The organism is Dorea sp. 210702-DFI.3.125, from assembly GCF_020560945.1.
Lineage (GTDB): Bacteria > Bacillota > Clostridia > Lachnospirales > Lachnospiraceae > Dorea > Dorea formicigenerans.
Genome location: NZ_JAJCNF010000027.1, coordinates 1 through 53,280 on the forward strand (window position 1 = coordinate 1; position 53,280 = coordinate 53,280).

At 41.2% G+C, this 53,280-nt stretch carries 54 protein-coding genes and 2 tRNA genes; 45 read left to right on the forward strand and 11 right to left on the reverse strand.

What is annotated here, in order from left to right; genetic code table 11:
• The first annotated feature begins 140 nt into the window (after nucleotides 1-140).
• From LI164_RS12105 to LI164_RS12125, 5 genes are all read left to right on the forward strand, one after another.
• Nucleotides 141-212: transfer RNA gene (locus LI164_RS12105), tRNA-Asn, on the forward strand.
• A 205-nt stretch (nucleotides 213-417) separates the two neighbouring features.
• Entirely contained in the window at nucleotides 418-1,587 is a 1,170-nt protein-coding gene (locus LI164_RS12110; RefSeq protein ID WP_227087224.1) for a MalY/PatB family protein, read from the forward strand.
• 163 nt (nucleotides 1,588-1,750) lie between these two features.
• The gene (locus tag LI164_RS12115; RefSeq protein WP_117606268.1) at nucleotides 1,751-2,533 is read left to right on the forward strand and encodes an ABC transporter ATP-binding protein; all 783 of its coding nucleotides are present in this window, start codon (nucleotides 1,751-1,753) and stop codon (nucleotides 2,531-2,533) included.
• A 157-nt stretch (nucleotides 2,534-2,690) separates the two neighbouring features.
• On the forward strand, nucleotides 2,691-3,794 hold the full coding sequence (locus tag LI164_RS12120) for an ABC transporter substrate-binding protein (RefSeq protein WP_173790220.1): 1,104 nt from the start codon (nucleotides 2,691-2,693) through the stop codon (nucleotides 3,792-3,794).
• Nucleotides 3,795-3,815: 21 nt separating this feature from the next.
• On the forward strand, nucleotides 3,816-4,577 hold the full coding sequence (locus LI164_RS12125) for an ABC transporter permease (protein ID WP_022279019.1): 762 nt from the start codon (nucleotides 3,816-3,818) through the stop codon (nucleotides 4,575-4,577).
• Between the two features lie 119 nt (nucleotides 4,578-4,696).
• Here LI164_RS12125 and LI164_RS12130 read toward each other — a convergent pair whose 3' ends face one another.
• On the reverse strand, nucleotides 4,697-5,533 hold the full coding sequence (locus tag LI164_RS12130; protein ID WP_227087225.1) for an MBL fold metallo-hydrolase: 837 nt from the start codon (nucleotides 5,531-5,533) through the stop codon (nucleotides 4,697-4,699).
• An 11-nt stretch (nucleotides 5,534-5,544) separates the two neighbouring features.
• Nucleotides 5,545-6,402 (reverse strand): MurR/RpiR family transcriptional regulator, encoded by an 858-nt coding sequence (locus tag LI164_RS12135; RefSeq protein WP_173790222.1) that lies wholly within the window; start codon nucleotides 6,400-6,402, stop codon nucleotides 5,545-5,547.
• 245 nt (nucleotides 6,403-6,647) lie between these two features.
• Here LI164_RS12135 and LI164_RS12140 point away from each other — a divergent pair, with 245 nt between their 5' ends.
• The 10 genes from LI164_RS12140 to LI164_RS12185 all read left to right on the forward strand — a co-directional run bounded on the left by LI164_RS12140 (nucleotide 6,648) and on the right by LI164_RS12185 (nucleotide 15,083).
• Nucleotides 6,648-7,949, forward strand: a complete 1,302-nt coding sequence (locus LI164_RS12140; RefSeq protein WP_227087226.1) for an ABC transporter substrate-binding protein — start codon at nucleotides 6,648-6,650, stop codon at nucleotides 7,947-7,949.
• A gap of 85 nt (nucleotides 7,950-8,034) precedes the next feature.
• A complete protein-coding gene (locus LI164_RS12145; protein WP_117495848.1) occupies nucleotides 8,035-8,943 on the forward strand; it encodes a carbohydrate ABC transporter permease in 909 nt (302 codons plus the stop codon).
• A 3-nt stretch (nucleotides 8,944-8,946) separates the two neighbouring features.
• Entirely contained in the window at nucleotides 8,947-9,819 is an 873-nt protein-coding gene (locus tag LI164_RS12150; protein WP_117495849.1) for a carbohydrate ABC transporter permease, read from the forward strand.
• Between the two features lie 24 nt (nucleotides 9,820-9,843).
• Nucleotides 9,844-10,476, forward strand: coding sequence for an SGNH/GDSL hydrolase family protein (locus LI164_RS12155; protein WP_117495850.1), 633 nt, complete (start codon nucleotides 9,844-9,846; stop codon nucleotides 10,474-10,476).
• A gap of 2 nt (nucleotides 10,477-10,478) precedes the next feature.
• The gene (locus tag LI164_RS12160) at nucleotides 10,479-11,165 is read left to right on the forward strand and encodes an N-acetylmannosamine-6-phosphate 2-epimerase (RefSeq protein WP_173790240.1); all 687 of its coding nucleotides are present in this window, start codon (nucleotides 10,479-10,481) and stop codon (nucleotides 11,163-11,165) included.
• A gap of 13 nt (nucleotides 11,166-11,178) precedes the next feature.
• Nucleotides 11,179-12,072, forward strand: a complete 894-nt coding sequence (locus LI164_RS12165) for an ROK family protein (protein WP_173790223.1) — start codon at nucleotides 11,179-11,181, stop codon at nucleotides 12,070-12,072.
• A gap of 3 nt (nucleotides 12,073-12,075) precedes the next feature.
• Nucleotides 12,076-12,813, forward strand: a complete 738-nt coding sequence (nagB, locus tag LI164_RS12170; RefSeq protein WP_117683112.1) for a glucosamine-6-phosphate deaminase — start codon at nucleotides 12,076-12,078, stop codon at nucleotides 12,811-12,813.
• Nucleotides 12,814-12,909: 96 nt separating this feature from the next.
• The gene (nagA, locus tag LI164_RS12175; protein ID WP_118364956.1) at nucleotides 12,910-14,064 is read left to right on the forward strand and encodes an N-acetylglucosamine-6-phosphate deacetylase; all 1,155 of its coding nucleotides are present in this window, start codon (nucleotides 12,910-12,912) and stop codon (nucleotides 14,062-14,064) included.
• Between the two features lie 302 nt (nucleotides 14,065-14,366).
• Nucleotides 14,367-14,768 (forward strand): response regulator, encoded by a 402-nt coding sequence (locus LI164_RS12180; RefSeq protein ID WP_227087227.1) that lies wholly within the window; start codon nucleotides 14,367-14,369, stop codon nucleotides 14,766-14,768.
• 144 nt (nucleotides 14,769-14,912) lie between these two features.
• Nucleotides 14,913-15,083: a hypothetical protein gene (locus tag LI164_RS12185; protein ID WP_215683441.1), complete on the forward strand. Its 171-nt coding sequence runs from the start codon at nucleotides 14,913-14,915 to the stop codon at nucleotides 15,081-15,083.
• Between the two features lie 128 nt (nucleotides 15,084-15,211).
• Here LI164_RS12185 and LI164_RS12190 read toward each other — a convergent pair whose 3' ends face one another.
• The 3 genes from LI164_RS12190 to LI164_RS12200 all read right to left on the reverse strand — a co-directional run bounded on the left by LI164_RS12190 (nucleotide 15,212) and on the right by LI164_RS12200 (nucleotide 18,252).
• Entirely contained in the window at nucleotides 15,212-17,026 is a 1,815-nt protein-coding gene (locus LI164_RS12190; RefSeq protein WP_227087228.1) for a serine hydrolase, read from the reverse strand.
• A gap of 94 nt (nucleotides 17,027-17,120) precedes the next feature.
• On the reverse strand, nucleotides 17,121-17,696 hold the full coding sequence (locus tag LI164_RS12195; RefSeq protein ID WP_005330758.1) for a DUF3841 domain-containing protein: 576 nt from the start codon (nucleotides 17,694-17,696) through the stop codon (nucleotides 17,121-17,123).
• Entirely contained in the window at nucleotides 17,683-18,252 is a 570-nt protein-coding gene (locus LI164_RS12200) for a DUF3841 domain-containing protein (RefSeq protein ID WP_005330759.1), read from the reverse strand. The genes LI164_RS12195 and LI164_RS12200 overlap by 14 nt, the downstream gene beginning before the upstream one ends.
• Nucleotides 18,253-18,528: 276 nt before the next feature.
• Between LI164_RS12200 and LI164_RS12205 the strand changes: the two genes are divergently transcribed.
• Genes LI164_RS12205 through LI164_RS12240 form a run of 8 tightly spaced genes read left to right on the forward strand, consistent with a single transcriptional unit; the run spans nucleotide 18,529 to nucleotide 29,488 of the window.
• On the forward strand, nucleotides 18,529-20,640 hold the full coding sequence (locus LI164_RS12205) for an NAD(P)-dependent oxidoreductase (RefSeq protein ID WP_117658069.1): 2,112 nt from the start codon (nucleotides 18,529-18,531) through the stop codon (nucleotides 20,638-20,640).
• On the forward strand, nucleotides 20,637-21,533 hold the full coding sequence (locus LI164_RS12210; protein WP_005330762.1) for a lipopolysaccharide assembly protein LapB: 897 nt from the start codon (nucleotides 20,637-20,639) through the stop codon (nucleotides 21,531-21,533). The genes LI164_RS12205 and LI164_RS12210 overlap by 4 nt, the downstream gene beginning before the upstream one ends.
• Complete coding sequence (locus LI164_RS12215; RefSeq protein ID WP_227087229.1) at nucleotides 21,518-23,356, forward strand: DUF2194 domain-containing protein; 1,839 nt, start codon at nucleotides 21,518-21,520, stop codon at nucleotides 23,354-23,356. Before LI164_RS12210 ends, LI164_RS12215 begins: the two co-directional genes overlap by 16 nt.
• 12 nt (nucleotides 23,357-23,368) lie before the next feature.
• Nucleotides 23,369-24,793, forward strand: coding sequence for a GT4 family glycosyltransferase PelF (gene pelF / locus LI164_RS12220; protein ID WP_040015253.1), 1,425 nt, complete (start codon nucleotides 23,369-23,371; stop codon nucleotides 24,791-24,793).
• Nucleotides 24,774-26,246: an exopolysaccharide Pel transporter PelG gene (pelG, locus tag LI164_RS12225; protein WP_227087230.1), complete on the forward strand. Its 1,473-nt coding sequence runs from the start codon at nucleotides 24,774-24,776 to the stop codon at nucleotides 26,244-26,246. Before pelF ends, pelG begins: the two co-directional genes overlap by 20 nt.
• Nucleotides 26,233-28,008, forward strand: a complete 1,776-nt coding sequence (locus LI164_RS12230) for a CotH kinase family protein (protein WP_227087231.1) — start codon at nucleotides 26,233-26,235, stop codon at nucleotides 28,006-28,008. Before pelG ends, LI164_RS12230 begins: the two co-directional genes overlap by 14 nt.
• Nucleotides 27,995-28,798 (forward strand): polyphosphate polymerase domain-containing protein, encoded by an 804-nt coding sequence (locus LI164_RS12235; RefSeq protein ID WP_227087232.1) that lies wholly within the window; start codon nucleotides 27,995-27,997, stop codon nucleotides 28,796-28,798. The genes LI164_RS12230 and LI164_RS12235 overlap by 14 nt, the downstream gene beginning before the upstream one ends.
• An 18-nt stretch (nucleotides 28,799-28,816) precedes the next feature.
• Complete coding sequence (locus LI164_RS12240; RefSeq protein WP_005330772.1) at nucleotides 28,817-29,488, forward strand: DUF4956 domain-containing protein; 672 nt, start codon at nucleotides 28,817-28,819, stop codon at nucleotides 29,486-29,488.
• Between the two features lie 338 nt (nucleotides 29,489-29,826).
• On the opposite strand, the gene LI164_RS12245 is transcribed toward LI164_RS12240, so the two are convergent.
• Nucleotides 29,827-29,897 (reverse strand) — tRNA-Cys (locus tag LI164_RS12245).
• Between the two features lie 272 nt (nucleotides 29,898-30,169).
• On the opposite strand from LI164_RS12245, the gene LI164_RS12250 reads away from it, so the two are divergent.
• Complete coding sequence (locus LI164_RS12250; RefSeq protein ID WP_005330778.1) at nucleotides 30,170-31,534, forward strand: MATE family efflux transporter; 1,365 nt, start codon at nucleotides 30,170-30,172, stop codon at nucleotides 31,532-31,534.
• Nucleotides 31,535-31,604: 70 nt separating this feature from the next.
• Here LI164_RS12250 and LI164_RS12255 read toward each other — a convergent pair whose 3' ends face one another.
• The 3 genes from LI164_RS12255 to LI164_RS12265 are packed head-to-tail and all read right to left on the reverse strand — an operon-like array spanning nucleotide 31,605 to nucleotide 33,657.
• Nucleotides 31,605-32,384: a J domain-containing protein gene (locus LI164_RS12255; protein WP_005330780.1), complete on the reverse strand. Its 780-nt coding sequence runs from the start codon at nucleotides 32,382-32,384 to the stop codon at nucleotides 31,605-31,607.
• On the reverse strand, nucleotides 32,377-33,237 hold the full coding sequence (locus tag LI164_RS12260; protein WP_005330782.1) for a DUF5685 family protein: 861 nt from the start codon (nucleotides 33,235-33,237) through the stop codon (nucleotides 32,377-32,379). The genes LI164_RS12255 and LI164_RS12260 overlap by 8 nt, the downstream gene beginning before the upstream one ends.
• Nucleotides 33,238-33,252: 15 nt before the next feature.
• Nucleotides 33,253-33,657 (reverse strand): hypothetical protein, encoded by a 405-nt coding sequence (locus LI164_RS12265; RefSeq protein WP_117658072.1) that lies wholly within the window; start codon nucleotides 33,655-33,657, stop codon nucleotides 33,253-33,255.
• 99 nt (nucleotides 33,658-33,756) lie between these two features.
• On the opposite strand from LI164_RS12265, the gene srtB reads away from it, so the two are divergent.
• From srtB to dnaB, 10 genes are all read left to right on the forward strand, one after another.
• Entirely contained in the window at nucleotides 33,757-34,584 is an 828-nt protein-coding gene (srtB, locus tag LI164_RS12270) for a class B sortase (protein WP_227087233.1), read from the forward strand.
• Between the two features lie 41 nt (nucleotides 34,585-34,625).
• Nucleotides 34,626-34,814 carry a DUF951 domain-containing protein gene (locus tag LI164_RS12275; protein ID WP_040015260.1) on the forward strand — a complete coding sequence of 63 codons (189 nt, stop codon included), beginning with the start codon at nucleotides 34,626-34,628 and terminating at the stop codon, nucleotides 34,812-34,814.
• Between the two features lie 128 nt (nucleotides 34,815-34,942).
• Entirely contained in the window at nucleotides 34,943-35,230 is a 288-nt protein-coding gene (gene rpsF, locus LI164_RS12280; RefSeq protein WP_005340598.1) for a 30S ribosomal protein S6, read from the forward strand.
• Between the two features lie 21 nt (nucleotides 35,231-35,251).
• The gene (locus LI164_RS12285) at nucleotides 35,252-35,716 is read left to right on the forward strand and encodes a single-stranded DNA-binding protein (protein WP_005330792.1); all 465 of its coding nucleotides are present in this window, start codon (nucleotides 35,252-35,254) and stop codon (nucleotides 35,714-35,716) included.
• Between the two features lie 45 nt (nucleotides 35,717-35,761).
• On the forward strand, nucleotides 35,762-36,028 hold the full coding sequence (rpsR, locus tag LI164_RS12290; RefSeq protein ID WP_005330794.1) for a 30S ribosomal protein S18: 267 nt from the start codon (nucleotides 35,762-35,764) through the stop codon (nucleotides 36,026-36,028).
• Between the two features lie 228 nt (nucleotides 36,029-36,256).
• Nucleotides 36,257-37,165, forward strand: a complete 909-nt coding sequence (locus LI164_RS12295) for a sugar phosphate nucleotidyltransferase (RefSeq protein WP_005330796.1) — start codon at nucleotides 36,257-36,259, stop codon at nucleotides 37,163-37,165.
• 157 nt (nucleotides 37,166-37,322) lie between these two features.
• The gene (gene galE, locus LI164_RS12300) at nucleotides 37,323-38,342 is read left to right on the forward strand and encodes a UDP-glucose 4-epimerase GalE (protein ID WP_005340596.1); all 1,020 of its coding nucleotides are present in this window, start codon (nucleotides 37,323-37,325) and stop codon (nucleotides 38,340-38,342) included.
• A 5-nt stretch (nucleotides 38,343-38,347) separates the two neighbouring features.
• Nucleotides 38,348-40,414, forward strand: coding sequence for a DHH family phosphoesterase (locus LI164_RS12305; protein WP_215650432.1), 2,067 nt, complete (start codon nucleotides 38,348-38,350; stop codon nucleotides 40,412-40,414).
• Nucleotides 40,415-40,416: 2 nt separating this feature from the next.
• On the forward strand, nucleotides 40,417-40,866 hold the full coding sequence (gene rplI / locus LI164_RS12310) for a 50S ribosomal protein L9 (protein ID WP_005330803.1): 450 nt from the start codon (nucleotides 40,417-40,419) through the stop codon (nucleotides 40,864-40,866).
• Between the two features lie 13 nt (nucleotides 40,867-40,879).
• Nucleotides 40,880-42,220, forward strand: coding sequence for a replicative DNA helicase (gene dnaB / locus LI164_RS12315; RefSeq protein ID WP_005330805.1), 1,341 nt, complete (start codon nucleotides 40,880-40,882; stop codon nucleotides 42,218-42,220).
• Here the strand turns inward: dnaB and LI164_RS12320 are convergent.
• The gene (locus tag LI164_RS12320) at nucleotides 42,203-42,559 is read right to left on the reverse strand and encodes a hypothetical protein (protein ID WP_147567908.1); all 357 of its coding nucleotides are present in this window, start codon (nucleotides 42,557-42,559) and stop codon (nucleotides 42,203-42,205) included. The two genes, dnaB and LI164_RS12320, sit on opposite strands and share 18 nt — an antisense overlap.
• Before the next feature lie 172 nt (nucleotides 42,560-42,731).
• Nucleotides 42,732-42,902: a DUF362 domain-containing protein gene (locus LI164_RS12325; protein WP_005330808.1), complete on the reverse strand. Its 171-nt coding sequence runs from the start codon at nucleotides 42,900-42,902 to the stop codon at nucleotides 42,732-42,734.
• A 242-nt stretch (nucleotides 42,903-43,144) separates the two neighbouring features.
• Between LI164_RS12325 and LI164_RS12330 the strand changes: the two genes are divergently transcribed.
• The 11 genes from LI164_RS12330 to lysS all read left to right on the forward strand — a co-directional run.
• Nucleotides 43,145-44,329: a substrate-binding domain-containing protein gene (locus LI164_RS12330; protein WP_227087234.1), complete on the forward strand. Its 1,185-nt coding sequence runs from the start codon at nucleotides 43,145-43,147 to the stop codon at nucleotides 44,327-44,329.
• A gap of 12 nt (nucleotides 44,330-44,341) precedes the next feature.
• Entirely contained in the window at nucleotides 44,342-45,136 is a 795-nt protein-coding gene (gene rlmB / locus LI164_RS12335) for a 23S rRNA (guanosine(2251)-2'-O)-methyltransferase RlmB (RefSeq protein WP_005330812.1), read from the forward strand.
• A gap of 220 nt (nucleotides 45,137-45,356) precedes the next feature.
• Nucleotides 45,357-45,803: an NfeD family protein gene (locus LI164_RS12340; protein ID WP_040015254.1), complete on the forward strand. Its 447-nt coding sequence runs from the start codon at nucleotides 45,357-45,359 to the stop codon at nucleotides 45,801-45,803.
• Nucleotides 45,800-46,744, forward strand: coding sequence for an SPFH domain-containing protein (locus tag LI164_RS12345; protein ID WP_005330816.1), 945 nt, complete (start codon nucleotides 45,800-45,802; stop codon nucleotides 46,742-46,744). The genes LI164_RS12340 and LI164_RS12345 overlap by 4 nt, the downstream gene beginning before the upstream one ends.
• A gap of 73 nt (nucleotides 46,745-46,817) precedes the next feature.
• On the forward strand, nucleotides 46,818-47,810 hold the full coding sequence (argF, locus tag LI164_RS12350; protein ID WP_227087235.1) for an ornithine carbamoyltransferase: 993 nt from the start codon (nucleotides 46,818-46,820) through the stop codon (nucleotides 47,808-47,810).
• A gap of 72 nt (nucleotides 47,811-47,882) precedes the next feature.
• Complete coding sequence (locus tag LI164_RS12355; RefSeq protein WP_029731065.1) at nucleotides 47,883-48,863, forward strand: biotin--[acetyl-CoA-carboxylase] ligase; 981 nt, start codon at nucleotides 47,883-47,885, stop codon at nucleotides 48,861-48,863.
• A 90-nt stretch (nucleotides 48,864-48,953) separates the two neighbouring features.
• On the forward strand, nucleotides 48,954-49,286 hold the full coding sequence (locus tag LI164_RS12360) for a DUF6145 family protein (protein ID WP_005330822.1): 333 nt from the start codon (nucleotides 48,954-48,956) through the stop codon (nucleotides 49,284-49,286).
• Nucleotides 49,287-50,057, forward strand: coding sequence for a type III pantothenate kinase (locus tag LI164_RS12365; protein WP_147567905.1), 771 nt, complete (start codon nucleotides 49,287-49,289; stop codon nucleotides 50,055-50,057).
• Between the two features lie 90 nt (nucleotides 50,058-50,147).
• Complete coding sequence (gene dusB / locus LI164_RS12370; RefSeq protein WP_227087236.1) at nucleotides 50,148-51,104, forward strand: tRNA dihydrouridine synthase DusB; 957 nt, start codon at nucleotides 50,148-50,150, stop codon at nucleotides 51,102-51,104.
• Nucleotides 51,105-51,251: 147 nt separating this feature from the next.
• Nucleotides 51,252-51,734 carry a transcription elongation factor GreA gene (gene greA / locus LI164_RS12375; RefSeq protein WP_227087237.1) on the forward strand — a complete coding sequence of 161 codons (483 nt, stop codon included), beginning with the start codon at nucleotides 51,252-51,254 and terminating at the stop codon, nucleotides 51,732-51,734.
• A gap of 24 nt (nucleotides 51,735-51,758) precedes the next feature.
• The coding region (lysS, locus tag LI164_RS12380) for a lysine--tRNA ligase (protein WP_227087238.1) at nucleotides 51,759-53,280 on the forward strand (1,522 nt) is incomplete at its 3' end.

The following is a 53,280-nucleotide window of genomic DNA, read 5'->3' on the forward strand; positions in this document are numbered from 1 at the left end:
ACTGTTACTAATAGGTCGAGGGCATAACCAAGTAAGGTGGATAGGTAAAGATGTTGAAAAGTTTCTTATATGCAGTTTTGAAGATATATGAAAAAAACCCTTGTAATTTTTGTTACTTGGGTTTATTATATATTTGTTATTCCTCGATAGCTCAGTGGTAGAGCATTCGGCTGTTAACCGAAGGGTCGTAGGTTCGAACCCTACTCGGGGAGTTAGTTAACCTGTAAGTATTATGCTTACAGGTTTTTTAGTTCTTAATACTGCACTGATAAAAATTTATTTTATAAATTCAAATTTTCAATATAAGAGGACATTTTCTTATTAAAATGTTATTATAGTTAAAGAAATTTCGACAAAACAAAAGAAGAATATTTTGCCGACACAGAAAGATGAAAGGAATAAGGAGAGGCAGGCATTATGGAAGAATTAATTTATGTGGACAGACGAAATTCAAATTGCAATAAATGGGACGGTCAGATAGCAATGTTCGGCGAGGAAGGTCTGCATGCCATGTGGGTCGCAGATATGGATTTTAAAATTCCACAGTGTGTACAGAAAGCTCTGCATGAGTACGTGGATTTTGGAGCAATAGGATACTACCGGATTCCAGATGGTTACTACGACGCATTTATCAACTGGGAAAAGAAACATTTTAATTTCGAAGTAAAGCGAGAGTGGCTTCGTTTTGCACCGGGAGTTGTAGCAGCGTTCAACTGGATGATCCAGATGCTGACAAAAAAAGGGGATGCAGTGATTGTCATGACTCCGGTGTACTATCCATTTCTGCAGGCGGTGACCAACAATGAGCGTAAGTTGATTACTTCTGATCTAGTTAATGAAAATGGAAATTATACGATTGATTTCGATGATTTTGAAAAGAAAATCGTGGATAACGATGTAAAAGCATTTATCTTATGCTCACCGCACAATCCGGTAGGAAGGGTCTGGAGAAAAGAAGAACTAAAGGAAATGCTTGAAATTTGTCATAGACATCATGTGTATGTAATTTCTGATGAGATTCATCAGGATTTTGTATTTGGGAATAAGAAGCAGACACCATCCTATCTTATGACAGAACACTGGGATGAAATCCTTACAATCACAGCACCGTCCAAGACATTTAATCTGGCAGGGGGACAGAATTCATTTGTGATAATTGCAGATGAAAATCTTCGGGCAAAATGGGATGATTTTGCCAAAAGAATCCGTCTGATGACAGGAAATGCATTTGGGTTTGTAGCGGCAGAAGCGGCATATAAAGGTGGTCAGGAATGGCTGGATAAAGTGAAGAAGCAGATTGTAGATAATGATCAGTATCTGAGAGAACTTTTCAAAGAGAATCTTCCGAAGGTGGTAGTAACTCCACTGGAGGCAACATATCTGGTATGGATTGATTTAAGAGCGTACATAAAACCGGAAGATACGAAAGAGTTTATCCAGAAAAAATGCCGTCTTGCGGTAGATTTCGGAGACTGGTTCGGGGGAGACAGATTCAATGGATTTATCCGTATGAATCTTGCTACTTCCAGAGAAAATGTGGAAATCGGTGTGAAACGTATTATTGATGGAATATTAGGAGAAAAGTAGAAAAAAGTATAGAGTGGCAAGTTTATAGATGAAAACTATAAGCTTGCTGTTTTATTTTAAAAATCAATTTGAATAATAAAAAAGATTGATTTATTATACAATTGTGTGTACAAAATAGATCAATAAAAAGAAATTATTGCTATAAAAAGAAAGGCAATTATACATGAGCGGCATTCAGATTAAGGATTTATCATTTGCCTATGAAGCAGGTGGAAAATTAATTTTAAAAGACATTAATACAGAAATCGGAGAAGGAGAATTTGTCTGTATCCTTGGGCAGTCTGGCTGTGGTAAGAGTACACTGCTTCGTCTACTGGCAGGTCTTGAAACGGCAACTACAGGAGAGATTCTGAGTGATGGTGTAGCTATTGGGGAACCAAGTCTTAATAAAGGTGTTGTATTTCAGGATTATGGATTGTTTCCGTGGATGTCAGCAGGCGAGAACATTCTTCTGGCATTGAAGCAAAGATATCCTAAGAGAGATAAAAAAGAATTAAAAGAAATAGCCGTAAATATGATAAAAGCTGTCGGGCTGGATGAAAGCATATACAAAAAGCTTCCGAAAGAATTATCAGGTGGTATGAAGCAGAGATGTGCAATCGCACAAGCATTCAGTATTGATCCGCCGATTCTTTTGATGGATGAGCCGTTTGGTGCTCTGGATGCGGTGACGCGTGCGAGACTTCAGGATCTGGTACGGGAACTCTGGACAAGGGATGAAAAGAAGAAAACAGTGTTTTTTGTTACCCATGATGTGGATGAGGCACTTCTTTTGGCAAACCGGATTCTTGTTTTGGGACAGTCACCAAGTCATATTATTTATGATGTCAAGATTACAGAAGAACTGCATCCGACGCGTGACACATTATTTGAGAATATTGATATGATGAAGCTTCGTATTACATTGATCAATCAGATAAATAAAGATGTCACGACACATATTTAAAATGGAAAGCCATGCAAATAGTGGGATTGATATGTGATATATACAGGCAGGCCTGTTATATATAGTGTTATCCATATACTGACGGAATTGCTGCCTGTCAGGAAATGGTTAATGCAGAGATTCTAGTATAAGTAGTAAAAACAGAAAAGGAGAAGGTATGAAAAAGAGAGTTTTAGCACTTATGTTAGTGCTCGGTATGACGTTTAGTCTTGCAGCATGTGGAAGCAGTAATGACAAAAAGTCTGACGACACAAAAACAGAGACAACTGACAAAGATAGCAAGGAGAAAATGACAACTGTAAAGTGGAATTATGGTTCAAGTGGTAACGTCCTTGTAACAATTGCAGAAGAAGAAGGATATTTTGAGGATGAAGGAATCGAGATTGAGCCGGTAGAGGCAACTCAGAATATGGATGCAATGGCTCTTCTTGCAGCAGGCAAGGTTGATGTCGTATCAAATGCGGGTACATCTAATCCGCTTCAGCAGATAGCACAAGGTGTAGATCTTACAATTTTTGGCGGACATATGGTAGAAGGATGTATGCCAGTTGTTGCAAAAACTGGAACAGAGTGGAAAGGTATTGAATCATTTATTGGACAGTCCGTTGCAGTAAATCCAAGTTATTTCGCATTTACAGGTGCAGTTATGGATCTTGGATATGATAATCCGTTAGATGTAGTTGACTGGAAAGTATATTCAAGCTATGATGACGCATTAGCTGCTGTTCAGAACGGTGAAGTAAAATATGCGCTTATGGGAACACAGAACAACTATGGTGTGAAACAGCTTGTAGACTCAGGTGACATCGAAATCGTAAGCTATCAGAGTGAAATCATGGAGAACTATTCTTGCTGCCGTATGGTTGGACAGACAAAATGGGTAAATGACAATCCAGATACAGTCAAAGCAATTATCCGCGCATTACTCCGTGCACAGTCCTGGTATGAGGCAAATAAAGAAGAAGCAGTTTCTCTTCATGCAAAACGTATCGGTCAGGAAGATGACTATGTGGCAGCTTACATGATGGATGACAAACATTATTTTGTAAATGTAGATCCTCTTAAGAACAGTGTGGTACGTGCATGGAACATTCTTGACAAAACAGGATACCTCGGTGATGACTGCAAGATCGATATTGAAGATCATATCAACACAGAGCTTTATGAAGAAGCACTTGCTGAGGCAACAAAATCTTATGGTGATGAGGCACCGGATTTCTATGAGGCACAGCAGAAATTCTTTGACGAAAATGATAAATAGCAGATTTTAGGAGATGGGTAAATGAAAACAATTAAGGGTTTTGTGAAAAAATACTGGATTACAGTATTGATATTTGCAGGATTAGTATTGTTATATTATTATGTGGCAGATGTGAAAATGCTGAATCCATATTTGTTTCCAACAACGGAAAAGATTGCAGCAGCCTTTGAGTCGAATAAAGAAGTAATGCTTACAAATATGCTTGCTTCTTTCAAATTACTCATCCCATCAGTATTTCTTTCTTTAGTGATTGCAGTTATATTTGGTACAATCATGGGATTAAATAAGAAAATCAGGGAAGCGCTGCATCCGGTTATTTATGCTTTTAGCGTAATCCCGTCAATCTTATTGTCGCCGTTTGTACTGTTGCTGTCACCAACATTATTATCAGCTTCCATATTTTTGGTTGTATATAATATTGTCTGGGCAACATTATTTGCTACAATCACAGGAATCATGACCATTGATAAGCGCTATTTGGACAAGGCAGCTACATTGGAACTGACAGGTGTAAAACGGTTCATGAAAGTAATTCTGCCGGCAGCAAGTCCATCTATTCTGGCCGGTTTTGTAAATTCACTGAGAAGTTCTTTTGTAATGCTTGTATTTGCCGAAATGTATGGTGGCGGTTCAGGCATGGGCTATTTTGTAAAAAAGAATTCTGAACTTGGTGTATTTGCCAATACCTGGGTTGGATTTATCTTTATGGTAATTGTGTTAGTAGTTGTAATGCAGATATTTGAAAAGGTGAAAGAACAGCTGCTTAAATGGACAATTGATTAAAATTAAATGAAGATGAAAATATAGGGAAGTTGTGGTACATGGATGTGTATCACAGCTTCCCTTTTTTAATAAAAGCTAAATGCGTTTCATAAGTTTTAGTGCAACATACGGAAATGTATTTAAAACTCAATTATTGTTCCGGTGCTCAGTTCATGGATTTTTTCGTCAAGTTCTTTTTTGAGAAGTCCGTATGCGATTGTTCCAGTGCAATGCCCAGTGTAGATTTCGTCTACTCCAAGATTCTGTAATTGGGAAGCTACGTCGATGACTTCTGATTCAGGAATCGCAAGAGTATCAAGACCGGAGAGCTTCATCATATGGAAGCCGCCGATGACAGCGTAAACTTTCTGATTTCCCAGTGCCATTTGCACTTCTTTTACAATATTGACGATTCCGCCATGGGAGCAGCTGTTGAGTAAAATCAGTCCTTTTGGAGTTTCGAAAACAAGGCTTTGTTCATGTGCGAAATCATCCGGGACATATTCATCACCAATTTTTCGATACATACAGGCGCGTCTTCCCATTTCGTCCAAATTCTTTGTAAAATGTGGAATTAACCAGACTCCTTTTTCCACCTCGCAGACATGATCTATATATTGAAAACGCTTTTTGTAAGTCTTCAATAAATGCGTAGGAATTCCGATATATCTATCAGTATTGTCTGGACGATAATAACAGTTTTCAGCAGAAGTATCCTGCAGATAAACAGGTGCTTTTTCATTTTCCTTAAAAAAGGTTTCGAATCCGCCGGCGTGGTCATAATGTGCGTGTGACAGAAATGCGATGTCAATATCTGCCAGATTGATTCCAAGCTGATGCGCATTAGCGGAAAATGTGTCAGATGTGCCGGTGTCCAGAAGATATTTCATGCCGTTATATTCGATATAGACGGACAGACCGTGCTCAGCACATAAGGAGCATATGGATGTGTTTTCGATTAAAACAATAACTTTCATAATGTAACCTCCTACATCATTTTCTCTGTGATTATCTGAGCTGTTTTTTGCTTATTATCTAATGCTTTTTTACCAAGTGTCTTGTACACTTCAGCATATAGAAGGTCTATTAAGAAAAGCTGGGCTGTTTTAGTAGCAATAGATCCTCCTTCCATTGGTCCTTCATTAGCACCACATAATAGAACAACGGTAGAATATTGTGCGGCAGGAGTTTTGGCAAATTTAGTAATAAAAACAACTGTTGCTCCGGAAGTGTAACAGATTTTGGCAATTTCAATACAATCTTTTGTGATGCCGGAATTGCAGAAAATAATTGCTAGATCCTCATTTCCTAATAAAGCTGCTTGTGTTAACTGAATATGAGCATCAGCATTATAGATTACATTAGGCATGATTTTCATAAATTTATTCTTAAATTCATTTGCACTTGTACCAGAACCACCAAAGCCAAAGAGATTAATAGTTTTTGAATTAAGAATATAATCAACAACTTCAGGAATTGCATTAAAATTCAGTGTTCTGCAGGTAGTTTCTAATGCTGTTATATAAGCTTGCATAACATTATAAGCAGTGTCCTGACAATTGGTAGTATTGGAAATATTAATTGTATCTTTTGGCGTAGAGACTCCATTAGAAGAAGTGCTTACTGCCAGTGAAAGTTTGAAATCTTGATAGCCTTTTAACTCTAAAGTGCGACAGAAACGGAATACACTCGTTTCACCTACACCGCAATGCTTAGATAAGTCGGTAATTGTAGATGCTAGTGCTTCTTGCGGGGAGGATAAAACGAAGTCGGCAACTTTTTTTTCGGCTTTTGTCATTTGAGAATAATATAAAGTGATTTTGTTCATTAGATTATTGGTTGCCATGTAACACCTCCTATTATTAATGTTTATAGTATAAATTTTAACAAAAAAACAAAACTTGTCAATTAGATTGAAAAAAAACATGTTTTTTATATAAAATAAAAATTATTTTTGCCATATTGCACAAAAATAGTTTTGGTGCAATAAAGCAATTGACAAATATATATGTAAGTGTTATTTTATGAAAAAGAAAACATTTTTTATTTCTGAAAAATAAAAAAAAATTCCAAAAAGAAAGGAGAACGTTAATGAAAAAGAAAATTGTAAGTGCATTGCTGTGTGTGGCAATGTTATCCACAATGTTAGTTGGTTGTGGAGAATCAGGAGGAAAGAGCAGTAAGGCAGATGGGGATAAGCCATATTCTGGTGAAAAGCTGACAGTATTATACATGTCAGGTGTATACGCAGAAGCTGCAGAAAGCATGGTAGACGAATTTGAGGAGAAGACTGGTGCAACAGTAGAGGTCGTTGATTTTCCTTATACAACATTACATGAGAAGACACTGTTGGATTTAACAAGTGGCACAGGTTCTTATGATGTTGTCGATGTTGCAAGTCAGTGGGACGGAGAATTTGCACCATATCTGACAGATCTTTCCGATTTTATGGATAAGGATAATTATAAGACGGATGAGTTTATTGAGAAGGTTCTGGAAAATAGTGGAGAATGGCAGGGAGTTCAAACTGGTATCCCGAATGCAAGTACACCACAGTTATTTGCTTATAGAACAGATTTACTTCCAGATGGACTTCCGGATACATGGGAAGAATACAGAGAAGTTGCAAAAGAGCTAACAGATAAAGATAAAGGTATGTACGGAATTTCTGTATCAGCTACAACAGGACAGCTTGGTGGAGTATTTGATTACATTTTATGGTCCATGGGTGGTGCCTGGGCTGATGAGGACTGGAATGTAACAATTGATTCTCAGGAAACAAGAGATGCACTAAATCATCTGAAAGAGATTCAGGATTATGCAGATCCATCTATTCTGTCATGGGGAACAGAAGAGTCAATCAAAGCATTCCTTGATGGAAATGCAGCAATCTGTGAAACATGGCCAACACTTGGACTGGTTCAGGCGGCAGATGATGAGTCACAGTCTAAGGTTGCTGGAAAATGGGCATTAAGTACAATCCCATATGATAAGACTGGAACTACACTGTTAAGTGCATGGGATGTATCTATACCAGCAGCATCTAAGAATCAGGAACTTGCATGGGAATGGGTTAAAATGTATACAAGTGCAGAGAAGCAGGATCAGTTCTACGATGATTTTGGAATTCTTTCACCAAGAAAAGCATTCTGGGAGAGAGATGGAATCAAAGGAACATATATGGATACCGTTCGTGAGGCTCTTGATACAGCAAATATCTGGTGGAGAATTCCAGCTTCTACAGAAGTTGATTCTATGCTGAATACAGTAGTTAGCCAGTATATGACAGGTGAAATTGATCTTGAGACAGCCGTTAGTAAGATGAAAAAAGGAATAGAAGAAGCATTGAAAAATGCACCGCCTGAAGAAGGAACTAAAAACTATAACATGTAAGACATCATATGGCACCGGCCGCTTTCGTGCCGGCGCCATATTCTTTTGAACAGATTATTATTTTCGTGTGGAGGTGGAATGCGAAATGAGCAAGAAAAATAATACGCAAGGGGTGCTGAAGAAGAGTAAGAGCGATAAAGTGGCTTCATGGTGCTTTATGTTGCCAACGATGATTTTTTTAGGAATCACGGCATTGCTGCCCCTTTTGTATTCTTTATACTTAAGTTTCTTCAAATTGAAATTGAATTTACCAAATGCTGTTCCGGAATTTGTGGGACTTCAGAATTATATTAAAATGCTTACAGATGAGACTGTGAGAACCAGTACAATGAATACATTATTTTTTGCAGTAGTTTCTGTAGCACTGGAAGTTATTGTAGGTCTTTTTGTTGCAATGGCACTGTGTTCAGACAAAATGTGGGCTAAAATTGCAACATCTATTTTTTTGATTCCAACCATTATGGCACCGGTAGCAATTGGTACTTTATGGAGAATGATGCTGGATTCCACAACAGGTATTATTAATTATTTCCTGAGTTTCTTTGGAGTCCCGAGTATTACATGGCTTAGTAGTCCTAAGACGGCTATGTTGGCAGTTATTTTAGTAAATGTATGGCAACTTGCACCATGGGTTACGATCATTTGTGCAGCAGGTCTGAAAGCTTTGCCACAAGACTGTCTGGAGGCAGCATGTGTTGACGGTGCATCGAATGGAGTAATTTTCAGAAAAATCATTTTACCTATGGTTGCACCATTACTTACAATTGTCGTTATGCTTCGATTTGTCGATGCATTTAAGGTATTTGATACAGTTTACGTTATGACTAATGGAGGTCCGGGTACATCAACAGAAATGTTACCGAACTATATATATAAACAAGGTCTGAGATTCTTTGATGCCGGATATTCAGCAGCACTGGCAATTGGCTTTGTTGTCGTTATGACGGTTGTAACTGTAGGATTTTTGAAATTAAGAACAAAATTGGAGGCGTAGAATATGAAGAGAAAAAAACATAATGTGCCTACCGTTGATAATATTATTGGTAATTTTGCGGGAAGACCCGTTAGAGTAATTATTGTAGTTGTTTCATTAATTGCTATTATATTTCCGTTATACTGGCTTTTGACTAGTTCAGTGAAGATTGAAGCAGAATATTTGTCTAATCCACCGGTAATATTTCCATCTAAATTCACGGCAGCAAGTTATCAGGAAATTTTTGGAAAAGATCAGTTGTGGTTGAATTTCTTTAATACAGTCGTAGTTGCAGGAGCCTCTACAATTATTTCTGTTATATTTGGAAGTATGGCTGCATATGCAGTTGCAAGAGGAAGCCTTGGAAAGCGAGCACGCAAATATTTTGGACTGTGGTTTATGGTTCAGAAGATGTATCCGGCAATTGCCACTGCAATTCCAGTATACCTTGTAATGAGAACAATGCATCTGATTGATACAAAGACAGCGCTGATAATTATGAATACAAGCTTTAACCTTCCGCTTGTAATTTGGTTGATGATGGGATTCTTTGAGCAGCTCCCGAAGGAACTAGAGGAATCAGCAATGTTGGATGGTTGTGGATTTACGAAAAGATTTTTTAAGATTATCTTTCCATTGACAAAACCTGGAATGATTGCGTCTGCAATACTTGCGTTTGTTGGGGCATGGAATGAGTTCTTATTTGCATGTATACTAAGTGTCAATAAGTCCAAGACATTACCGGTTGTAATTGCCGGATTCATTACAGACCGTGGCCTGGAATGGGGACCAATGGCGGCGACAGCAGTCATTACACTGGTACCGGTACTGATTCTTGTATGGGCACTGCAGAAACACTTTGTTCAGGGACTGGCAATGGGAGCAGTTAAAGGTTAAGCTGAAACGGAGGAAAATAAGGACATGAAAAAAAGAATTGTGTGTTATGGAGATTCTAATACATGGGGATATGACGCGATTACAGACGGAAGATTCCCGGATGAAGTACGTTGGACGGGAAAGCTGCAGGAAAAATTAGGAGCAGAATATACGGTCATTGAAGAAGGACTGTGTGGAAGAACGGCAGTTTTTGAAGATCCGCTAAATGAGGGATTAAATGGTCTTCCATATTTGTATCCGTGTCTGATGTCTCATGGACCGATTGATTATCTTGTAATTATGTTGGGAACGAATGACTGTAAGGAGAGATTTAGTGCAACACCAAAGAATATTGCAGATGGAATCAAACGCCTTGTAATTAAAGCAAAACATACAGAGGATGCCTGGAGAGATACACCAAAGATATTAGTTGTAGCGCCAGCTCCGATTGAGAAAGAATGCGAGCAGTCCCATGTTGCAGGCGAGATGGGAATCTGTGCTGACAAATCAAAAGAACTGGCTGCAGAATATGAAATCTGTGCCAAGCAGTACGGCTGTGATTTTTTAGATGCAGGACCATTTGTGAAAATGAACCAAATTGATTTTATGCATTTAGATGCAGAGAGCCATGAGAGACTTGCAGAACAAATTGTACAAGTGATTCGAAAGAAGGTATGAAAGTGAATAATAAAATAGAGACTGTACATAAAAAACTGATCGTATCATGCCAGGCATTACCGGCAGAACCATTACATTCCTCCTTTATTATGGGACGTATGGCATTGGCTGCAAAAGAAGGTGGAGCAGCCGGAATCCGTGCGAATACAAAAGAAGATATTGCAGAGATCAGAAAAAATGTTGACATACCGATTATCGGAATTGTTAAGAGAGATTATCCGGATTGCAAAGTGTACATTACACCAACGATGAAAGAAATCGATGAGTTGATGGAAGTAAAGCCGGAGATTATAGCAATTGATGCAACAAAAAATCTTAGACCTAATGGGGTAACACTGGATGAGTTTTATGCCCAGATTCGTGAAAAATATCCGGATCAGCCATTAATGGCTGATTGCTCTACCTATGAAGAGGCAATACATGCCGATGAACTTGGATTTGATTTTATTGGTACGACGCTTGTAGGATATACAGATCAAAGTAAGGATATGAAAATCGAGCAAAATGATTTTGAACTGATTAAAGAAATTGTAAAAAATGTAAAACATAATGTGATTGCAGAAGGAAATATTAATACACCGGAAAAAGTAAAAAGAGTTATGCAATTAGGTGTTTTCAGTATTGTAGTTGGTTCTGCAATCACAAGACCACAGTTAATTACAAAAACATTTGTAGATGCGTTAAAGTAAGGCAGGAGACACTATGAGTCAATACATATGCGTAGATATAGGCGGAACCTCCATTAAGCATGGCGTTTTGGATGAAAATGCTATCATAAAAGAGTGTAATCAGACAAAAACGGAGGCATGGCTTGGTGGAGCAGCAGTTCTGGATAAAGTAAAAACAATTGGAAAACAGTATAAGGAGCAGTATGAGAATATAGAAGGTATCTGTATCTCTACTGCCGGAATGGTAGATCCAGAAGAAGGAAAGATTGTTTTTGCAGGAGAGTTAATGCCTGGTTATACAGGAACCTGTATAAAAAAGGAACTGGAAAAAGCATTAGAAATGCCATGCGAAGTAGAGAATGATGTAAATTGTGCCGGTCTGGCGGAATATGTCTCAGGGTCAGCAAAAGAGAGCCATATTATGTTCTGTGCCACTGTTGGAACCGGAATTGGCGGCTGTGCAATTGTGAATGGAAGAGTTTTCCACGGAGCAAGCAACAGTGCCTGTGAGGTCGGCTATATTCCAATGGGAGATAGTGATTTTCAAACATTAGGAGCCAGCAGCATTCTAGTCAGAAAAGTTGCAGAAAAAAAGATTGAGCCTTTAGATATGTGGGATGGAAAGAAAATATTTGCACTGGCAGAAAAAGGCGATAAAATTTGTATTTCAGCCATCAAAGAAATGTGTGATGTACTTGGCAAAGGGTTGGCAACAATCTGTTATGTACTTAATCCTGATACGATTGTACTTGGTGGGGGCATTATGGTCCAGAAAAAAATTCTTGAAAATGAAATCAGGGATTCGTTGAATAGGTATTTAAGACCAATTCTGGCAGAACATTTACAGGTATGCTTTGCAGAATATGGAAATGAAGCGGGTATGGTAGGAGCGTTGTATAATTTCCAGAATAAGTATGGGAGGAAATAGCGCATGAAAATTTTAAAAACAAAAAATTATCAGGATATGAGCAGAAAAGCTGCCAATATTATTTCTGCGCAGATTATATTGAATCCGGAATCTGTTCTTGGCCTGGCAACAGGATCTTCGCCAATCGGGGTTTATGAACAGCTCATCGACTGGAATCGCAAAGAAGACGTAGATTTTAGCCATATTAAAACAGTGAATCTGGATGAGTATCAGGGATTGCAAAAATCTGATGAACAAAGTTATTATTATTTTATGCACAAGAGGTTATTTGAACATGTGAATATTCAGTTGGAAAATACACATATACCGAATGGTATGGAAAAAGATGCCAAGAAAGAGTGTGCCCATTATGAAGAGGTGATAAAATCTCTTGGAGGTGTTGATTTGCAGCTTTTGGGGCTCGGACATAATGGACATATTGGATTCAATGAACCGGCAGATGTATTTGAGGAATATACACATTGTGTAGAATTGACACAGAACACGATTGATGCCAATAAACGTTTCTTTGAGTCAGAAGAAGAAGTTCCGAGAAAAGCTTATACGATGGGAATTGGGACAATTATGAGGGCAAAACGGATTGTTTTGGTTGTCAGTGGTGAGGATAAGGCAGATATCTTAAGGAAAGTGATTGAGGGACCGGTAACGCCAAAGGTTCCGGCTTCTATTTTAAAATTCCATCCATATGTAACGATAGTTGCAGACAAGGCAGCACTTTCGTTATGCAATAAGCAATATTGAAAACAGATGTTGTAAATGTTATAGTATAGAAAATACGAAAGTACATACAGTTAAATCAAGACATAGGGATATTTTAATCTAAGGGAGTTATTTACTATGATCATAGATAATGTGAAAGTTTACACGGAAGAGAAGACATTTGTAAAAGGTGGAATTATGCTTGACGGGGACAAGATCCAGAGAGTATATGCAGAAGAGGAAAAGCCACAGTTTGGTGAGAAAGAGGTATTGGACGGTGAAGGTGCATATGCAATTCCGGGCTTGATCGACCTTCATTTTCATGGATGCAAAGGAGATGACTTTTGTGATGGAAATGAAGAGGCGATTGAGAGGATCGCACAGTATGAGGCCTCCATTGGTGTGACCGCTATTGCTCCGGCGACCATGACACTTCCGGTGGAAGAACTGAAACAGATCTTAAGTGTTGCAGCAAAATATAAGAAAAACGGGACAAGCCCAAAAGCAGCAGATCTTGTGGGAATTAACATGGAAGGTCCTTTTATCAGTAAAGTAAAAAAAGGAGCACAAGATGAGAGAAATATTATTCCGTGTAATGTAGAAATTGCAGAGCAGTTTCTGGAAGCTTCCGACGGACTGGTGAAATTTATTGGAATTGCTCCGGAAGATAATGAAGATTATCTGGAATTTATCGAGGAAATGAAAGGGAAAGTTAACATTTCTCTGGCTCATACGAATGCTGATTATGATACAGCGAAGAAAGCATTTGACGCGGGAGCAAACCATGCAGTACATCTCTATAACGCGATGCCGGCATTTAATCATCGCGCACCGGGAGTGGTTGGTGCTGTATATGATGGTAAGCATGTGATGGCAGAGATCATCTGTGATGGGATACATATTCATCCGGCTATGGTCAGAGCAACTTTTGAGATGATGGGGGCTGACCGTATGATTCTGATTAGTGACAGCATGCGTGCGACCGGGATGCCGGACGGACAGTATACACTTGGCGGATTGGATGTCAAGGTCGTAGGAAAACGTGCGACATTAGTATCTGATGGTGCAATAGCAGGTTCAGCAACGAACCTCGCGGATTGTATGAGAACAGTTGTAAAAGAAATGCAGATTCCACTTGAGACAGCTATTGCCTGCGCAACTATTAATCCGGCGAAGAGTCTTGGAATTGATGATCAGTATGGTTCGATTAAGGCAGGTAAGAAGGCAGATATTGTACTTCTGAAGGATAATCTGGATCTGCAGGCAGTCGTAAAAGATGGTGTAAGACTGTAAATATGATGCTAGGGTTATGGGAGTGCAAAGCACGGAACAATCCGTAGGCATCATAGTTGGGGCTTTTGCCCCCAACTCATAAATGTAAGTGTGGGAAAGTCCGACATTTTGTGAGAGTACAAAAATGGCGGACTTTTTTGTTGCCAAGCATACGACAAAAAGGTCCGGTGGACCTTTTTTAGTAGACTTTTTCAGTTCGTGAAAGTTTGTTAATATGTACAAAGTCCATGGTATAAACTTATAATAACAAATAATAGTCCCCTTCGACCTTGTATATACTCCATGAGAAGGTTCGGAAAATTATGTTGGAAATCTGTGACGAGAAGGAAAAAGCCAGCCTCTACTTTTCAGTGCAGGATGATGGAATTGGCATCGAGGAAGCATATGACGGACAGCAGGCTCTGGAAAGAATACGTCAGAGCAAGGAAGGAGAATATAATCTTATTCTTATGGATATTATGATGCCAGTCATGGATGGACTGGAGGCAGCCAGAGAGATTCGAAAACTTCCACGTGATGACTGCAAAACACTTCCAATCGTTGCGATGAGTGCAAATGCGTTTGATGAAGATGTTAAGAAGTCTTTGGCTACTGGTCTTGTTCAGAGTGTCACAAAATGTTTAGTGATGCGACATGTACAGCAGAACTTAATACAACGGAAGTTCCAGCACTTAAACATGCACACAAAACCTTTATCGAGGTAAAGAAAGCCACATGTATAGAAAAAGGGAATAGAGCATATTGGCATTGCGAAGATTGTGGATTATATTTTGCAGATAAAGATGGCGTAATTGATACAGAAAAATCCTATGATGATAATTCTTCATTTATCAGAAATTCTTTAGGACATGATTTTACAAAACAGATTGAAGATAAAAGAAGGAAGAAAGCTTGTAGCAGCACCAGTTACATACAAAATCATTGAAGGTGCTGCCGGTACATACACAATCAATGCAGAAGCAGCATCTGTTTGTATCGTAGGTTCTCTCAGAGTAATCAGAAGACAGAGAAGAAGATAATAACCTCATAATTCAATAAAACAGGAATGCATAATATACGCCCCGCAAAATATTCACATTTTGCGAGGCGTTTTTGTATGAAATAATAATCAGAACAGCTACAATTTCAAGGAATGGTATGTCAGATATCAAATATCCACGTCTTCAGTATCGGATTCAGCTAATGTTCCATGTACAGTTGGTTCTATGGTATCGGCCATTATATGTTCCAGGAACTGCATTCCGCTTCCTTCGAGAAAGCGTCCGTAAAGTGGAAGCTTCGTCATCTCCCCTGTGATGGAAGACAGACCTTCTAAAATAAGCTCTTTCCCGGGAGACTCGGACCAATGTGCTATTAATTCGTTGCTTTTGAAATGTAAATAAAGCTTTCGGCTCATGGCTTCTTCCAGATAGACCATATCAAGAACAAGAACCGGAGCGTGATCTGCATCAGTAGTATACTCACATTTTACAGCTACAAGGTAAGTTTCTCCATGAAGTGTAATTAGGTTATCGATATAACGATCAAAACTTACAGTCAGCGTACAATGTTCTTCTCCTTCCAGAAAGTGAATATAAAATTTGTCTGGACAGTTGATTTTGTCATATTGAAAAGAAATCTGTCTGATTCCGTTTGTCAGATTATTATGGAATACTTGAATAATCAGCGGAAACAGGCCAACACTTGCGGGATTTATATTGTAGCATTTTCCGTCTAAATCCTTTAGCAACCGGACATATTTGGGATATATTGCATGGCTTCTGGAATATCCGCTTTTCTTTGCCCAGCCGCCGCGTCGGATCTGCGGCATGCAGGAAGGCCCATGGGAAAGTGAGTGAACCAGGTGTTTCAGTTTGTGATACTCGGCAGGATTTTCAGGGAGAGCATATTCAGATGCCTGATATTCCTGTGGAAATGCATCACGTATCAGATCTAGCATGACGTTATTCTGGAAGAGTTCATTGTTTCCCGCACAGGTGACAATGACCATGTCAAGGTCAGGATACACGATTACATTCTGCCCGAGCATACCATTGAATTCGAAACTGTTCAGACGATTCTCCATCCAGATCTGGTATCCGTATCCGTAAGTCCCTTCGATACTGTCAATCTGTTTGGTGGTAGATGCTGTAATCCATTCTTCGGGAATAATCTGTCTGCCGTTCCATACTCCGTGGTTTAGATAGAGCTGCCCTAATTTTGCCATGTCTTCCGGACAAATAAAAAGTCCCCAGCCGCCTTTTGTGATGCCTTTTGGGCAGGTCTCCCAAAGATAGCGGGTGATGCCAAGAGGCTCAAATAGACGTGGCCGCAAGTATTCCTCCAGTGTCATCTCCGTGCGTGCACTGACAATTGCAGATAATACATAAGTATTCAGGCTGTTATACTGAAATTCTGTGCCAGGTTTCCCTGATACAGGTGCATTCAGATAACTTTCCAGCCAGTCATTACCAGAGACAATCCCAGACTCGTTAAATGTTACACCACTTGTCATTGTCAGTAGATGCCGTACTGTGACTTCCGGTCGGAAGATTTTAATCAGTGGATTGACTTTTCCGGGAAAGATATTGTATATGTTTTCATCTAAAGAAAGTTTCCCCTCATCGATTAGCAATCCGATTGCCATACTGGTAATACTCTTACACATGGAATGGGAAATGTGCCATATGCCGCTCCGGTAAGGCGCAAAGCTGCAGTCACAGATTACATTTCCATGTCGCAGTACAAGAAAGTGATGCATATCCGTGTATGGAGATGCAGATAAGTTACTTAGTAAATGTATCAGTTTCTCGGAAGAGACACCCTGGCTCTCCGGTGTAGCGCGCAGGAAAGCCTGTTCATACGGAAGGTTTTCCGGAAACGGGATTTTCTGTGGTGTGAAATCAACTTTACTAACCCCGTTGGTCTTGCCGAGAATCATATTTGTGATCATTTCAATCACAGCAAGCTGCTCTTTTGCCATGGCAGGTCACCTCCATATAAAAAATAACATGCAGCAGAGCACATCCATCTCTGCTGCACAGTTTGCAAGTAAAGCTCTTGCTTATAGTATAACATTATTCTTCCCCGACTACCCAATCTTTTTTCAGATACCAGACAGCGCCTTGCCAGTAAGTCTCTTCCGGAAGTGGATCCGTAAAAAGATGCTGCCAGCTTTTCTTGATTTTCTGAGCCAGAAGCGGATAAAATGAGGACTTCATAATGTCCAGTGGGTCGCGGACGCCCTGACGCTTATATTCCTGCTCAAAGGCGGCGATTTCTTCATCAGTTCCAACATATTCCATGTTCAGAATTTTATTCCATGTTCTCCGGTCAAAAAGAATCAACTCGTCTTTGGGAATTTCCAGGTGCATACGTCGGCAGCCAGCATTCGGAACTGCCCATTTTTTATCACGGTACATCCAGATTGGTGATTCAGCCTCTTGTGGCTTTGGAATGATCTTTACAGCTTTCTGGCGGAAAAACTTGTAAGCAGTGTCAAAAATCCAGGCAGTGTCTTGATATTTCTTTGTGATATAAGCCTGTTTTACATAGTTTACGCCATCTTTATCTACAATATCCCAGACAAGGTCAGGCTGCGTGCAATACATCGTGATAGTGTCTGAGGCTGATGATATATTATTCTTCGTCATAAAAACGTACCTCCTTGATCCACTCTTTCTTTAACTTCCAGCAGGTTCCGACCATGAGGGACGGATCATCCGGCTGAATCGTAAAAATTCGATCCCAGCTCTTGATAATTTTCTGCCTGAGCAGCGGGTAGAAGTTTCCTTTACTGGTTGTAACTAATGAATCTTCGGAGGCGATTCCATATTTTTTTAACTCTTCCATGTGGGCCTTTTCATCGGCCTCATCCAGCGGCACATAGAAATAATTGACGCGATAGCCCCATTTGTCAAAATTGCAGATCAGGTATTCTCCCTCTGGAATCTCGACTTCGAATATGATTGCGTGTTCGGTCGGCTGTAACATCATATCCTCACTAACACTGAGCCAGACTGGATATTTCAGATCTTCTGGGATGTCAATATATTTTCTTGCAGCTTTTGTGTACCATTCATACAATTTTAGATAGAATTCGGAAATGGTATCATTTTTTTCCTCGATATATTCTTTCTTTACAATATATTGACCTGTTTTTTGAAGCTCATCCCAGACAGCTTCATGTTGTCTTGTCCAAAACCGCATAGAAAAAACCTCCTTTATGATAAGTATAAAAACAGTTTCCTCTCGGGATGCTTTCGTGCTATTGAGAAATGTTTTGAAAATACTTAATTGTTAATTCTATGGTAAAACATCTGAAAAAGGTTTGCAAGACAATAATAAGCATGCTTATTAAATTTGTGGGTTTCGATTATATAAAAAAGATATATGGAAATGTATATGAGAATATGTTTTTTGTGGCAGAATAAAAACAGCGTGGTATAATGAAAAATATATCAGGGAACGTTAGGAAGAAAAGATATGAGAGTACTATTAGTTGGGAATACCGGATACATAACAAAAGAATTTGTGCAGGAAGCTTTCCCCGAGAGCGAAGTATTTATAATGGGGAATTCCTTGTTGAAGACAGAGCGGAAAAAGCATTTGATCGTGCGCCCGTTTCCAGAGCGAGATGAAGAGCTGGAAGACATTTTCCGCACTTATGATTTTGAACTTATGGTTTATTTTTCTAATTATATTACATTTCATGGAACGATGGAAGGTGAAGCAGAGAAGCTTCGAAAAGTGTTAAGTTATTGTAAACGCAGTAAAGAGATCCATGTAATCTATCTAACTGGTCCGGAGGCGGGGTATGCAGCTACGACCGGAAAGACACTTCTTGTCCGTGGAGCCGAGAATCTGTGTTGTCAGTATGGGAAAATGTACCAGATTCCGGTCAAAATCGTAAGAATTCCGTATCTGTATTCCGGAGTTTATAAGGAAGATTATTTTTATAAAATGTTTGCAGCTATCCGTAGTGGGGAGCCGGTGGAGATTCAGGAATCACCTGATCAGCCACTCCAGTTTTTGAACTCCATGGATCTGGCAGAACTTTTGGAGAAAATGAGTGATAACTGGGACGAGGAATATCACTATCTGAATGTACCAAATGTATTTTCAAATACTTTTCGGGAGCTGGAACAGAAAATAAAAGAGATAGATGCAAGTGTACGGATCGAGAATAAAGGACTTATCCCGGTTGAAAAAATTCCACCGGATGATAAAGTTGTACGTTTTAAGTATGGCTGGTTTCCAAAGATTTCACTTCTGGAGGATTTTTCCGACATCTATGATCAGTATCTGGACTCTATCGGAGAAAAGGAGCGGCGGATCGATCGCTGGAAAATCTGGCTTGATAAACACAGACCAATAGTAAAAATAGTAGAACTGGTCATTGGATTTTTTCTGTTTGAATTTTTGAATCATCTTGCCGGAAATCAGGCGCAGTTTAAGATGATTGATCTGCGGCTTGTATTTATTGTGCTTTTTGGAAGCTTGTACGGAATTAACTACGGGATTGCGGCTGCAGCTCTTGAGACGATTTCGCTTTTGGCAGCCTATGAAAGAGAAGGGGTAGGGTGGACAACATTGTTCTATGAACCGTCCAACTGGATCCCATTTATCTTTTATTTTGCAGTAGGAGCAATCTGTGGATATGTACGGATGAAAAATAAAGAAAATATAGAATTTGTTACGGATGAAAATAAACTGATCCAGGAAAAGTTTTTGTTCATGCGAGATATGTATCAGGATTCGCTCTATGACAAGAGAACGTACAAGAAGCAGATTATGGGGAGCCGGGACAGCTTTGGAAAGATTTTTGATATTACAAGAAAGCTTGATACGGTGCTTCCACAGGAGCTTTTTATAGAAACGATACATGTGATGGAGGATATGCTGGAGAACCATGCAGTTGCTGTGTACTCCCTTGGAAAAAACAGTGAGTTTGGACGATTGGAGATTGCATCGAAAGAAATTAGAAGTGAGTTTCCGAATTCTATACGGATCAGTAAGTATCAGGCAGCTATTTCGGAGCTGGAAGATGGAAATGTGTGGGTAAATCGTGAGCTTCTCCCGGATTATCCGGCTTACATGGCAGGAATCAGGAAAAACAAAGAACTTGTGATGATTGTCTGTATTAAGGAAGTCCGCAGCGATCAGATGACGCTTTATTATATGAATCTTTTCAAAATTCTCTGTGGATTGGTGGAAGTGGCACTGCTTCGTGCACTGGAGTATCAGGAGGCTGCGAAGAATATGCAGTATGTGGAAGGGACACATATTTTGAAGACATCCTATTTTATGGAACGATTGGAAACATTTCATGCGATGCAAGATGAGATGGTGGCGTCCTATATTCTGTTGCGGCTGGAACATCCGGGCAAGTCAAAAGAGGAGGCAGATCAGATCCTGCAGAACCTGATCCGTGCGAATGACGTATGGGGGATTTCTGAAGAAGGAGAATTATACCTGATTCTGTCTCAGACGGACAAGGAATCACTTCCAATTGTAAGCGGGCGGCTCAAAAAAGCCGGAATCATCACCTATGAGACCGGTATCGCCCAGATTGCACGAGGTGGAGGAGAAGTATGATTCAGATTGTAGTTGGAATAGTACTGATTCTTTTGCACATCATCTGCTGTATTCTTGTATGGGTAGGAATCTGTACTCATATTATAAATGTAAAGAAATATCTCATGTTCCCGGTCGTTTTTGTTCCGGTGTGGGGAGTTTTGTGTGTGTTTATCCTGCATTTTCAAATCTGGATACAATCAGATCAGAGAAAAGAAGTAGGCGTAGAGAAGATGAAGGTAAATGAAGAAATTTACAAAAATATCTTTCAGTCCGGGACGGAACAGGAGGGAAATATTGTTCCGCTGGAGGAAGCGCTGATCGTAAATGAGCCGGAACTTCGAAGAGAGTTGATTATGAATGTTTTAAATGACAATCCAGAGGAGTATGTGGAGCTTTTGAAACAGGCGCGTATGAACGAAGACGTGGAGGTTGTACATTATGCCATCACTGCCATGGTAGAGTTGTCGAAAGAGTATGATTCAAAGCTTCAGGAGTTGGAGAGGCTTCATCAGATTTCGCCGGAAGATCCGGAAGTTATGGAGCAGTATTGCGAATTTATGGAGGAATATTTAAGCCAGGGACTTCTGGAAGAACAGATAGAACGAGTACAGAGGCAGCGATATGAACAGCTTCTGGAAAAGAAGTTAAAACATCAGGAAGATCTGCACACTTGCGTATGCATGGTCAAGAATTTGATGAAGCTTGGAGATTTTGAAAAAGCACATGAGATTTTACAAATTATAGAGAAAAAATGGCACCGACACGAAGCGTATTGGATTTTGAAGGTTCAATATTGCGTAGAACAGAAGCAGGGAGAAGAACTGAAAAGAACACTAGATAAGATGAAGAAAGAGCACATTTATCTTTCTTCAAAAGGAAGGGAGGATCTGGCTCTTTGGATCGATTCATAAAGAGTATGAAAGCATTTCCATTTAAAGGAATGCTGGTAATATGGGGAATATTCATGTTGATGGGGGCTGTGCTTTTTGCGGAACGCTCTGGCATCCATTATGAAGGAAGCAAAAGCCAGAGTGCATATCTAAGTGAGAACCAGATTGTGACGGAAAAAGAAGCAGTAAAAGAATTAAAAAAGACTTGCCTGGTCATTATGGACAGCCAGCAGGAGAGCAGCCAGCTTGCGTGGGAACAATTTGAGCGGATTTTTCAGGATATGAAAGTAGGAACAGATGTGGCAGATCTTAAGACCGATACGCTTCCAAATCTGGATTCCTATGAGACAGTGGTTGTACTGATGAGTGACCTGGAGCCATTAAAGGAAGGTATTATTGAAATCAGCAATTGGGTGAAAAGCGGCGGAAGTGCCATGTTTGCCATGGCACCGCAAAAGGACACGTATGCGTCACTGATTGAGCAGAAATTGGGAATTATCTCTTCTGGATATGAAAATAGTTTTGTGGACAGCATTTATTTTGATTCGGATTTTTTGATTGGCGGAGGAAAAAGCTATGCAATCACGGATGGATTTGATTCTGCGAGACAGGTTGAGTTAAGCGAGAAGGCACAGGTCTATGCGTGGGCAAAAGAGCCGGGAGGAATTCCTTTAATATGGGAAAATACATACGGCGACGGAAAGTTTGTAGTAGATAATTTTGGGTTATATGAAAAAGCGGTAAGAGGCTTTTATGCAGCGTCTTACAGTCTCCTGACAGATATAGGAGTCTATCCGGTGATCAATGGATCGGCCTTTTATCTGGATGATTTTCCATCGCCGGTACCAAGTGGTGACGGGACATATGTCAAACGAGATTATGGGACAAGTATTCAAGAATTTTATTCGAATATCTGGTGGCCGGATATGCTGAATCTTGCATCCAAATATGGACTTAAGTATACTGGAGTGATGATTGAGAACTATGAAGATAAAACTGACGGAGAGATCACGAAGCAGACGGACAATGAGCGTTTTCAATATTTTGGAAATATGGTACTTCATCAGGGTGGTGAATTAGGTTATCACGGTTACAACCATCAGCCATTGTGTCTGGGTGATACAGATTATGGAGATGTTCTTCCGTATAAAACATGGAAGAATGAAAAAGCAATGGAGTCTGCTATGTCAGAACTTATGCGGTTTGGTAAAAAAATGTTCCCGGGAACGCAGATGTCGGTTTATGTTCCTCCGTCAAATGTGTTGTCAGAGCAGGGGCGGAAGATGCTGGCGCAAAAGTTTCCGCAGATTAAGACGATAGCTAGTAATTATTTTGCCGGAGAATGTGCTTATACACAGGAATTTGAAGTGGCAGATGACGGTATTGTAGAACAGCCAAGAATCATTTCCGGAGCCATCCTTGATGATTATATGCAGATGGCAGCAGTGTCTGAATTAAATATGCATTTTGTGAACAGTCATTTTATGCATCCGGATGACTTGCTGGATGAAGACCGTGGGGCAAAACTTGGCTGGGAAAAATTAAAGAACCGGTTGGAGGAGTATATGGACTGGCTCTATGATTCAGCACCAGAACTTCGCAATCTGACCGGATCAGAATTGTCCGGGGCGATTGAACGATATGGTGCACTGACGTATGAGAAAAATGTGACAGATAAAAGTGTGGAACTGAAGCTGGATCATTTTTATGATGAAGCATATCTGATGCTCCGGTTCAACAATGGGATACCGGGCAAAGTTACAGGTGGAGAACTGGAGCATGTAACAGGAAATCTTTATCTGTTGCATGCAGTGAATGATGAAGTTACGATTGAGAAGAAATAAGAGGACATTACGTTGAGAATTTGTTTGATTTTGGAAGGGTGTTATCCATATGTGCACGGAGGTGTATCCACATGGATGCATCAGTATATCAAAGAGATGAAAGAGCATGAATTTGTCTTGTGGGTCATTGGAGCACATGCCGAAGATAAAGGAAAGTTTGTGTATGAACTCCCGGAAAATGTGGTGGAAGTAAAGGAAGTATTCTTAGATGATGCTTTGCATGTGAAAGATACCGGGAAACTTCTACATATATTTACCAGGGAAGAACAAGACAGCCTTCGTGAGCTGATGGATTGTGGGAGACCGGACTGGGAAGTACTGTTTCGCTTGTATCACGATAAGAAGATCAATCCAATGTCATTTTTAAAAAGTGAAGAATTCCTGGAGATTCTGGAAAAAAGCTGTCTGGAGAAATATCCGTATACTGCGTTTGCAGATGCATTTCACACGATGCGGTCTATGCTGCTTCCGGTACTGTATCTTCTTGGAAGTGAAGTGCCACAGGCAGATGTCTACCATGCGATCTGTACTGGTTATGGCGGCATGCTGGCATGTCTTGGCGGTTATGTTTATCAGAAAAAAGTGCTTCTTACAGAGCATGGGATTTACACAAGAGAGCGAGAAGAAGAGATTATCCGGGCAAAATGGGTCATGGCTACATACAAAAAGCAGTGGATTTCATTTTTCTATATGCTGTCGGACATTATATACAGCCGGGCATTTCAGGTTACGGCGCTGTTTACGAATGCCATGCGGACACAGATACAGATGGGCTGCGATGAGAAGAAATGCAGAGTGATTGAAAATGGAATTAATTATGAGCGCCTGTCCCAGATTCCGCTGAAAGAAGAGGATGGTCAGGTAGATATTGGGGCAGTGGTCAGAATGGCACCGATTAAAGATATCAAGACAATGATCTATGCTTTTTTTGAACTATGTGCAAGGCGGAAAAATGTAAGATTACATATCATGGGTGGTGTGGATGATGAAGAATATGCCCAGGAATGTTACACGCTTGTGAAACAATTAAAGCTTGAAAATGTTATTTTTACAGGACGAGTTGATATTGTAAAATATATGGAAAAACTGGATTTTACGATTCTGACCAGTATCTCGGAAGGACAGCCGTTGTCGGTTCTTGAATCACTGGCGGCAAGAAGACCATGTGTAACAACGGATGTAGGATGCTGCAGAGAGCTTTTGGAAGGAAAAGAAGGAGATTTTTTTGGACCGGCAGGGTACTGTGTACCGCCGATGTACCGGCAGGGACTCGCAGCTGCTATGGATAAGATGTGTGAATCCAGAAGCTTAAGACTTCGTATGGGAGCAAACGGACAGAACCGTGTAAATAAATATTACCGCCACGAACGGATGATGAAGGAATATAAAAAATTGTACGGGGAGGTGGAGACTGCTTATGGCTGGAATCGGATTTGAACTGAAAAAGCTGTTTAAAAAGAGTGGTCTTGCTGCAACCGCAAGAGCTTACGGATATGCCGGTATTATCTGCGCCGGACCGATGATCCTTGGAATCGTACTGCTTCTTGGAATCATGTTCCTGTGCAATCAGACGGGTGGAACGAGATTTGAGAGGGAACTGTTGATCTGTATGGTTACATACTCGTTACTGGCTTCCCTGACTGTGACAAGTTTTCTTTCTATGGTCGTGACCAGATTTCTGGCAGATATGTTATATGAAGAGAAGCTTGAGGCAATTCTTTCTTCTTTTTGGGGTTCTACTGGAATTATGTTAATAGCCGGAGGAATTCTGTACGGAATATTTTTAATCTTTTCCGGTGTGGGACTTGTAGATAAACTGTTGTGTTTTGGGTTGTTTGGTGAATTGATCGTAACCTGGAATGCTATGAGTTACCTGACCGCAATCAAAGATTACAAAGGGATTCTACTGTCATTTAGTGCAGCACTTGTTGTTTCTTTTGTCGTTGGATTTTTATTGCTTATCATCGGTATGCCACATATAGAAGCATTGATGATTGCAGTCTGTGTCGGTTATGGGATCATGCTTCTATGGGACGTGGTGCTTTTGTACCGGTATTTTCCATCTAGTGATACCAGTGCATTTTTATTTCTGCGGTGGGTAGATGAATTTCAGCCACTGGCATTTACTGGATTATTTGTGAATCTGGGATTGTTTACCCACCTTGTGATTATGTGGGCAGGACCACTTGGGGTGCAGGTGAAAGGATTATTTTACGGAGCACCGTACCATGATGTGCCGGCATTGATCGCATTTCTTACGATTCTGATCACGACAGTAAACTTTGTCGTTTCGGTAGAAGTGAATTTCTATCCAAAGTATCGTAATTATTACAGCCTGTTCAACGATAAAGGTGCGATTAAGGATATTATGCAGGCAGGAAATGAAATGCGGGAAGTGCTGAATATGGAGTTGAAGTACACGGCGGTAAAACAACTGCTGACAACGGCGCTTGCTATTTCCATCGGAGGTATTTTATTAAAATATCTGCCTCTCGGATTTAATGATCTGATGGAAGGGTATTTCCGGACCTTGTGTGTCGGCTATGGAATCTATGCAATTGCCAATACCATGCTTCTTTTATTGTTATATTTTACGGATTATAAAGGGGCATTTGCAGCGTCCGCAGCATTTGCCGGGTGTACAACTGTATTTACCCTATTGTCACTACTGTTTCCACAGGTGTATTATGGATTTGGATTTTTGCTGGGAAGCGCAGTGTTTTTCCTGATTACTGCTTTACGGCTCGGATATTTTACCCAACGGCTTCCTTACTACATATTAAGTGTTCAGCCAATTGTAGAGGAAGATAAGTCAGGACGATTTACACGATTGGGGACTTTTTTGGAAGAAAAACTAGAAGGAGGAGAAGACCCAGGTGAAAAGAAATAGACTCATATCGGCAGTATGTGTACTGTCGCTTGCTTTATCACTTTGTGCGGGCGGTTGTTCAGAGAAAAAAGAAGAAGCAACCTCTGACATTAAGACAGAAACGCAGAAAGTGAAAAAGGCGGAGAAAGAAGATATTAACAGTGTGCATCTAAGGGATAAGGACACGCTGTATGCAGATGATGATGAGACCAGTGTAGTGACGATGTATCTTACTGTCTCCAGGGGAAATGCTTCAGAGAATACAGATCATTCCTGGAGTGAGATCAATAGCTACTCAGTAGAAGATTATGAAAATATGGGAGTGGACCGTTATCAGGTGGCAGGACTTTTACAAGTCGGGGATGAGAACGGACCGACCAGTGGAAATGTGGGATATGCAGAAGAAGTTCCCAATGCAACGGTTCAGATCCGCGGACAGACCTCCAGCAGTAATGCGCAGAAAAATTATAAGATTGAGTTAAAAAAGAATAAAGGAACGTGGCGTGGACAGCGGGTCATCAATCTGAATAAGCATCAAGGAGAAGGAATGCGTTTCCGCAATAAGATGGCTTACGATTTGATCAAGGGCATTCCTCAGATGATGGGACTTCGCACGCAGTTCGTACATTTGTATGTCAAAGATAACACAGATGGAAGTTCCGATGCCTTTCAGGATTATGGCCTTTACACGCAGGTGGAACAGTTGAATAAGACAGCGCTTAAGACGCATGGTCTGGATTCAAAAGGTCAGCTTTATAAAGTCAATTTCTTTGAGTTTTACCGGGAAGAAGATGTGATCAAAACGACAGACGATCCGGGATATAACCAGGAAGCATTTGAAGAACGGCTGGAGATTAAAGGTGATTCCGACCACACAAAGCTGATTCATATGCTGGATGCAGTAAATGATTATTCGATCCCTATTAATCAGGTGCTGGAACAGTATTTTGACGAGGAAAATATCGTATATTGGATGGCGTTCCAGATTCTGACTGGAAATGTGGATACTCAGAGCCGGAATATGTATCTGTACAGTCCGCAAAATTCAGATACATGGTATTTTATCGACTGGGACAATGATGGATTTTTCATGCGATCGGAATACGGGCTCCGCGGCTGGTCCGACCAGGGAAGCTGGGAGTGTGGAATCAGTAATTACTGGGGGAATGTATTGTTCCAGAGATGTCTGAAATCAGATTCATTTCGGAAAGAATTAGATAAGGCAATAATTGAGATGAAGGATTATCTCAGCGAAGAACGGTTGAGCACGATGATCAGCCAGTATGAAAATGTGGTGAGACCATATCTTTATTCTATGCCGGATCAAATGAATGCGCCTCTGACACAGTCCCAGTATGATACAGTGGCAGCAGGAATTCCGGAAGAAGTGGAGAAGAACTATGAATTGTATCTGGAAAGTCTGGAAAAACCACAGCCATTCTACATTGGAACCCCGGCTATTCAGGATAATGCGCTGAATCTGAACTGGGATGTGTCTTATGATTTTGATGCTGAAGATATTACTTATACCGTAGAACTTGCGACAGACTACCAGTTCCAGAATGTGATCTTCCGGCAGGAAGGAGTGGCAGTTCCGGAAGTACAGACAAGTGTTCCGGCAGCAGGCCAGTACTTTGTACGGGTACGTGCAACTGATTCATCTGGAAAGACACAGGACGCATTTGATTATTATGTAACCGACAATGGCAAGAATTATGGTATGAAATGCTTCTATGTGACAGCAGACCAACGTATTGAGGAAGATATTTATGAAGAAAATTAAGAATATCAGTCATGCCAGGATTGCAGAACATATGAAGCAGTTAAAAAATGCTGAGCTACCGGAGCATGCCGGAACGGCAGAACATTTTCGGAATGAGTGGAAATACTTGATCAGTACGAGTGAGAAGGAATTATTGGAACTTCGTATGAAACATTTACTGAAAAAAGATCCACATGCTTCAGATGGGGGCTATATGATCCGGAGCCTGTACTTTGATGATTATTGGAACAGCGCTTACGAGGAGAAAGAATCCGGCGTACTGATGCGTAAAAAGTACCGGATCCGGATTTATGATTACAGCGACCGTTCCATCAAGCTGGAGCGAAAAAAGAAATTTGGCAGCTACATTTACAAGGAAAGCGCACCACTTACGAGAGAAGAAGTGGAAAAAATACTGGCAGGGGAATATGAATTTTTGCTGCACAGTTCATATTCTTTATGCAGGGAGTTTTATATTGAATGTGTCAGTAACATGATGAGGCCTCGGACTATTGTAGATTATGACCGGGTGCCGTGGATCATGGATACAGGAACGGTGAGGATTACGTTTGACTGCGACGTGCGGGCAGCTGTGGGAGGGTATGATATATTCGATCCGACACTTGCTACACTGCCGGTTCTGGAGCCTGGAAAGCTTGTAATGGAAGTGAAATTTACAGAGCTGATTCCGCAAATCATACGAGATCTTCTGCCACCGCGGTCAGCAGAGTTTACAGCAGTATCAAAATACGTATTGTGTTATGAAAAGACCCGGTATCTGAATGGAGTTGAATATTGGGCAGAAAATTAAAATACAGGAGAAAAACGAATGAGTGTACAGGATGTAATAAAAAAATCAGTACTGGAATCCGGTGTATTCGATAAATTCGATGTTCCGGGAATGCTTACGGCACTTGCCATAGCGTTGCTCCTTGGCGGAGTAATCTACTTGGTCTATCGAAAATTTTACGTAGGAGTGATTTTTTCCAGAAGCTTTGCAATCACACTTGTAGGAATGACGGTTCTTACATGTATGGTCACACTGGCAATCAGTACGAATATTGTGATTTCCCTTGGTATGGTTGGTGCATTATCTATTGTACGTTTTCGTACAGCAGTCAAAGACCCGATGGATCTTCTTTATCTGTTTTGGGCGATAACGACAGGAATTACAGCCGGTGCAGGTATGTATGTGCTTGCGGTACTGGCGGCAGTGATCATGATTGTTATGATTTATTTGTTTTATCACAGACAGCAGAATGGGAAGATTTATATTGTAGTAATTCATTATACCGGAGATGATGCCGGAGATGAAATCATACGCAACTTTGGAAAAATTCGTTATTTTATCAAATCAAAGACGATGCGGAAAGAAAAGACAGAGATGGCAGTTGAAGTATTCTGCAGACAGAATCAGATGGACTTTACGGAAAAAATCCGTAAGATTGAAAATGTGGATGATGTAACGCTGATTCAGTATAATGGCGAATATCACGGATAAAGGTAACTAAAAAAGGTCCACCGGACCTTTTTGTCGTATGCTTGGCAACGTAAGAAGCCCACGGGTCATGCGACCTGTGGGCTTCTTGCCGTTGTTTTTATAGTTATCTAAAGGAATGAGAGTTAAGTGCGTTTTGCACTTTATGAGGGGGAGATAGTTGATATTGATGGATGTCTCTCTCAACTATCTGTCATTAAGTATACAGAGGAAATGTGTCTAAAGTATGTGCGTGGTCTTAAAGAAATCGAAAATTTCTTAAGGAAATCTTATGGAAGTCTTATTTATTCCTGCCATACACGCAAAAAAAAGAAACCTTGTAATCAAGGTTTCTTTTTTAGAGGCGCCAACCAGATTTGAACTGGTGATAGAGGTGTTGCAGACCTTTGCCTTACCACTTGGCTATGGCGCCATATCGAATGCTTATTTAGAATAACAAAGATTTCCGGTTTCGTCAACCCCAAAATGAAAAAATATTTCGAAAATTCGAATCAATTTGAAGTAGTCAGGATTATCATTAAAATTATCGGCAAAAAGACTTTCGAAAAATTTCATAATTTGACGTTATTGACAATGGCGTTACAGATAGTATAATTTGTAATATTGATGTCACGAGGCAGTCTTTTGACATTATGGTTGGACTTTTCTCCAACGTTATTATTACGAATAAAAGGTGTGAAAATTATGGAAAAAGATAAAGATTTCTTAGGGACAGAACCGATTGGAAAGCTTCTGCTCCGGCTGGCAATCCCAACGCTGGCAGCGCAGCTTATTAACATGCTGTACAACGTGGTGGATCGAATTTACATCGGTCATATCCCGAAGGTAGGAGCTTTGGCTCTTACGGGTGTCGGCGTGTGTATGCCGCTTATTATGATCGTGTCAGCATTTGCAGTGCTGGTAGGAAATGGTGGCGCGCCGAGAGCGTCTATTTATATGGGACAGAATAATAAGGAAGATGCGGAGAAGACACTTGGCAACTGCTTCGCAACACAGATTTTGGTGGCAATCGTGCTGACAATTGTGCTGCTTCTTGGCAATCGCACATTTCTACTGGCATTTGGAGCCAGTGAGAATACGATTTCATATGCGGCAGCCTACATGAACATTTATGCAGTGGGAACGATTTTTGTGCAGTTGACACTTGGGTTAAATGCATTTATCACTGCGCAGGGATTTGCAAAGACAGGAATGTTATCTGTGCTGATTGGTGCAGTGATCAACATTGTGCTTGACCCGATTTTTATCTTTGGATTACATATGGGCGTGCGAGGCGCAGCGCTTGCAACAATCATATCACAGGCATGCTCATGTATCTGGGTCGTCAGCTTCTTATTTGGAAAGAAGACATTTTTAAAGATACAAAGAAAGAATATGAAGCTGGAAGCAAGAATTATATTACCAAGCCTTGCGCTGGGACTCGCAACATTTATTATGCAGGCGAGTGAAAGTATTATCACGGTGTGCTTCAACTCATCTTTGTTAAAATATGGCGGGGATATTGCAGTTGGAGCCATGACGATCCTGACCAGTGTAATGCAGTTTGCGATGCTGCCACTACAGGGACTTGGACAGGGAGCACAGCCGATACTCAGCTATAACTATGGAGCAAAAAATGTAGACCGCGTTCGGGGAACATTTCGCCTGCTGTTAAAGGTAAGCGTGGGGTATGCCGTGATTCTATGGTTATGTGTAGAACTTTTTCCACAGATTTTCGTCAGCATGTTCACATCAGACGCGGCACTGCTTGCATTTGGCAAGACAGCACTTCGTGTATATATGGCAGCAATGTTTATGTTTGGAATCCAGATCGCATGCCAGATGGGATTTACCTCTCTTGGCTGCGCACCAGAATCCATTATTGTGGCAGTAATGAGGAAATTCGTACTGTTGATTCCACTGATTTATATTGTTCCACATATCTGGAGTGCAGATCGAACTATGGGAGTATATCTGGCAGAACCAATCGCCGATTTCTTCGCAGTAACATTCACCATGATCCTGTTCAGTAACCGATTTAAGAAAGCATTGAAAAAAATAGAAAAGTAAAAAAGGGACACCCTAAATCAATGATGGGGACGTAGAACCTTGAAGGTTTACTACGTCCCCAATTATTATTCTATATGTAATGTCCGCCGTTCATTCCGCTTCCACCACAGCAGAGTCCGCTTCCGCCGCAGCATAGGTTACAGACGAGGTTGGCGATACATAGTTTTACGCACCAGTCGCCGCTGCTTGAGAAGGTTGTCTGGTAAGGCCCTTGTTGCTGGCGGTACCAGTTTCCGCCATTTTCCAGTCGTTGTACGAGGGTGGTGTACTGTATATTGTTCGGTTCCATACGAGCTGCTTCGCGTGCATGCTGTAGGGCAATGACGTTATTGCCGATACCAGAGTTAGCGATGGCACTGTAGTAATACCATTGCGCAGTCTTGTTATCAATTCCGTTTAGAACATTGATTGCTTCCTGATAGCGGCCATTATTAATGAAATTGGCAGCGGCCTGCATATGAAGGTCACCTTCGTTACTGGTCGCGCCGGATCGTCTCTGCTGATACTGACCGGAGTAACCGCGGAAGTTTCCGAATCCTCCAAAGTCAAATCCGCCGAAGTCAAATCCTCCAAAGTCACCGTAGCCGCCATTAGGATTATTTCCGTCGTAACCGCCGGAAGAGCTTCCGTAACCATTTCCATAGGAACCGGTAGTGCCGTATTCGCGTTCATGCATAATCTGCTGGTAAGCCTGCTGGACTTCTTTGAATTTGGCTTCTGCCTGATCTTTATTTGGGTTATTGATATTTGCATCCGGGTGATATTTTCGGCTTAGTGCCCGGTATGCTTTTTTTATTTCGTCATCAGTAGCGCCGCGGGAAATGCCAAGGACGCTGTATGGATCATTCATGATTGTTCTCCTTATTCTGGTTTTCATATCGTTTGGACGTAACCATAGTATACCTGCACCACACCCCGGAATACAAGATGTTTCTTAAAATATCTGCGTGAAGCAGAATCGGAAGCTGTTCAAATTCTCTGGAACATTCGGCCATCATCATGGTCAGAAGAGTGCGGCATTCTGTGGCGAACTGTTCTGGAGTTTTTTGCAAAAATGCTTCCTTTAGCGGATTGTAGCTGTTATTTTCAATATCCTTTTCTACATCTTCATAGGCGTCCATGAGGTAAATGAATTTGCCAAGGAAGAATCCGATTTTTCGAAGAGATAATTCCCATGCATCTGGTTCCCAGGCAAAGATTTCAGCCATGATATCACCGAAAAGTCCTGCCATAAGGTCAAGATTTGTCTCACCTTTTTTTTCATATTGATTGATTTCTTCTAATTTTGAGTGGATCAGCCGGACTTTTTCCGGGTAATTACTTTCAATCTTTTTGATCTTCGGCTCCAGCGCTTTTGCAGCAATATATCCTTTTTTCTTTCGCTCATCGGTCCAGTCGTCCTTACATTTATAATAGGAAAGAATGAGATTCATGGAAGCTGCATAATCTGTATATTCGTTGATTTTTGTCGGATGTTTTTCAAGCGGGTGCGCAATGCAGCGAATCTCACCGGTTATAGTCTTTGGTTCGTAAAGCCCGGTGAGCAGGACAATGAGAAATGTCATGTCGTAGGACAGTGTCAGTTGACCACGCTTTCCGTAACATTCTTTCAGACGACGACAAAGACCACAATAGTACGCCTGGTACACATCGTAGTCTTTGAATTTCATTTCAGCTTTGTTGATTGCAATATATCCAAACATAAAAAGCCCCTTTACTTAGCTCTTCTTGATAAATGTTGTGTTACATTTCGGACAGCGGATTTCAATACGGCCTTTGCCTTTTGGTACACGTATTTTCTGTTTACAAGTCGGACATTTGTAAATGTGATGTGTCTTTCTCTGTGCCATTATACTTTTCTGTGAGGCGAAGAAATGTCGAACTTTCGCTGTTTTTGCCAGATAAGCCTGGTTCTCACAGGCACGTTTATAAGTTTGTCTTGAGAACATACGGAAATATGTGTAGATCAAAAGTGCCCAGCACAGCAGGGATAATACACTCCCCAGTCTTGCAGGTACAAAGTTCGCCAAAAGCATCAGTACTAAAGAGATTATAATTGTAAATTTCCCAAAGGAATCTAATCCATATCTTCCATACATAAAGCGTTGTAATTTTTCTTTCATCAGTATCGTCCTCCTATGTAAATATCATACGCGCAGGCAAAAGAAAGTCAATAAACTGCAAATTAAAAAATTATAAAATAATTGAAGCAGGTAACGCAGATGTGCTACTATAGAGGAATAGAAAAGGAGCAGCATATGAGTAAGAATAGAAGAAGACCACATCGTGGCCGCAGAGAAAAGAAAGCCGGCATGTTATCCAATATCATCCTGATCGTGGCATTGGCTGTATTTTGCGTTTCAGCCTTTCAACTTGTGAAGATTGTCGGAGATTATGCAAAAGGCCGTGATGAATATAAGAAGATTCAGAGCATTGCAATCAATAAAGAAGACAGTGAGCCGGAAAAAGGCTTTTCTGTTGATTTTGATGAATTAAAAGGAATCAATCCGGATACAGTCGGGTGGATCCGTTTTTACCCGGAGCCATCAATTATTAATTATCCGATTGTTCAGACAACAGATAATGAAAAATATTTACACAAAACATTTTCGGAAAATGATAATACACTTGGAACGATTTTTTTGAATGCGGACAATAATGCAAATTTCAATGATCGTAATTCAATCATATATGGGCATCGTATGAAGGACGGTTCTATGTTTCGAAAGTTAGATGAATATAAAGATAAATCTTTCTGGGAAGCAAACCCGTATTTTTACATTTACACGCCGGACGGAAGAGAGATTGTATATCATATTTACAGTGCGGCGACAGTCAAGGATACAGACGATGTGTATCTGACAGGCTTCGAGAACGACGAAGCATATCAGTCTTACCTGGATATGACGAGGCGGATCGCGATTTATGATACGGGTGTGGAAGTGACGACTGCAGATTCAGTTGTGACACTATCAACATGTACAAGCGCCAGCGACGAGCACCGATTTGTAGTGATTGGAGTAAAAGAACAAGAAAATCAAATGGGATAGAAAAAGTTGAAGACCCGGCAGATTACAAGGGAGGGGACAGCATGGGATATAATTATGAAGTCGGCGACATAGTAACACTGAAAAAACCACATCCTTGTGGAAGCAAAGAGTGGGAGATATTACGTGTAGGTGCGGATTTCCGATTGAAATGCATGGGATGCGGACATCAGATTATGACAGGACGGAAACTGGTCGAAAAAAATACAAAAGATTTGAAGAAAAAGGCTTGAAATCGGGAATCTTATATGATATAGTAGATAACCGTGATACAATATTTTTCTGCCCATTTAAGGGTGGAATTCCTTGCTCCCACATAAGCGGGCGGGGGCCAAAAGACCAGAAGGAGGTGCAGGACGACATGAATAAGTATGAATTAGCTGTTGTTGTCAGTGCAAAAATCGAAGATGACGAGAGAGCTCAGGTTATCGAGAAAGTAAAGGCTTTAGTAGAGCGTTTCGGTGGCAAGATCTCTGACGTTGATGAGAGCGGTAAGAAGAGATTAGCTTACGAGATTCAGAAAATGAAAGAAGCATATTACTACTTCATCCACTTCGATGCTGAGGCTGATGTTCCAGGCGAGATCGAGCAGAGAATCCGCATTATGGACAATGTCATCAGATATTTATGCGTAAGACAGGAAGCATAATCAGGAAGAAGAGGTAATTATATGAATAAAGTTATTTTGATGGGACGCCTGACCAGAGATCCAGAAGTGAGATATTCACAGGGTGGAGAGAATTCTCTGGCAATTGCGAGATATACGTTGGCAGTAGACAGAAGATTCAAACGTAATGGTGATGAACAGACTGCTGACTTCATCGGTTGCGTTGCGTTTGGACGAAACGCTGAGTTCGCTGAGAAGTATTTCCGTCAGGGACTGAAGGTTGTTGTGACCGGACGTATCCAGACAGGAAGCTACACGAACAAAGATGGACAGAAGGTATATACAACAGACGTTGTAGTGGAAGAACAGGAATTTGCTGAGAGCAAAGCTACAAGTGATGCCAACGCGGGAAGTTTTTCCCATGCAGGTGGTTTCCAGCAGGCACCGGCTCCGACGCCGGCAGCTGACGCAGGTGACGGCTTCATGAATATTCCAGATGGAATTGATGAAGAACTCCCATTTAACTAAGGTTCGTTGAATTTAGAAGATTCAAAGTATTAGGAGGCAAATAAAATGGCTTACGATAAAGCAGCTCGTCCAGAGGGCGGATTCAAAAGAAGAAATCCAGGACGCAGAAGAAAAAAAGTATGCGTATTCTGTGGTAAAGAGAATAACGAGATCGATTACAAAGATGTAGCAAAGTTAAGAAAGTATGTTTCTGAGAGAGGAAAAATCCTTCCAAGAAGAATTACAGGAAACTGTGCAAAACATCAGAGAGCTCTTACAGTAGCAATCAAGAGAGCTCGTCACGTTGCATTAATGCCATACGTGCAGGATTAATCAGTAGTTAATATTTGCCGTCACATCCATAAGGATGTGGCGGTTTTTGCATAGTAGAAAAATTTATTTTTTACTATGCAAAAAAGTATTATACAAAAAGCTTCTGACAGAAATATATACAAATAGACGTGACTTCAAAAGTATGGTATGATTTCTGTAAGTGGGTATTGTTATGTCAAAAAGAATATCGTAATTACGAAAGTTCAAACAGGAGGTATGTAATAAATTATGAAGAAACCAGTATTAGTAATTATGGCGGCAGGAATGGGGAGCCGTTACGGTGGACTGAAACAGATTGATCCGGTGGATGCGAAAGGACGCATCATTATGGATTTTTCCATCTTTGATGCAAAACGCGCTGGATTTGAGAAGGTAATTTTTATCATTAAGAAAGAGCAGGAAGACTTATTCCGCGAGGCAGTTGGCGACCGCGTGTCAGAATACATGGAAGTGTCTTATGCATATCAGGAAATCAATAATATTCCGGCAGGTTTTCAGGTGCCGGAAGGACGTGTGAAACCATGGGGAACAGCACATGCAGTTTATAGCTGTAAGGACATGATTGATGGCCCGTTTGCAGTTATCAATGCAGACGATTATTATGGAAGAGAGGCATTCCAGCTCATTTATGATTATCTGAATAGCCATGAAGATGATGATAAGTTCCGTTACACTATGGTAGGCTACAAGCTTTGCAACACTGTTACAGAAAATGGATATGTATCCCGTGGTGTGTGTGAGATGAACGAGGCTGGGGAACTGATCGGAATTCGTGAAAGAACACGTATTGAGCATCATGAGAACGGAATAGCATTTACAGAAGATGACGGTGCTACATGGACACATCTAGACGATGACACAACGGTTTCTATGAATATGTGGGGATTCTCAAAAAGTATTCTTGATGAGATTGAGAAAGGATTCCCGGCATTCCTTGAGAAGGGACTGAAAGAGAATCCTATGAAATGTGAATATTATCTGCCGGGAGTAGTCAGCGACCTGTTAGGAGAGAATCGTGCGACAGTTGCAGTTCTGAAATCAGCAGACAAATGGTATGGAGTTACATACAAAGAAGACAAACCGGTTGTTATGGAAGCAATCCGCAAGATGGAAGAAGAAGGACTGTACCCGGCTTAAAATATGTAAAGTTGCCGAAGCAATTGGGAAGTGCTATAATAAGACAAAAATGAAACTTCTTGATATCAGATCAGAAAGCAGACATTGATATTGAGTGGAAAAATCATTACAAAGTAATGGAAGGTAAGATATCAATTCTTATATGGAGGAGATTAAGATGGCAAAAATATTAATTACAGGTGGAGCAGGATATATTGGAAGTCATACTGCATTGGAACTTTTGAAGGAGGGTTACGAGGTAGTTGTATATGATAATCTCTGCAACTCCTCCCAGGAGTCTATGAAGCGCGTAGAAGAGCTTACAGGTAAGACAATCACATTTTACGAGGGAGATATTCTGAACGCTGAAACTTTAAAAGCCATGTTTGAAAAAGAGCAGGTAGATGCAGTTATTCACTGTGCAGCGCTTAAAGCAGTCGGAGAATCTGTAAGAAAGCCTCTGGAATATTATCAAAATAATATTACAGGAACACTGACGCTTATGAAAGTCATGCGCGAAGTTGGCGTGAAGAATATTGTATTTAGTTCTTCTGCAACTGTATATGGTAATCCGGAGACAATGCCGATTACAGAGGACTGCCCGAAAGGACAGTGTACAAATCCATATGGCTGGACAAAATCTATGATGGAGCAGATCATGACAGACGTTCAGGCTGCTGATCCGGAATGGAATGTAGTATTACTCCGTTACTTTAATCCGGTCGGAGCACATGAGAGCGGACGAATCGGGGAAGATCCGAAAGGAATCCCGAACAATCTGATGCCATACATTTCTCAGGTGGCAGTTGGAAAACTTGAAAAATTAGGAGTATTTGGTGATGACTATGATACACCGGACGGCACAGGAGTACGTGATTACATTCACGTTGTGGATCTGGCAGTTGGTCATGTAAAAGCAATCAAATACATTTTCTCGAATCCGGGACTGGATATCATCAATCTGGGAACAGGTGTTGGTTATTCTGTATTGGATATGGTAAAAGCATTTAGCAAGGCATGTGGAAAAGAAATTCCATATGAAATCAAACCGAGACGTGAAGGAGATATTGCAATGTGCTATGCGGATCCTTCGAAAGCTGCGAAAGTACTTGGCTGGAAGGCTGAGAGAGGTCTGGAACAGATGTGCGAAGATGCATGGCGCTGGCAGTCACAGAACCCGGAGGGGTATAGAGGATAAAGACTATGGATGAAGGCTTGAGCAAGAAGCGAGGGGCGCATATCAGTGGCAGACTGAAGAACTACATGCGTTGGCCGATCGCGATGGCGATCATGCTTCTCCTATTGAATTTGTGGATCTATTGCATTGATATCAAAGCCGGTACACTCATGTTGATATTTATGCTGATTTATATAGTCGGCATTGGGATTTTGTATGTATACAGCCGATCACTGATCATGAAAGATCTGATTGAATTTGCAGCTCAGTATGGTGTTGTACAGAATACGCTTTTAAAGGAATTGTCTGTTCCATATGCAATTCTTCTGGAGGACGGACAGCTCTTGTGGATGAATGATCAGTTTGAACGGTTGTTTGGAGATACAGCGCAGAAAGATAAGTATCTGAGCAGATATATACCAGAGTTGAACCGGAGCATTTTCCCAAAAGAAGAAAATGACGTGGTAGAGATGGATGTCTACTATGAGGACCGTGAGTATAAGGCGGAATTAAGACGTGTGTCTGTGGAAGGATTCAGCGAGACAGAGCAGCTCCTGGAATTGCCGGCAGAGCGAGAGTATTTTATTGCGGTTTACCTTCAGGATGTGACGGAACTGAACCGGTATATTAAGGAAAATGAAGAGCAGCGGCTGGTTGCAGGCTTGATCTATATTGATAATTATGATGAAGTCATGAATAGTGTAGAGGAAGTCAGACAGTCACTTTTAGTTGCGCTGGTGGATCGCAAGATCAACCAGTATATTGCAAAAGCAGACGGAATCGTAAAGAAAACCGAGACGGACAAATATTTTATTGCTTTGAAGAAGCAAGAGTTCAAGAGACTGGAGGATGACAAATTCTCTCTTCTTGAGGATGTAAAAACAGTCAATATCGGTAATCAGATTCCATTGACACTGAGTATTGGTCTGGGACTCAGTGCAGGTAATTATTCCCAAAGTTATAATTATGCCCGTGTTGCCATTGATCTGGCTCTTGCCAGAGGCGGCGATCAGGCTGTTATCAAAGACTGCCATGGTATTACATATTATGGCGGCAAGCGTGAGATGACTGCAAAGAACACGCGTGTCAAAGCCCGTGTTAAAGCAGAAGCATTGCGAGAGTATATTACAGTCAATGACAAGATATTTGTCATGGGACATACACTGACAGATGTAGATTCTTTTGGTGCAGCTATCGGTATCTGCAGAGCGGCAAATGCTCTTGGGAAAAAGGCAAATGTGGTGATCAATGAGGTGTCAGCATCTCTTAGACCACTCTATAATATGTATATTAATAGTCCGTCTTACCCGGACGATCTGTTCCTGACATCAGAACAGGCATTGAACCTGGCGGATGAGAATTCCATGGTCGTAGTTGTGGATACGAACCGCCCGAAGATGGTAGAATGTGAAGAACTTTTGTATCTGGCAAAGACGATTGTCGTACTGGATCATCACCGTCAGAGCAGTGATAGTATTGATAATGCATTATTGTCTTATATTGAACCTTATGCTTCGTCAGCATGTGAGATGGTATCTGAGATCCTGCAGTACATTGTAGATGATATTCAGATTCCGAATCTGGAGGCAAGCAGTATGTATGCCGGTATCATGATCGATACGAACAGTTTTATGAATCGTACCGGAGTGCGTACATTTGAAGCGGCAGCATTTCTCAGAAGATCCGGAGCAGATATCACACTTGTGCGTAAGATGTTCAGGGATGACATGGAAGGATACCGCGCAAAAGCTGCAATTATCAGCAGTGCAGAGGTATATCAGAAAAAATTTGCCATTGCGACAGGTACAGATCTTCAGGTGGAGAGTCCGACGATCATCGGAGCACAGGCGGCAAATGAACTTCTGGATATCAGTGAGATTAAAGCGTCCTTTGTATTGACAGAATATAATGGAAAGATTTATGTGAGTGCCCGTTCCATCGATGAGGTCAATGTTCAGGTCATTATGGAAAAGTTAGGCGGCGGCGGTCATATGAATGCTTCGGGAGCGCAGTTCAATCATACGGATATGGACGAGGCTGTTGCATGTCTGAAGCAGGTTCTGGATAATATGATAAAAGAAGGAGATATATAGACATGAAGGTTATTTTGAAAGAAGACGTAAAAGCCCTTGGGAAAAAAGGGGATGTAGTAGAGGTAAGTGACGGATACGCAAGAAACTTTATCCTGAAGACAGGAAAAGGTGTAGAAGCTAACGGTAAGAATTTAAATGATTTGAAACTTAAGAAGGCGAATGATGATAAAGTAGCACAGGAACACTATGAGGCTGCTGTAGAATTAGGAAAGAAGATCGAGGCAGGTAAGATCCAGGTTTCCATCAAAACCGGAGAAGGCGGGAAAGTATTTGGCTCTGTATCCTCCAAAGAAATTGCAGCAGAGGTAAAATCTCAGCTTGGGCTGGAAGTAGATAAAAAGAAAGTGCAGTTAAAAGATCCGATCAAATCTCTTGGAACACACAATGTGCCGATTAAATTACATCCAAAAGTAACTACAGAGCTGAAAGTTGTAGTTACAGAGGAAGCTTAGGAGGAAACCGTACATGGAAGAGGCACTCATTAAGCGGGTCATGCCCCACAGTGTCGAAGCGGAACAGTCAGTAGTCGGAGCGATGCTGATGGACAAGGATGCGATTACAACTGCATCAGAGATCATCAGTGGTCAGGATTTTTATCAGACATCTTACGGAGTGGTATTTGATTCCATGGTGGAACTTTTTAATGAAGGAAAGCCGGTCGATCTGGTCACACTTCAGGAACGTCTGAAAGAAAAAGATGTACCGCCGGAGATTTCCAGTCTGGAATTTGTAAGGGATCTGGTCAATGCAGTACCGACCTCTGCAAATGTAAAATATTATGCGGAGATCGTGGCAGATAAGGCAATGATGCGAAAACTTATCAAGCTGACCGAGTCAATTGCAAATACTTGTTATGTCGGGAAAGAATCTCTTCCGGTAATTATGGAACAGACGGAGAAATCGGTATTTGAATTATTACAGCACCGCAATACCGGAGATTATGTTCCAATCAAAGATGTTGTATTAAATGCGCTGGAACGAATCGAGAAAGCTTCAAAGAATAAAGGAACTGTTACAGGAATCCCGACAGGATTTATTGATTTAGATTACAAATTATCCGGCCTTCAGCCGTCAGATCTTGTTCTTGTAGCGGCCCGTCCGTCTATGGGTAAGACAGCGTTCGTACTGAATATTGCCCAGTATGTTGCATTTAAGAAAAATAAAGGTGTTGCCATTTTCAGTCTTGAGATGTCAAAGGAACAGTTGGTGAACCGTATGTTTTCTCTGGAATCCCAGGTAGATGCACAGGCACTCAGAACCGGTAATCTAAAAGATTCCGAGTGGGAGAAGCTAATCGAAGGAGCCGGAATTATCGGAAAGTCACACCTTGTGATTGACGATACACCAGGTATTTCCGTATCCGAACTTCGTTCAAAATGTAGGAAATATAAACTGGAGCAGGATCTTCAGCTTGTCATCATTGACTACTTGCAGTTGATGAGTGGAAGTGTAGGTGGGAAATCCGAGTCCAGACAGCAGGAGATTTCTGAAATCTCCCGTTCACTAAAGGCTCTTGCAAGAGAGTTAAATGTACCGGTCATTGCATTGTCACAGCTCAGCCGTGCGGTAGAGTCAAGACCGGATAAACGCCCGATGCTTTCTGACCTCCGTGAGTCCGGAGCTATCGAGCAGGACGCCGACGTTGTAATGTTTATTTATCGTGATGAGTATTATAATAAAGATTCCGAATTTAAGAAACAGGCCGAGATTATTATAGCAAAACAGAGAAACGGTCCGGTAGGGACCGTTAATCTGGCTTGGCTTGGTGAATACACGAAGTTTGCAAATTTAAGCAGGCAGGAATAGCCGTTTTAATTTGCCGATTGGACCAGCTTCAGCTGCAGCTTTCCGATAGGATTGCTGTTGTCTGATGAGCTGGTCTATTTTTTTGAACTGTTCATCCTCCTGCCGTTCCTTTGCATCCAACAGAAAAGACATTTCCCGACTAAACATCTGCATCAAGACTTCGTTATTGTTTTCCAGCATTCTTTTCATATGTAACTGCTCACGAGTGCGCCGGATATCAGGAATGACGGCTTTTAGTTCTTCAAAAGGGACTCCTTGTTCATAGAGTTCTCTAATACAGCCGTAAAGCCTGGCATCGTCCCGGGTCTCTTTTCTTAGTTGTTCCAGAGCATTGCCCATAATAAAACCCCCTTATTCAATTAAGATTTCTTTGCAAAAGGATAGATTCCCTTTGCCTGTCCCAAGAATAGCATATGAAAAGTGCAAAAAAAGTCAAAACGTGGGGCAAGAAAAAAGAATGTTCCTGAACCGGAACATTCTTTTTGCGTTTAAATCTTATATGTGTGGAATCTTATGCCTCGGAAATTGCTCCTACTGGGCACTGTGCTGCACATGCACCACAGTCGATACAAGCATCAGCGTTGATCTCGTATTTGCCATCTCCTTCAGAAATAGCGCTTACTGGACATTCTGCTTCGCAGCTTCCACATGAAATACAATCGTCTCCAATTACGTGTGCCATGGGTAATTACCTCCTTTTTCATAAATATGTTGAATAGACATAGACATTTTCGTCTGCTACTATCATAATACAAAAAAATCAATTATACAAGCAGTATATTGTGAAAAAAATAATCAATAAGACATGTGAGAGAAATATTTAAGAAATTCTTTAAAAAAAAATTCAAGCTTTTTTCGCGAATATGGTGTATAGTGTTTAAGTGGAAAATAAGATGCATGACAATTGTTAAGGGGATTGGTATTATGAAGAAAAGATGCAAGATGATCATCGCACTGCTTAGTGCAGCTATGGTGCTGACTGCATGTGCGAAAAATACATCAGACACAGATAGCAATAAGGCAAATGATACAAAGACGCAGGATACTTCAAAAGATGCGGCACAAGACGATACGGAGACAGAAAAGACGAAGGAATATCAGGCAAAGCTGAATATGATCGAACCTTCTGCATACAGAGATGCCAGCGGATTATCGCTTGAAGAAGGCGCTTACATTTCCATTATTGGAAAAGGGACAAATGACGATTTCTGGGTGCAGGTAAAAAAAGGTGCCGAGCAGGCAGGTAAAGATATCAATGAGCAGCTTGGCTACAAAGGGAAAAAAGCAGTCAAGGTCGTGTATAGCGGTCCATCTGATAAGGACAATGTGGATGAGCAAGTTAATATTCTGGATGAGGAGTTATCCCGTTATCCGGCAGCTTTGGCAATTTCTATTGCAGACGCCAAAGCATGCGAAGTGCAGTTCGATCAAGCCGGTTGGAATGGGACACCAATTGTAACATTTGATTCAAGCAGTGATTATCCGGGAATCAGTGCATTTGTCTCAACAGATAACAGTGCAAGTGCAACAGAAGCAGCAAACCGACTGGCGGAGGCAATGGGGGAATCCGGAGAAGTCATGCTTTTTATGCAGGACTCGAAATCGCAGGTAGCCCAGACAAGGGAAAATGCATTTGTAAGCCAGATTCAGAGCACATATCCGAATATCACGATTGTAGAGACATACCATATGGATCAGATTGACACTTACAAAAACCAGATGATACAGGAGTTAGCAACGGACAAGCAGGCAGCGGATATTACGGAAGAGGAAGTGATTGATTATTTGTTTGAAAAACACCCGAATGTAAAGGGATGTTTTGCAAGTAACAGTGACGCTATGGAACTGGTGCTCGATGAGATGGAGAGAAAGAATGTATCACCATTCATAGTCGGATATGATGTGAATGATGATTCGATGGAAGCATTGAAAGCAGGAAAGATTGACGGACTTGTTGTACAGAATCCGTTCGGTATGGGGTATGCGGCAACGATTGCTTCTGCAAGAGCAGCGCTGAATATGGGAAATGAAGCATTTGTCAATACAGGATATGTGTGGGTAACAAAGCAGAATCTGAATGATGAAGCGGTTCAGAGTATTCTGAATTAAGAGGAAAATGATATGATTACGAGTACGTCGAATGCGAAAGTCAAACGACTGGTGAATTTAAAAAAGAAGAAAAAGCTCAGAGATGAAGAAGGTGTCTTCCTTGTAGAAGGTATCCGCATGTTCCGGGAAGTGCCAAAAGACCGTCTGGTGGAAGTTTATGCATCGGAAGAGTTCTGGAATCGGGAGCGTAAGGCTGTAGAACAGGTATTGGCAGGAACGAAAGTGCAGCCGGAGATTCTGGCAGATTTTGTTTTTGAATATGTGTCTGACACGAAGACGCCGCAGGGGATTCTTTGCCTGGTGCGTCAGAAACAATACAGCATCACTGAGATTGTGAAGGAAAAAGGTGGGGAATTACCACTTCTTCTTGTATTGGATCAGATTCAGGATCCTGGAAATCTGGGAACTATTGTACGGACAGCAGAGGGCGCAGGAGTGACGGGGATTGTAATGAGTCAGGACTGTGTAGATATGTACAATCCGAAGGTAGTCCGTTCTACGATGGGGGCGGCTTATCGTGTACCATTCTGCTATGTGGATGATCTGGCAGAGGAAGTAAAGCAGATGAAAGAAGCAGGAATCTGCACATATGCGGCCCATTTGGAAGGGAAAAATTCCTACGATGAAGAAGATTATCGCAAAGCCAGTGCATTTCTGATAGGAAATGAAGGAAATGGTCTCCGTGATGAGGTGGCAGATCAGGCACAGGTGTATATCCGTATTCCGATGAAGGGACAGGTAGAGTCTCTGAATGCGGCAGTGGCTACGGCAATTCTGACATTCGAGGCAGCAAGACAGAGACGATAAGATAAATAAATGATGAGAAAAAAGCAACGAATGCCGAGAGGGATTCGTTGCTTTATTATGCAAAGTATAGTAATATGATACTAAGCCGTTAAGCTGGGATTTTCCTCAAAATGACATGGAAAATGATATGGAAAAGGACAGCTTTGGAAAGCATAGAGTGATAGAAGGATTTGTGTCAGTACTATGTGGTCGTGAATCTTGAATGAAGGAGGGGCAGATTATGCAGACGACGGTTATCTGGTTAAGCTTATTTGTACTGTTTCTGGTTATCGAGATCATTACGATGGGGCTTACGACTATCTGGTTCGCAGGAGGAGCATTAGTTGCATTTCTTGTGGCAGTACTGGGGTTGGGACTAGGAGTGCAGATTATAATATTTGCAATTGTATCTTTGGCACTTCTGGCAGTGACAAGACCGCTTGCCATGAAGTACTTTAACCAAGAGAGACAAAAGACCGGAGCAGAGCTTCTGATCGGACAGAAAGCACTTGTAATTGAAGAGATTGACACACTTTCGTCAAAAGGACGTGTGGAGGTGCGCGGGCAGGAGTGGGCTGCGAAGACAGATGCCCCGGAAGGAAAGATCCCAAAGAATGCAATTGTAGTAGTTGAAGGTATTCAGGGAGTGAAACTGATTGTAAGGAATGGAGAGGAGACGAAGATATGATGGCAGCAGTAATGGGAACATTTTTAGTGATTATTTTAATTATTGTTATGGTATTACTGATTTCCTGTGTGAAGATCGTAAGACAGGCGCAGGCACTTGTAATTGAGAGACTGGGAGCATACCAGGCAACGTGGGGAACCGGACTTCACTTTAAACTTCCGATCGTGGATCGTGTTGCAAGAAGAGTGGATATGAAAGAGCAGGTTGTAGATTTTGCGCCACAGCCGGTTATCACAAAAGATAATGTAACAATGAGAATCGATACCGTTGTATTTTACCAGATTACAGATCCGAAGATGTTCTGTTATGGAGTGGCAAATCCGATCATGGCGATCGAGAACCTGACAGCGACAACTCTTCGTAATATTATCGGAGATCTGGAGCTGGATCAGACACTGACTTCCCGCGAAACGATTAATACGAAGATGCGGGCATCTCTGGATGTGGCAACAGATCCATGGGGAATCAAAGTGAACCGTGTAGAGCTTAAGAATATTATTCCTCCGGCAGCTATCCAAGATGCCATGGAAAAGCAGATGAAAGCAGAGCGCGAGAGACGTGAAGCAATCTTACGTGCAGAGGGAGAGAAAAAATCTACGATTCTTGTTGCAGAGGGACATAAAGAATCTGCAATTCTGGATGCTGAGGCTGAGAAGCAAGCTGCAATCTTACGTGCAGAGGCGCAGAAAGAGGCTATGATCCGTGAGGCAGAAGGTCAGGCTGAGGCGATTATGAAAGTACAGCAGGCAAATGCAGACGGTATCCGCTTCCTGAAAGAAGCAGGAGCAGACGAGGCAGTTCTTACAATGAAGAGCCTGGAAGCATTTGAAAAAGCTGCAGATGGAAAGGCTACAAAGATTATTATTCCATCTGAGATCCAGGGAATCGCAGGACTGGTGAAGAGCATCAAAGAAGTCGCAGTTGATGATACACAGAAATAATAAATATGACAGAATGACAGCAAGTCGGATAAGAGACGGCTTGTAAATATACAGAAAGAAGGACATAAGAGAGATGGATTTAAAGGGAAGAAATTTTCTGACACTGAAAGATTTTACACCAGAGGAGATCACATACATGCTGGATCTTGCGGCGGATCTCAAGGATAAGAAGAAAAAAGGTATTCCAGTCGATAAATACAGAGGCATGAATGTAGCGCTGATTTTTGAAAAGACAAGTACAAGAACACGTTGTGCATTTGAAGTGGCAGCACATGACATGGGCATGGGAACAACTTATCTTGATCCGACAGGATCACAGATCGGCAAGAAAGAAAGTATTGAAGACACAGCAAGAGTTCTCGGAAGAATGTTCGATGGAATTGAGTACCGTGGATTTGGTCAGGAGATTGTAGAAGACCTTGCAAAATATGCAGGAGTTCCAGTATGGAACGGACTGACAAATGAGTATCACCCGACACAGATGCTGGCAGATATGTTGACGATCCGTGAGCATTTCGGACATTTAAAAGGAATAAAACTGGTGTACATGGGTGATGCAAGATACAATATGGGTAACTCTCTTATGATCGCATGTGCGAAACTGGGAATGCATTTTGTAGCATGTACCTCTAAGAATTATTTCCCAAATGCAGAGCTTGTTGAAACTTGCCAGGGATATGCAAAGGAAAGCGGAGCAACCATCACTCTGACAGAAGATGTAGAGAGCGGAACAAAAGATGCAGATGTTATCTACACAGATGTATGGGTATCTATGGGAGAGCCTGACGAAGTCTGGGAGGAGCGTATCCGCGAGTTGTCACCATATAAAGTAACAAAGAAAGTTATGGAGAATGCAGGAGAGAAATCAATCTTTCTTCACTGCCTGCCGGCATTCCATGATCTGAAGACAAAGATCGGCAAACAGATTTACGAGAAATATGGTCTGACAGATATGGAAGTTACAGACGAAGTATTCGAGTCTTCCCAGTCAAAAGTATTTGATGAGGCAGAGAACCGTATGCATACGATCAAAGCAGTTATGGTAGCGACACTCGGCGAGAGATAAGCATAAGATCAATGAAATGACAAGGCATTCGAGAAATGTCTGAATATAGAAAAAGATAAGAAGAGATAAAAGATGAAATCAGAAATATTACGCTTATTAAAAGAAAGTGATGATTACATCTCCGGGCAGCAGATGTGCGACAGATTCCATGTGTCCAGAACGGCTGTATGGAAAGCGATAGAACAATTAAAAAAAGAAGGTTACGAGATAGAGGCGGTGCGCAATAGAGGGTACCGCCTTCTCGAAAGTCCGGATATTATGTCGGAGGCGGAGATCCGAAGCCTTATGGATACAGAATGGGCAGGAAAGAATATTGTTTATTTTGATGAGATTGATTCTACGAATAATCGGGCAAAAGAGCTGGGTGAGAAAGACGGTGCTCATGGAACACTTTTTGTGGCAGATCGTCAGGTGGCTGGAAAAGGGAGAAGAGGCCGTGTGTGGGAATCCCCAAAAGGAATCAGCATTTATATGACAATTCTGCTCCGGCCAGATCTGATACCGACAAAGGCACCGATGCTGACATTAGTTATGGCACAGAGTGTGGCAGAAGGTATCCGGGAAGTGACCGGCATGGAGACTGGAATCAAATGGCCGAACGATATTGTTATGAATAAAAAGAAGGTCTGCGGAATTTTGACAGAGATGAGTACGGAGATTGATTATATCAACTATGTGGTCATCGGTGTAGGAATCAATGTCAATCAGAAAGTATTTGACGAGGAACTGAAAGAGAAAGCCACCTCCCTTATGATTGAGACAGGGGCACCGGTAAAACGTTCCGCACTGATTGCAGCTGTCATGAAGCATTTTGAAATAAATTATGCACTTTTTATGGAAAATGGTGATTTGTCCGGATTACAGGAGAGTTATAATGAGATGCTTGTAAACCGGGGAAAAGAAGTACGGATTCTGGAGCCGGGAAATGAATATAATGCCCATGCATATGGAATCAACGAGACAGGAGAATTAATCGTACGCACACAAAAAGGCGAAGAAAAACATATATTTGCAGGAGAAGTATCTGTAAGAGGGATTTATGGGTACGTATAATCCCAGGACATAAGTTTGTGTGACGTGAGAAGCCTGACAGGATTTTGCCTGGTGTTACACGGCTTAGAAATTATAAAAAAGGAGTAGTTTATGTATCAGGATAAGGTTGTGCTTTGTGGCGCGAATTCATATGAAGAAAAATATTATCTGAACCCGGATTTTGACAGACTTCCGGATCATGTAAAGGATGAGCTGAAGATCATGTGTGTACTGTATGTAAATGATGTAGGCGGAATTCTGACACTCGTATTTGAAGAAGACGGAGAATTGTGTTTCGAAGTGACTTCCGAGGACTTTGATCCAACATTTGATGATATTGGAAGCCATCTGAAAATCAAGCAGATCCAGAGAGAAAAGCAGGATCTGTTAGAAGCACTGCAGTTGTATTACCGAGTATTTTTTCTGGGAGAGGAGATTGAATAGATGCTGTTAGTTATCGATGTTGGAAATACAAACATTACATTAGGAGTATTTAACGGTGAGAATTTGTCAGCAACATTTCGCATGACTACGAAGATACAGAGGACTTCTGATGAGTATGGAATTGCGTTAAATGAACTGATCTGGCATCAAGGATTTGAAAAGTCAGATATTGATGCCTGTATTGTAGCATCAGTTGTGCCGGACATTATGCATTCTCTTGGAAGTGCCATGATCAAATATTTCGGAATCAAGCCAATCGTAGTTTCCGCCGGAATCAAGACCGGGCTGAAGATAAAGACTGAAAATCCAAAACAGGTCGGAGCAGACCGTATTGTTGATGCAGTGGCAGCATATACACTTCACGGCGGACCAGTCATCGTGATTGATTATGGAACTGCTACAACTTACGATGTAGTAGGAGCGGATGGAACATTTGAGGCAGCAGTTATCGCTCCGGGAATCCGCACCTCTGCACAGGCAATGTGGAATCAGGCAGCAATGCTCCCGGCAGTCGAGATTAAGAAACCAGAATCCATTTTAGCAAAAGAGACCATTTCCTGTATGCAGGCCGGAATTGTATTCGGACAGATTGGGCAGACAGAGTATATCGTCAAGAAGATAAAAGAAGAGTCCGGATATGTAGATGCAAAAGTTGTAGCAAGCGGCGGTCTCGGTAAGATCATTGCAAAAGAGACAGATATCATCGACGTATACGATCCACAGCTTACATTAAAAGGATTACGGATGATTTACGAGAAAAATAAACGTTAAAATAATAACGGGGGACGTAGTAAAATGCCAAAGTACTACGTCCCCAATTAGTAAAAGGGTGTCCCTAATTAATTAAAGAGGTGTCTCAAATTGGAAATAGGAAATTTAAAATTAGAGAATCCGTACATTCTGGCTCCTATGGCAGGCGTGACAGACCTGCCTTTTCGTTTGCTCTGTAAAGAACAGGGGGCGGGGCTTTTATGTATGGAAATGATCAGTGCGAAAGCACTGCAATATAAGAATAAAAATACAAAAGTGCTACTTGCGATCCACCCGCAGGAGTATCCGGTATCATTACAGTTATTTGGTTCAGATCCTAAGATTATCAGCGAGCAGGCGAAGAGAATTGAAGACCTGCCGTTTCAGATTCTGGACATTAATATGGGGTGTCCGGTTCCAAAAGTCGTGAAGAATGGAGAGGGGTCTGCGCTCATGAAGAATCCGAAGCTGGTGTTTGAAATCGTATCACAGCTTGTGAAAGCGATTGAAAAACCAGTGACGGTTAAGATTCGAAAAGGTTTTGATGATGATCATATAAATGCGGTGGAAATCGCGAAGATTGCAGAGGAAGCTGGGGCATCAGCGGTTGTAGTTCATGGAAGAACAAGAGAACAGTATTATTCCGGCGAGGCGGATTGGGATATTATCCGTCAGGTGAAAGAGGCAGTGCATATTCCGGTTATTGGAAATGGAGATGTGACGTCTGCCGAAAAGGCAGCGGAAATGCGGAAGATCACAGGCTGTGACGGCGTGATGATAGGACGTGGTGTTCAGGGAAATCCATGGATTTTCCGAGAGCTGGCTGAGTATGACAGAACCGGAACAATTCCACCAAGACCGACACAAGAAGAAATTCGGAATATGATGCTTCGGCATGCAAGAATGCAGTTGGAATTCAAAGGAGAGTACCTTGGAATCCGGGAAATGCGTAAGCATGTGGCATGGTATGTAAAAGGAATGAAAGGTGCAGCGAAGTTCCGCGCACAGATCAATCAGGTAGAATCTTACGAAGAGCTGGAAGAATTGTTGAAGATGTTAATAAAATAGAAAGAATTTGTAATTGCAACATCATAAAAAGACTATAGACTGCGTATACTTTATCGTGCAAAATGATTGACAATAGTCGGCTGGTTTTGTATAATAATGAAATTGTGAAAGTATCTTTATTTTCAAGAAAGGGAGCAAAAGAATACCATGGAAGCAAAGAAGAAATTACTTACTTATGCAGGATTAAAAGCACTTGAAGAGGAGTTAGAGAATCTGAAAGTTGTTAAGCGTAAGGAAGTTGCTGCAAAGATAAAAGAAGCTAGAGAACAGGGAGATTTATCAGAGAATGCGGAGTATGATGCTGCAAAAGATGAGCAGCGTGATATTGAGGCTCGTATCGAGGAGCTGGAAGCAATTCTCAAGAACGCTGAAGTCGTTGTAGAAGATGAAGTTGATTTTGATAAGATTAACGTAGGATGTACAGTAAAGGCATATGACATCACATTTGACGAAGAAATCGAATTCAAATTGGTAGGTTCAACAGAGGCTAACAGTCTGGAAGGAAAGATTTCAAACGAGTCACCAGTTGGACATGCCCTGATCGGCAAGACGATGGGAGATGTTGTAGAAGTGGAGACACAGGCTGGAGTTATGCAGTACAAAGTACTGGATATTACACGTACAGTATAAGAAAAGGAAGAGAGGAGAATCGCAGTGGGAGATCAGCAGAAGAATACACAGGAACCTGACGTAAATCAGCTTAGAAAGGTTCGTCGTGAGAAACTTGCAGATTTACAGGCAAACGGAAAGAATCCATTTGAGATCACAAAGTATGATGTGACTTGTCATGCAACAGATATTAAAGAAAATTTTGAGGAGATGGAAGGAAAACACGTATCCGTAGCAGGACGTGTGATGCAGAAGCGTGTTATGGGAAAAGCTTCTTTCTGTAACATTTTAGACCTCAGCGGAAATATTCAGTCTTATGTTGCAAGAGACAGTATCGGAGAAGAGTCATATAAGGATTTCAAGAAACTGGATATCGGAGATATCATCGGTATTGAAGGTGAAGTATTCAAGACTAAGACCGGTGAGATTTCTATCCATGCATCTGCAGTAAAACTTCTGTCTAAGAGTCTGCAGATTCTTCCAGAGAAGTTCCACGGACTGACAAACACAGATACACGTTACCGCCAGAGATATGTAGATTTGATTGTGAACCCGGAGGTTCGTGACACATTTATTAAACGTTCCAGAATTATCAGTGCAGTTCGCCGTTATCTGGACGGACAGGGATTTATGGAAGTTGAGACTCCGATGCTGGTTGCAAATGCCGGTGGAGCTGCAGCAAGACCTTTTGAGACTCATTTTAATGCACTGAATGAGGATTTGAAGCTTCGTATTTCTCTGGAACTTTACTTAAAAAGACTGATTGTTGGTGGACTTGAGAGAGTTTACGAAATCGGACGTGTATTCCGTAACGAAGGTCTTGACACAAGACACAATCCAGAATTCACTCTGATGGAGTTATATCAGGCATATACAGATTACAACGGAATGATGGATCTGACAGAGAATCTGTACCGTCACGTTGCACAGGAAGTACTTGGAACAACGAAAATTGTTTACAAGGGAATCGAGATGGATCTCGGAGAACCATTCGAGCGTATCACGATGGTAGACGCAGTTAAAAAATATGCCGGAGTTGACTGGAATGAAGTTGAGACTCTGGAGCAGGCAAGAGAACTTGCAAAAGAGCATAATTTAGAATTCGAAGAGAGACATAAGAAAGGCGATATCCTGAACCTCTTTTTCGAGGAGTATGTAGAGGAGCATTTGCTCCAGCCTACATTCGTTATGGATCACCCGGTAGAAATTTCTCCACTTACAAAGAAGAAACCGGAAAATCCAAACTATGTAGAGAGATTTGAGTTCTTTATGAATGGCTGGGAGATGGCAAATGCTTACTCTGAGTTAAATGATCCAATTGATCAGAGAGAGCGTTTCGCTGCACAGGAAGAGGCATTTGCTGCCGGAGATGAGGAAGCAAACCATACAGATGAAGACTTCCTGAATGCACTGGAGATTGGTATGCCGCCTACAGGAGGCATCGGATTCGGTATCGACCGTATGTGTATGCTTCTGACAGGAGCTGAGGCTATCCGTGATGTGCTTCTGTTTCCGACAATGAAGTCCTTAGATGGTGTAAATAAGAAAAATGATGTAAATAATACAG

Excerpts from the sequence above, each read along its gene's own strand:
- LI164_RS12110 (WP_227087224.1), top strand. The coding sequence starts at position 418 with ATGGAAGAATTAATTTATGTGGACAGACGAAATTCAAATTGCAATAAA.
- LI164_RS12115 (WP_117606268.1), top strand. The coding sequence starts at position 1,751 with ATGAGCGGCATTCAGATTAAGGATTTATCATTTGCCTATGAAGCAGGT.
- LI164_RS12120 (WP_173790220.1), top strand. The coding sequence starts at position 2,691 with ATGAAAAAGAGAGTTTTAGCACTTATGTTAGTGCTCGGTATGACGTTT.
- LI164_RS12125 (WP_022279019.1), top strand. The coding sequence starts at position 3,816 with ATGAAAACAATTAAGGGTTTTGTGAAAAAATACTGGATTACAGTATTG.
- LI164_RS12130 (WP_227087225.1), bottom strand. The coding sequence starts at position 5,533 with ATGAAAGTTATTGTTTTAATCGAAAACACATCCATATGCTCCTTATGT.
- LI164_RS12135 (WP_173790222.1), bottom strand. The coding sequence starts at position 6,402 with ATGGCAACCAATAATCTAATGAACAAAATCACTTTATATTATTCTCAA.
- LI164_RS12140 (WP_227087226.1), top strand. The coding sequence starts at position 6,648 with ATGAAAAAGAAAATTGTAAGTGCATTGCTGTGTGTGGCAATGTTATCC.
- LI164_RS12145 (WP_117495848.1), top strand. The coding sequence starts at position 8,035 with ATGAGCAAGAAAAATAATACGCAAGGGGTGCTGAAGAAGAGTAAGAGC.
- LI164_RS12150 (WP_117495849.1), top strand. The coding sequence starts at position 8,947 with ATGAAGAGAAAAAAACATAATGTGCCTACCGTTGATAATATTATTGGT.
- LI164_RS12155 (WP_117495850.1), top strand. The coding sequence starts at position 9,844 with ATGAAAAAAAGAATTGTGTGTTATGGAGATTCTAATACATGGGGATAT.
- LI164_RS12165 (WP_173790223.1), top strand. The coding sequence starts at position 11,179 with ATGAGTCAATACATATGCGTAGATATAGGCGGAACCTCCATTAAGCAT.
- nagB (WP_117683112.1), top strand. The coding sequence starts at position 12,076 with ATGAAAATTTTAAAAACAAAAAATTATCAGGATATGAGCAGAAAAGCT.
- nagA (WP_118364956.1), top strand. The coding sequence starts at position 12,910 with ATGATCATAGATAATGTGAAAGTTTACACGGAAGAGAAGACATTTGTA.
- LI164_RS12180 (WP_227087227.1), top strand. The coding sequence starts at position 14,367 with ATGTTGGAAATCTGTGACGAGAAGGAAAAAGCCAGCCTCTACTTTTCA.
- LI164_RS12185 (WP_215683441.1), top strand. The coding sequence starts at position 14,913 with ATGATTTTACAAAACAGATTGAAGATAAAAGAAGGAAGAAAGCTTGTA.
- LI164_RS12190 (WP_227087228.1), bottom strand. The coding sequence starts at position 17,026 with ATGGCAAAAGAGCAGCTTGCTGTGATTGAAATGATCACAAATATGATT.
- LI164_RS12195 (WP_005330758.1), bottom strand. The coding sequence starts at position 17,696 with ATGACGAAGAATAATATATCATCAGCCTCAGACACTATCACGATGTAT.
- LI164_RS12200 (WP_005330759.1), bottom strand. The coding sequence starts at position 18,252 with ATGCGGTTTTGGACAAGACAACATGAAGCTGTCTGGGATGAGCTTCAA.
- LI164_RS12205 (WP_117658069.1), top strand. The coding sequence starts at position 18,529 with ATGAGAGTACTATTAGTTGGGAATACCGGATACATAACAAAAGAATTT.
- LI164_RS12210 (WP_005330762.1), top strand. The coding sequence starts at position 20,637 with ATGATTCAGATTGTAGTTGGAATAGTACTGATTCTTTTGCACATCATC.
- pelG (WP_227087230.1), top strand. The coding sequence starts at position 24,774 with ATGGCTGGAATCGGATTTGAACTGAAAAAGCTGTTTAAAAAGAGTGGT.
- LI164_RS12235 (WP_227087232.1), top strand. The coding sequence starts at position 27,995 with ATGAAGAAAATTAAGAATATCAGTCATGCCAGGATTGCAGAACATATG.
- LI164_RS12240 (WP_005330772.1), top strand. The coding sequence starts at position 28,817 with ATGAGTGTACAGGATGTAATAAAAAAATCAGTACTGGAATCCGGTGTA.
- LI164_RS12250 (WP_005330778.1), top strand. The coding sequence starts at position 30,170 with ATGGAAAAAGATAAAGATTTCTTAGGGACAGAACCGATTGGAAAGCTT.
- LI164_RS12255 (WP_005330780.1), bottom strand. The coding sequence starts at position 32,384 with ATGAATGATCCATACAGCGTCCTTGGCATTTCCCGCGGCGCTACTGAT.
- LI164_RS12260 (WP_005330782.1), bottom strand. The coding sequence starts at position 33,237 with ATGTTTGGATATATTGCAATCAACAAAGCTGAAATGAAATTCAAAGAC.
- LI164_RS12265 (WP_117658072.1), bottom strand. The coding sequence starts at position 33,657 with ATGAAAGAAAAATTACAACGCTTTATGTATGGAAGATATGGATTAGAT.
- srtB (WP_227087233.1), top strand. The coding sequence starts at position 33,757 with ATGTGCTACTATAGAGGAATAGAAAAGGAGCAGCATATGAGTAAGAAT.
- LI164_RS12275 (WP_040015260.1), top strand. The coding sequence starts at position 34,626 with ATGGGATATAATTATGAAGTCGGCGACATAGTAACACTGAAAAAACCA.
- rpsF (WP_005340598.1), top strand. The coding sequence starts at position 34,943 with ATGAATAAGTATGAATTAGCTGTTGTTGTCAGTGCAAAAATCGAAGAT.
- LI164_RS12285 (WP_005330792.1), top strand. The coding sequence starts at position 35,252 with ATGAATAAAGTTATTTTGATGGGACGCCTGACCAGAGATCCAGAAGTG.
- rpsR (WP_005330794.1), top strand. The coding sequence starts at position 35,762 with ATGGCTTACGATAAAGCAGCTCGTCCAGAGGGCGGATTCAAAAGAAGA.
- LI164_RS12295 (WP_005330796.1), top strand. The coding sequence starts at position 36,257 with ATGAAGAAACCAGTATTAGTAATTATGGCGGCAGGAATGGGGAGCCGT.
- galE (WP_005340596.1), top strand. The coding sequence starts at position 37,323 with ATGGCAAAAATATTAATTACAGGTGGAGCAGGATATATTGGAAGTCAT.
- LI164_RS12305 (WP_215650432.1), top strand. The coding sequence starts at position 38,348 with ATGGATGAAGGCTTGAGCAAGAAGCGAGGGGCGCATATCAGTGGCAGA.
- rplI (WP_005330803.1), top strand. The coding sequence starts at position 40,417 with ATGAAGGTTATTTTGAAAGAAGACGTAAAAGCCCTTGGGAAAAAAGGG.
- dnaB (WP_005330805.1), top strand. The coding sequence starts at position 40,880 with ATGGAAGAGGCACTCATTAAGCGGGTCATGCCCCACAGTGTCGAAGCG.
- LI164_RS12320 (WP_147567908.1), bottom strand. The coding sequence starts at position 42,559 with ATGGGCAATGCTCTGGAACAACTAAGAAAAGAGACCCGGGACGATGCC.
- LI164_RS12325 (WP_005330808.1), bottom strand. The coding sequence starts at position 42,902 with ATGGCACACGTAATTGGAGACGATTGTATTTCATGTGGAAGCTGCGAA.
- LI164_RS12330 (WP_227087234.1), top strand. The coding sequence starts at position 43,145 with ATGAAGAAAAGATGCAAGATGATCATCGCACTGCTTAGTGCAGCTATG.
- rlmB (WP_005330812.1), top strand. The coding sequence starts at position 44,342 with ATGATTACGAGTACGTCGAATGCGAAAGTCAAACGACTGGTGAATTTA.
- LI164_RS12340 (WP_040015254.1), top strand. The coding sequence starts at position 45,357 with ATGCAGACGACGGTTATCTGGTTAAGCTTATTTGTACTGTTTCTGGTT.
- LI164_RS12345 (WP_005330816.1), top strand. The coding sequence starts at position 45,800 with ATGATGGCAGCAGTAATGGGAACATTTTTAGTGATTATTTTAATTATT.
- argF (WP_227087235.1), top strand. The coding sequence starts at position 46,818 with ATGGATTTAAAGGGAAGAAATTTTCTGACACTGAAAGATTTTACACCA.
- LI164_RS12355 (WP_029731065.1), top strand. The coding sequence starts at position 47,883 with ATGAAATCAGAAATATTACGCTTATTAAAAGAAAGTGATGATTACATC.
- LI164_RS12360 (WP_005330822.1), top strand. The coding sequence starts at position 48,954 with ATGTATCAGGATAAGGTTGTGCTTTGTGGCGCGAATTCATATGAAGAA.
- LI164_RS12365 (WP_147567905.1), top strand. The coding sequence starts at position 49,287 with ATGCTGTTAGTTATCGATGTTGGAAATACAAACATTACATTAGGAGTA.
- greA (WP_227087237.1), top strand. The coding sequence starts at position 51,252 with ATGGAAGCAAAGAAGAAATTACTTACTTATGCAGGATTAAAAGCACTT.